The organism is Burkholderia sp. USMB20, from assembly GCF_000949135.2.
Classification (GTDB): Bacteria; Pseudomonadota; Gammaproteobacteria; order Burkholderiales; family Burkholderiaceae; genus Burkholderia.
This window is the reverse complement of sequence record NZ_JTAN02000013.1, coordinates 1-57382: the sequence shown is the minus strand read 5'-3', so window position 1 is coordinate 57382 and position 57382 is coordinate 1. Positions and strand designations below refer to the sequence as shown.

At 64.2% G+C, this 57382-nt stretch carries 47 protein-coding genes, 3 tRNA genes, 3 rRNA genes and 2 pseudogenes (1 of these 55 cut by a window edge); 30 read left to right on the top strand and 25 right to left on the bottom strand.

Going from position 1 to position 57382, the window contains the following annotated elements:
• Positions 1 to 87 carry the 3' portion of a hypothetical protein gene (locus PL79_RS36900; RefSeq protein WP_044847646.1) on the top strand. 36 nt of this gene lie to the left of the window's left edge, so only the last 87 of its 123 coding nucleotides appear in the window; the start codon falls outside the window, past its left edge; it ends in the stop codon at positions 85 to 87.
• 34 nt (positions 88 to 121) lie between these two features.
• Here the strand turns inward: PL79_RS36900 and PL79_RS17595 are convergent, their stop codons facing one another.
• The gene (locus PL79_RS17595; RefSeq protein WP_044847673.1) at positions 122 to 1606 is read right to left on the bottom strand and encodes a cryptochrome/photolyase family protein; all 1485 of its coding nucleotides are present in this window, start codon (positions 1604 to 1606) and stop codon (positions 122 to 124) included.
• Between the two features lie 370 nt (positions 1607 to 1976).
• Between PL79_RS17595 and PL79_RS17590 the strand changes: the two genes are divergently transcribed.
• Complete coding sequence (locus tag PL79_RS17590) at positions 1977 to 2456, top strand: SRPBCC domain-containing protein (protein ID WP_044847645.1); 480 nt, start codon at positions 1977 to 1979, stop codon at positions 2454 to 2456.
• Between the two features lie 13 nt (positions 2457 to 2469).
• Complete coding sequence (locus PL79_RS17585) at positions 2470 to 2922, top strand: nuclear transport factor 2 family protein (protein ID WP_044847644.1); 453 nt, start codon at positions 2470 to 2472, stop codon at positions 2920 to 2922.
• Between the two features lie 69 nt (positions 2923 to 2991).
• On the opposite strand, the gene PL79_RS17580 is transcribed toward PL79_RS17585, so the two are convergent.
• From PL79_RS17580 to PL79_RS17565, 4 genes are read right to left on the bottom strand one after another with little or no spacing between them, the layout of a single operon-like run.
• Positions 2992 to 3978, bottom strand: coding sequence for a hypothetical protein (locus PL79_RS17580; protein WP_044847643.1), 987 nt, complete (start codon positions 3976 to 3978; stop codon positions 2992 to 2994).
• A 17-nt stretch (positions 3979 to 3995) separates the two neighbouring features.
• Positions 3996 to 4787, bottom strand: coding sequence for an SDR family oxidoreductase (locus PL79_RS17575; protein ID WP_044847642.1), 792 nt, complete (start codon positions 4785 to 4787; stop codon positions 3996 to 3998).
• 40 nt (positions 4788 to 4827) lie between these two features.
• Positions 4828 to 6021: a sulfotransferase family protein gene (locus tag PL79_RS17570; protein ID WP_044847641.1), complete on the bottom strand. Its 1194-nt coding sequence runs from the start codon at positions 6019 to 6021 to the stop codon at positions 4828 to 4830.
• Positions 6018 to 7127, bottom strand: a complete 1110-nt coding sequence (locus PL79_RS17565) for a DUF1214 domain-containing protein (protein WP_044847640.1) — start codon at positions 7125 to 7127, stop codon at positions 6018 to 6020. The genes PL79_RS17570 and PL79_RS17565 overlap by 4 nt, the downstream gene beginning before the upstream one ends.
• 189 nt (positions 7128 to 7316) lie before the next feature.
• Here PL79_RS17565 and cysD point away from each other — a divergent pair.
• From cysD to PL79_RS17540, 5 genes and pseudogenes are all read left to right on the top strand, one after another.
• Positions 7317 to 8237 (top strand): annotated as a pseudogene (gene cysD, locus PL79_RS17560) (sulfate adenylyltransferase subunit CysD); the annotation flags it as partial.
• Entirely contained in the window at positions 8237 to 10150 is a 1914-nt protein-coding gene (gene cysN / locus PL79_RS17555; protein ID WP_044847638.1) for a sulfate adenylyltransferase subunit CysN, read from the top strand. The pseudogene cysD and the gene cysN, both read left to right, overlap by 1 nt.
• Before the next feature lie 133 nt (positions 10151 to 10283).
• The gene (locus PL79_RS17550) at positions 10284 to 11471 is read left to right on the top strand and encodes a helix-turn-helix transcriptional regulator (protein ID WP_044847637.1); all 1188 of its coding nucleotides are present in this window, start codon (positions 10284 to 10286) and stop codon (positions 11469 to 11471) included.
• A gap of 392 nt (positions 11472 to 11863) precedes the next feature.
• Positions 11864 to 12058: pseudogene (locus PL79_RS17545) on the top strand (MFS transporter); the annotation flags it as partial.
• Positions 12045 to 13094, top strand: a complete 1050-nt coding sequence (locus PL79_RS17540) for a lactonase family protein (protein ID WP_044847635.1) — start codon at positions 12045 to 12047, stop codon at positions 13092 to 13094. The pseudogene PL79_RS17545 and the gene PL79_RS17540, both read left to right, overlap by 14 nt.
• Positions 13095 to 13179: 85 nt before the next feature.
• Here PL79_RS17540 and PL79_RS17535 read toward each other — a convergent pair whose 3' ends face one another.
• A complete protein-coding gene (locus tag PL79_RS17535; protein ID WP_044847634.1) occupies positions 13180 to 14217 on the bottom strand; it encodes an AraC family transcriptional regulator in 1038 nt (345 codons plus the stop codon).
• 226 nt (positions 14218 to 14443) lie between these two features.
• Here PL79_RS17535 and PL79_RS17530 point away from each other — a divergent pair, with 226 nt between their 5' ends.
• On the top strand, positions 14444 to 15556 hold the full coding sequence (locus PL79_RS17530) for a fatty acid desaturase (RefSeq protein ID WP_044847633.1): 1113 nt from the start codon (positions 14444 to 14446) through the stop codon (positions 15554 to 15556).
• Between the two features lie 57 nt (positions 15557 to 15613).
• On the opposite strand, the gene PL79_RS17525 is transcribed toward PL79_RS17530, so the two are convergent.
• Positions 15614 to 16249, bottom strand: coding sequence for an HAD family hydrolase (locus tag PL79_RS17525; RefSeq protein WP_044847632.1), 636 nt, complete (start codon positions 16247 to 16249; stop codon positions 15614 to 15616).
• A 325-nt stretch (positions 16250 to 16574) separates the two neighbouring features.
• Here PL79_RS17525 and PL79_RS17515 point away from each other — a divergent pair.
• The 6 genes from PL79_RS17515 (at position 16575) to PL79_RS17490 (ending at position 24450) form a co-directional block, all read left to right on the top strand.
• A tRNA-Ser gene (locus tag PL79_RS17515) sits at positions 16575 to 16665 on the top strand.
• A 942-nt stretch (positions 16666 to 17607) separates the two neighbouring features.
• Positions 17608 to 20115, top strand: coding sequence for a type VI secretion system Vgr family protein (locus tag PL79_RS17510; RefSeq protein WP_044847631.1), 2508 nt, complete (start codon positions 17608 to 17610; stop codon positions 20113 to 20115).
• A 60-nt stretch (positions 20116 to 20175) separates the two neighbouring features.
• A complete protein-coding gene (locus tag PL79_RS17505; RefSeq protein WP_235879283.1) occupies positions 20176 to 22908 on the top strand; it encodes a lytic transglycosylase domain-containing protein in 2733 nt (910 codons plus the stop codon).
• A gap of 135 nt (positions 22909 to 23043) precedes the next feature.
• Positions 23044 to 23619, top strand: coding sequence for a hypothetical protein (locus PL79_RS17500; protein WP_235879282.1), 576 nt, complete (start codon positions 23044 to 23046; stop codon positions 23617 to 23619).
• Positions 23616 to 24170: a hypothetical protein gene (locus tag PL79_RS37185; RefSeq protein ID WP_442861560.1), complete on the top strand. Its 555-nt coding sequence runs from the start codon at positions 23616 to 23618 to the stop codon at positions 24168 to 24170. Before PL79_RS17500 ends, PL79_RS37185 begins: the two co-directional genes overlap by 4 nt.
• A gap of 28 nt (positions 24171 to 24198) precedes the next feature.
• The gene (locus tag PL79_RS17490; RefSeq protein ID WP_044847630.1) at positions 24199 to 24450 is read left to right on the top strand and encodes a PAAR domain-containing protein; all 252 of its coding nucleotides are present in this window, start codon (positions 24199 to 24201) and stop codon (positions 24448 to 24450) included.
• Positions 24451 to 24598: 148 nt separating this feature from the next.
• On the opposite strand, the gene PL79_RS17485 is transcribed toward PL79_RS17490, so the two are convergent.
• From PL79_RS17485 to acs, 3 genes are all read right to left on the bottom strand, one after another.
• Positions 24599 to 26614, bottom strand: coding sequence for a sodium:solute symporter family protein (locus tag PL79_RS17485; protein ID WP_044847629.1), 2016 nt, complete (start codon positions 26612 to 26614; stop codon positions 24599 to 24601).
• Positions 26615 to 26617: 3 nt separating this feature from the next.
• Positions 26618 to 26962 carry a DUF4212 domain-containing protein gene (locus PL79_RS17480; RefSeq protein WP_044847628.1) on the bottom strand — a complete coding sequence of 115 codons (345 nt, stop codon included), beginning with the start codon at positions 26960 to 26962 and terminating at the stop codon, positions 26618 to 26620.
• Between the two features lie 94 nt (positions 26963 to 27056).
• Positions 27057 to 29039, bottom strand: coding sequence for an acetate--CoA ligase (acs, locus tag PL79_RS17475; protein WP_135801083.1), 1983 nt, complete (start codon positions 29037 to 29039; stop codon positions 27057 to 27059).
• Positions 29040 to 29367: 328 nt separating this feature from the next.
• Here acs and PL79_RS17465 point away from each other — a divergent pair, with 328 nt between their 5' ends.
• The 9 genes from PL79_RS17465 (at position 29368) to PL79_RS17425 (ending at position 36658) form a co-directional block, all read left to right on the top strand.
• The gene (locus PL79_RS17465; protein WP_044849004.1) at positions 29368 to 30282 is read left to right on the top strand and encodes a DMT family transporter; all 915 of its coding nucleotides are present in this window, start codon (positions 29368 to 29370) and stop codon (positions 30280 to 30282) included.
• Positions 30283 to 30395: 113 nt separating this feature from the next.
• Positions 30396 to 31001, top strand: coding sequence for a TIGR00645 family protein (locus tag PL79_RS17460; RefSeq protein WP_044849003.1), 606 nt, complete (start codon positions 30396 to 30398; stop codon positions 30999 to 31001).
• A 34-nt stretch (positions 31002 to 31035) separates the two neighbouring features.
• Complete coding sequence (locus PL79_RS17455; RefSeq protein WP_044849002.1) at positions 31036 to 32559, top strand: fumarate hydratase; 1524 nt, start codon at positions 31036 to 31038, stop codon at positions 32557 to 32559.
• Positions 32560 to 32752: 193 nt separating this feature from the next.
• Positions 32753 to 33229: a bacterioferritin gene (gene bfr / locus PL79_RS17450; protein WP_006482753.1), complete on the top strand. Its 477-nt coding sequence runs from the start codon at positions 32753 to 32755 to the stop codon at positions 33227 to 33229.
• 40 nt (positions 33230 to 33269) lie between these two features.
• Positions 33270 to 34106, top strand: coding sequence for a glutamate racemase (gene murI / locus PL79_RS17445; RefSeq protein ID WP_235879281.1), 837 nt, complete (start codon positions 33270 to 33272; stop codon positions 34104 to 34106).
• Positions 34107 to 34267: 161 nt separating this feature from the next.
• The gene (locus PL79_RS17440) at positions 34268 to 34504 is read left to right on the top strand and encodes a (2Fe-2S)-binding protein (RefSeq protein ID WP_011885486.1); all 237 of its coding nucleotides are present in this window, start codon (positions 34268 to 34270) and stop codon (positions 34502 to 34504) included.
• 217 nt (positions 34505 to 34721) lie between these two features.
• Positions 34722 to 35450, top strand: coding sequence for an energy transducer TonB (locus PL79_RS17435; protein ID WP_044849000.1), 729 nt, complete (start codon positions 34722 to 34724; stop codon positions 35448 to 35450).
• A 34-nt stretch (positions 35451 to 35484) separates the two neighbouring features.
• Positions 35485 to 36216 (top strand): MotA/TolQ/ExbB proton channel family protein, encoded by a 732-nt coding sequence (locus tag PL79_RS17430; RefSeq protein WP_044848999.1) that lies wholly within the window; start codon positions 35485 to 35487, stop codon positions 36214 to 36216.
• A gap of 13 nt (positions 36217 to 36229) precedes the next feature.
• A complete protein-coding gene (locus PL79_RS17425; protein ID WP_044848998.1) occupies positions 36230 to 36658 on the top strand; it encodes an ExbD/TolR family protein in 429 nt (142 codons plus the stop codon).
• A 464-nt stretch (positions 36659 to 37122) separates the two neighbouring features.
• On the opposite strand, the gene PL79_RS17415 is transcribed toward PL79_RS17425, so the two are convergent.
• Positions 37123 to 38100, bottom strand: a complete 978-nt coding sequence (locus tag PL79_RS17415) for a LysR family transcriptional regulator (protein ID WP_044848996.1) — start codon at positions 38098 to 38100, stop codon at positions 37123 to 37125.
• 122 nt (positions 38101 to 38222) lie between these two features.
• Between PL79_RS17415 and PL79_RS17410 the strand changes: the two genes are divergently transcribed.
• From PL79_RS17410 to hemP, 3 genes are all read left to right on the top strand, one after another.
• The gene (locus PL79_RS17410; protein ID WP_044848995.1) at positions 38223 to 39095 is read left to right on the top strand and encodes a pirin family protein; all 873 of its coding nucleotides are present in this window, start codon (positions 38223 to 38225) and stop codon (positions 39093 to 39095) included.
• A 98-nt stretch (positions 39096 to 39193) separates the two neighbouring features.
• Positions 39194 to 39676 carry an SRPBCC family protein gene (locus tag PL79_RS17405; RefSeq protein ID WP_044849005.1) on the top strand — a complete coding sequence of 161 codons (483 nt, stop codon included), beginning with the start codon at positions 39194 to 39196 and terminating at the stop codon, positions 39674 to 39676.
• Positions 39677 to 39814: 138 nt separating this feature from the next.
• Entirely contained in the window at positions 39815 to 40063 is a 249-nt protein-coding gene (gene hemP / locus PL79_RS17400; RefSeq protein WP_044848994.1) for a hemin uptake protein HemP, read from the top strand.
• A gap of 322 nt (positions 40064 to 40385) precedes the next feature.
• On the opposite strand, the gene PL79_RS17390 is transcribed toward hemP, so the two are convergent.
• The 5 genes from PL79_RS17390 to uvrB all read right to left on the bottom strand — a co-directional run bounded on the left by PL79_RS17390 (position 40386) and on the right by uvrB (position 45930).
• A complete protein-coding gene (locus tag PL79_RS17390; protein ID WP_044848993.1) occupies positions 40386 to 41783 on the bottom strand; it encodes a 4Fe-4S binding protein in 1398 nt (465 codons plus the stop codon).
• Positions 41780 to 42622 (bottom strand): FTR1 family iron permease, encoded by an 843-nt coding sequence (locus PL79_RS17385; RefSeq protein WP_044848992.1) that lies wholly within the window; start codon positions 42620 to 42622, stop codon positions 41780 to 41782. The genes PL79_RS17390 and PL79_RS17385 overlap by 4 nt, the downstream gene beginning before the upstream one ends.
• Before the next feature lie 58 nt (positions 42623 to 42680).
• Entirely contained in the window at positions 42681 to 43013 is a 333-nt protein-coding gene (locus PL79_RS17380) for a cupredoxin domain-containing protein (RefSeq protein WP_006760846.1), read from the bottom strand.
• Between the two features lie 55 nt (positions 43014 to 43068).
• Positions 43069 to 43620, bottom strand: a complete 552-nt coding sequence (locus tag PL79_RS17375) for an iron transporter (protein WP_044848991.1) — start codon at positions 43618 to 43620, stop codon at positions 43069 to 43071.
• A 219-nt stretch (positions 43621 to 43839) separates the two neighbouring features.
• Positions 43840 to 45930 (bottom strand): excinuclease ABC subunit UvrB, encoded by a 2091-nt coding sequence (uvrB, locus tag PL79_RS17370; RefSeq protein ID WP_044848990.1) that lies wholly within the window; start codon positions 45928 to 45930, stop codon positions 43840 to 43842.
• Between the two features lie 250 nt (positions 45931 to 46180).
• On the opposite strand from uvrB, the gene PL79_RS17360 reads away from it, so the two are divergent.
• A complete protein-coding gene (locus tag PL79_RS17360) occupies positions 46181 to 47380 on the top strand; it encodes an amino acid aminotransferase (protein ID WP_044848989.1) in 1200 nt (399 codons plus the stop codon).
• 142 nt (positions 47381 to 47522) lie between these two features.
• Here the strand turns inward: PL79_RS17360 and PL79_RS17355 are convergent, their stop codons facing one another.
• Positions 47523 to 48311, bottom strand: a complete 789-nt coding sequence (locus PL79_RS17355) for a 3-hydroxybutyrate dehydrogenase (RefSeq protein ID WP_135801082.1) — start codon at positions 48309 to 48311, stop codon at positions 47523 to 47525.
• 163 nt (positions 48312 to 48474) lie between these two features.
• Between PL79_RS17355 and PL79_RS17350 the strand changes: the two genes are divergently transcribed.
• Positions 48475 to 49446 carry a potassium channel beta subunit family protein gene (locus PL79_RS17350; RefSeq protein WP_044849285.1) on the top strand — a complete coding sequence of 324 codons (972 nt, stop codon included), beginning with the start codon at positions 48475 to 48477 and terminating at the stop codon, positions 49444 to 49446.
• Between the two features lie 111 nt (positions 49447 to 49557).
• Entirely contained in the window at positions 49558 to 50403 is an 846-nt protein-coding gene (locus tag PL79_RS17345) for a 23S rRNA (adenine(2030)-N(6))-methyltransferase RlmJ (protein ID WP_044849284.1), read from the top strand.
• Positions 50404 to 50418: 15 nt separating this feature from the next.
• On the opposite strand, the gene PL79_RS17340 is transcribed toward PL79_RS17345, so the two are convergent.
• The 8 genes from PL79_RS17340 to PL79_RS17300 form a co-directional block, all read right to left on the bottom strand.
• Entirely contained in the window at positions 50419 to 50787 is a 369-nt protein-coding gene (locus tag PL79_RS17340) for a hypothetical protein (RefSeq protein ID WP_082088780.1), read from the bottom strand.
• Between the two features lie 114 nt (positions 50788 to 50901).
• Entirely contained in the window at positions 50902 to 51048 is a 147-nt protein-coding gene (locus tag PL79_RS17335; protein WP_081053322.1) for a DUF3563 family protein, read from the bottom strand.
• A 215-nt stretch (positions 51049 to 51263) separates the two neighbouring features.
• The gene (gene cueR, locus PL79_RS17330; protein ID WP_044849283.1) at positions 51264 to 51668 is read right to left on the bottom strand and encodes a Cu(I)-responsive transcriptional regulator; all 405 of its coding nucleotides are present in this window, start codon (positions 51666 to 51668) and stop codon (positions 51264 to 51266) included.
• Positions 51669 to 52080: 412 nt separating this feature from the next.
• Positions 52081 to 52193 (bottom strand): 5S ribosomal RNA (gene rrf / locus PL79_RS17325).
• Positions 52194 to 52322: 129 nt separating this feature from the next.
• Positions 52323 to 55204, bottom strand: a 23S ribosomal RNA gene (locus PL79_RS17320).
• A 274-nt stretch (positions 55205 to 55478) separates the two neighbouring features.
• Positions 55479 to 55554, bottom strand: a tRNA-Ala gene (locus PL79_RS17310).
• A gap of 38 nt (positions 55555 to 55592) precedes the next feature.
• A tRNA-Ile gene (locus tag PL79_RS17305) sits at positions 55593 to 55669 on the bottom strand.
• 63 nt (positions 55670 to 55732) lie between these two features.
• Positions 55733 to 57265: ribosomal RNA gene (locus PL79_RS17300) — 16S ribosomal RNA — on the bottom strand.
• Together the 16S, 23S and 5S rRNA genes with 2 tRNA genes alongside form the textbook arrangement of a ribosomal RNA operon.
• Positions 57266 to 57382 lie beyond the last annotated feature (117 nt).

The following is a 57382-nucleotide window of genomic DNA, read 5'->3' as shown; positions in this document are numbered from 1 at the left end:
CTCGCGTTCGTCGCGTGGTGCGGCGCGGCCTACTTCGATTCGGGCGTCGCGCTCGCGCTGCTCGAGCACGCGGCGTTCTGCGACTGACGCGGCGAACCGTGCCGCGCGCAGCGACGGCCGGTCACGCCTGGCGACGCTTCGGCAACGAGGCCAGCGCATCGAGCGCGCGACGGCGCGCGCCGTCGTGATCGACGATCGGCGCCGGATAGTCGACGTCGAACCGCACGCCGGCCGCCGCAAGCTCCATCGGGGATGCCTCCCACGGCGCGTGGATCGTCGCCGCGTCGAGGCCCGCGAGTTCCGGCACCCAGCGGCGCACGTACGCCCCTTGCGGGTCGAACTTCCGGCCCTGCGTCACCGGATTGAAGATGCGGAAATACGGCGCGGCGTCGGCGCCGCAGCCGGCCACCCATTGCCAGTTCGCCGGGTTGTTCGCGGCATCCGCGTCGACGAGCGTGTCGTGGAACCAGCGCTCGCCGGCCCGCCAGTCGATCAGCAGATGCTTGACGAGAAACGATGCGACGACCATCCGCACGCGGTTGTGCATCCAGCCGGTCGTCCACAGCTCGCGCATCCCCGCATCGACGAGCGGGTAGCCGGTCAGCCCGCGCTGCCACGCGCGCAGCGCGGCAGGATCGTCGCGCCACGGCATCGCGTCGAACTGCGCCCGGAAGTTGTCGGTCGCGAGCGCCGGAAAGTAATACAGCAGCACATGGCTGAATTCGCGCCAGCCGAGTTCGCTCAGGAACTTCTCGGCGCCGGCCGCGCAGGCCGCACCGCCCGCCTGTGCCGCACCCTGCACCGCATGCCACACCTGTCGCGGCGACAGGTTGCCGAAGCGCAGGCACGGCGACAGCCGGCTCGTCGCCGACCGGTCGGGCCGGTCGCGCGTATCGGCATAGCCGGTCAGCGACTCGACGGAAAACGCATCGAGCCGCGCCTGCGCGCCGGCTTCGTCGGGTGCCGGCCACGCGTCGCGCAGGCCGCCCGCCCAGTCCGGCGCGTGCGGACGCAACCCGAGCGCGTCGAGCGGCAGCGCGCGTTCGCGCACGCCGGCCGGCCACGGATGAAACGCGATCCGCTCGGGCTCCGGCAGCGGCGCCGCCACCGTGCGATCGCGCCGCACCGCGCGCCAGTACGCGGTGAACACCTGGAACGGCGTGCCGGCGCCCGTCAGCACGTCCCACGGTTCGTTCAGCAGGCTGCCGTTGCTGCTCTCGACCTCGAGGCCGCGCGCCTTCAGCGACGCCTTCAACGCCGCATCGGCATCGCGCTGCGGCTGCGCATAGCGGCGGTTCCAGTACACCGCTGCCGCGCCCGTGTCCTGCGCGACGCGTTCGATCTCGCGCGGCGCATCGCCGCGCAACAGCAGCAGGCGTCCGCCATGACGCGCGAGCGCCGCATCGAGTCCGGCGAGCGACCCATGCAGCCACCAGCGCGCCGCCCCGCCGAGCGCGCGCCCCGCGCCTTCGCCCGTGTCGTCGACGTACACGCATACGAGCGGCCGGCCCGACGCAACCGCGCGCGTCAGCGCGGGCTGGTCGGTCACGCGCAGATCGTCGCGGAACCACACGACGGCGGGAGCAATGGTCGACTTCGCTGGCACGGGCACCTCGAGCAGGAAACTGAAGAGTGACCGGTATTGTCGCGGCAGGTTCGCGCGATGTCGACGTTCGAACCGCACGGCGTACCGCGCGCGTGCGTCGCGTACCGACGCCGACACCGGATCGCCGGCCCGGTGAAAGGCCTTAGTCCGTTCCGACGATTCTTCGCCGCACGCACCGGCCTACGCTCGATGTCGGGTTCGCCGCGATGTGCGACGCGCGCCGGCCGCCGGTCAGCCCCATGCATTGCACGGCGCGTTCGCCATGCCCGCCGGCGCCGGCGCGACCCGTTCCGGCTGTCGCGGCGCGTACCCGCCCGTGCGGGCGCAGCCGCGGCCCCCTCCGCTCCCTCACTCACATTCGATACCCGCCATGACCAAACCAGCCAATCTCGTCACCTCGATCACCGTCGCGATCGACGCCCCCGCTGCCGTCGTCTGGGAAGTGCTGACCGACTTCCCGCGCTACGGCGAATGGAACACGTTCTGCGTCGGCCTCGAGACGACCGGCCGGATCGGCGACTTCGTGCACATGCAGGTGCGCATTCCCGGCACGGAGACGGTGATTCCCGTCAACGAAATCCTCGTCGCATACGAGCCCGAGCGCCTGCTGTCGTGGGAGCAGCGCCCGACCGACGACAACAAGGACGCCGCGCGCCGCGACCAGTACGTCGAAGCCGACGGCGCCGAGCGCTGCCGCTACTTCACGACGGACCAGTTCCTCGGCCTCAACGCGGAAACGATCATGCGCGAGCACGGCGGCTGGGTGAAACAGGGGTTCGACCAGTGCGCGCGCGACGTGAAGCTGCGGGCGGAAGCGCTGCATGCGGCCCGCCGGCGCAAAAGCGCGTGACGGAGCGCAACCGATGCCCGACCTGCAGACCCTCTCCGATCATCACGACCTCCGCGAGCTGATCGTCGCGTACTCGAGCGCGATCGATGCACACGACTTCGACGCGCTCGATGCCGTGTTCACGCACGACGCGACGATCGACTATCGCGCGATGGGCGGCATCGCCGGCACGTATCCGGACGTCAAGGCGTGGCTGCGCACCGTACTGCCGCAGTTCCCGCAGTACCAGCACCTGGTCGGCAACCTGTCGATCACGCTCGACGGCGACACCGCGCGCGGCCGCACGATCTGTTTCAATCCGATGGAAGTCGCGCTGCCGGACGGCGGCACGCAGGTGATGTTTCTCGGGCTGTGGTACGTCGACCGGTTCGTGCGCACCGCGCAGGGCTGGCGCATCGCCGAGCGCGTCGAGGAGCGCTGCTACGGCCACAACGTGCCGGCCGTGCTTGCGAACGCGACCGGCTGAACACCGACACGTCGCACGACGCGCGCGCCGTGGCATCGTTGCACGGCGCGCGTGTCGCAGGCCCTCGGGTCAGTCGAGACGGAACGCCGCTTCGAAGCGCGCGGCGAACGCGTCGAATTCGGTTTCCGGCAGATGGTTGATGCCGCCCGCGCGCTTGCGCCCGCCGCCGGTCGGGAAGCCGCGGCAGAATTCGTCCGCGCCGAGCGCCCGGCCGTCCGGCACGCGCACGCTGACCACGAACCCGCCCTGCGCGCGTGGCGACAGCACCGCGAGCGCCGCATGCGGCGCATTGCGCATCCGCTCGTTCGCGAGCATCCCCGTCGCGCGCCGCGCCCACGGATGATCCGGCATCCTGATCAGCGTCGCGCCCGGCACGTCGCGCAACGGCGCGAGTGCGCCCGCGAGCGCCATGTCGTCGCGATAGCCGTCGCGCAACGCGGCGAACACCGGCGTGTCGCGCACGAAGTCGAGCGGATCGACGCATGGCAGCATCGCGTCGGCCAGCACGGCCGGATCGAAATGCAGGTCGCCGACGCATTCGCCGTAGGCGTTGTAGTTCAGGTAGAGGCCGAGTTCGGCCAGCGTGCCGCGTTCGGCTGCGTCGATCCCGTATTCGCGCGCGAGCGCGTCGCCGAGCGCCGGCAGTTCGTCGCCGAACGCCGCGACGATCGCCCAGCGCACATGCCGGCCGCCGAGACGGCGGTTCACGAGCGCGCTCGTGCAGACGTCGGCGGCCGTGTCGATATACGCGTCGAAACGCGGATCGCCGGGCAGCTCGCCCGCGAAGTGATGGTCGAAGTAGCGAACCGCGGCGCCATCGCGCAGCAGCCGCGCGCATGCGTCGCGGTTCTGGTCGTGCGACACGTCGAGCACGGTCACGCGGTCGCCGGCCCGCGCGTCGATGCGCTCGAGCAGCCTGATGTCGCGCTTCACGCCGGTCACGAGCGTGCCGCGTTCGCCCTCCGCGAGCCGCAGCTGCTGCAGCGCGCACAGGCCGTCCGCATCGCCGTTGAACGCGAAGAAGTGGCGCCCCTGTTCCTGTTGTCGTTCCTGCATGATCCGTTGCTCCGTCCTCAGGGCATGAAATCGCCGCCGTTCGCGTCGAGCGTCGCGCCGGTCACCGCGTTCGCGTAATCCGACGCGAGGAACAGCGCCGCGCGCGCGCAGTCGTCATCGGTCGGCAGCTTCGCGAGCGCGATGTTCGACGCGATCGGCGCGATGATCGCTTCCTCCGTCGTGCCGTATTCGGCGGCCGCCTGCCGGAAATACGTCTGCGTCGGCACGCCCCACATCCAGCCCATGTGGATGCTGTTCGCGCGGATCCCGTGCACGCCGAGCTCGCGCGCCAGGTATTTTGCCGCAACCGCGAGCGCGCCCTTCGATACAGCGTAGCCCGCTTCCCCTGCAAACGGCTTGCGGGTCGCCTGCGAGTTGATCATCACGATCGCGCCGCGCTTCTGCCGCTTCATGTGCGGCACGATTTCCTGCGTGAGCGTCATCGTGCCGAACACGTTGGTGTCGAACACCGCGCGCCAGCCGTCGAGATCGGCTTCCTCGACCGGCTCCGGGAACGTGCCGTGCGCGAACGCGCTGTTCACGAGCGCGTCGATCCGGCCGAAGCGCTCGACCGCCTGCGTCGCGAGCTGCCGGCACTGCGCGCGCTCGGCGATGTCGGTGCGTACCTTCAGCACGTCGCATGCGACGCCGAGTGCGCCGATCCGTGCTTCCGCGTCGTCGAGCTTGTCCATCGTGCGTGCCGCGACGACCACGCCGCGCGCACCCTCGCGTGCCGCCTCGACGGCGAGCTTCACACCGAGCCCCGGCCCGATCCCTGAAATCACGACGATCTTGTCCTTCAGCAACATGGGTTGTCTCCTGGTTATGGTTCGTCTCGCGGGCGCGCCGTCAGCCGGCCGCCCGCAGGTGCCGCGCGCGATACGCGGCGAAGTCGTGCGCCAGTTGCGCATCGGTGAAGCCGAAGCGCGCGATCGAGTAATCGTGCGCGGCGCGCTTGTCGCGCCCGTTGCGCGCCATCCAGGCCGTCATCGCCGCGCGCTGCGGCGCATCGAGCGACATGCCCGCGAAGCGGTACACGGCTTCGGCCACGCCGAGCGGATCCGACACCGTGTCCTCGAAACGCACGTCGAGAAAGCGCTCGGCCGGCAGCGCGTCGCGCGCCGCCATCGCCGCGCCGATCGCGCGCGCCATCCCCGCGTTCCACTGCGCGCCGACCGTGCGCGGATCCGGGTCGTCCGCATACATCTGCCACAGCGTGTGCGCCATGCTCGCCATCGACGGAATCGTCTGCGCCGGGTCGCGATGCGTGAGCACGACCTGTGCCCGCGGAAACACGCGGCACAGCACGTCGAGCGCATGCAGATGCTGCGGCGTCTTCAGCAGCCAGCGCGCGGCCGGCGCAACGCCGCGTTGCGCCTTCTGCCACTGCAGGAACTGCAGCATCCGCTTCAGGTACGTGTAGACCGGCGTCAGGTCCTGCTTCGCGAGCCACGCCGTATAGCCCGGCACGTTCGCGTACGAATCCATCGCGCACACGAACGAATGCTCCATCAGCATGAACTCCTCGTCGGCGAGCATCGCGTCGAGCGGATGGATCGCGAGGATCTGCGGAATGCAGTCGATCATCGTCGCGACCTCGGCCTGCGCGCGCGCGATGCGCACGCTCGGCGCGCCGAGCGTCTCGCCGGCGAGCGGCGCCGGATAGCGCGTTTCCCACCACGCGGCCGAATAAAAGCGCGGGTCGACCGCGAGCAGCCGCTGCAGCAGCGTCGTGCCGGTGCGCGGCAGCCCGACGATCACGAGCGGATCATCGATCTCGATGTCGGCGATCTCCGGATGACGGCCGAAGTAATCCTCGATAACGAGCCGGTTCACGAGCTGGCCCATGAGTTTCTCGCGCATCATCGCCACACCGCGCGCCGACAGCTTCGCTTCGTCGCTCAGCGATGCGCACATCACGTCGAGCGCCTCGCGATACGGGCCGTCGCCGAACGCGGTGAGGCCGCCCGTGCGCGACACGGCCTCGTCGATCAGCGCGTCGGCGTCGAGCTGCGCGCGGATCGGGTCGAGCGGCGCGTTCATGCGGCCTCCTTCAGCGCGGCGAGCTTGACGACGCGCGTGCGCGGATGCACCGGCTGCGCGGCGCCGACCCAGCGCCAGCAGATCGTGCCGGTGCGATGCCCGGCCGTATCGAGCCAGTTCGCGCCGCCCGGCCGCGACGCGGCGACCACCACCGTCACGCCGCCATCCGCATTCAGCCGCGCGCTGTGCTTGTTCACGCAGATGTCGAAGTGCCGGTAGTCGAGCGACTCCATCCAGTAGTTGTTGAGCTGCACGTTCCAGAAATCGCAGTCGGGCACCGTGTCGACATCGATCACGAGCGCCTCGTCGTCGGCGAGCGACCAGCACGAGTGGTAATAGTAGATGTTCGGATCGCCGCCGACCGACTGGCACAGCGCCTGGTCCGCAGGCGGTAGCGCGTTTACGTGCGAGCCGTAGCTCGCGGCCCAGTCGGCAAACAGCTTCGCCGTCTGCTCGACGAACTGCGCGGCGCGCGTGAGGCCGCCCTGCAGCACGAGCGGGTCGAGCGGCGCGGGCCGGTCGTGCGCGCCGATGCGTTCGATCTTCAATTGCGCGGGAGTCTCCGCGCGCCGGTCGAGGAAAGTCTGGCGCACGAGCAGCGCGTTCGTGCCGGGCTCCATGCGCACCCAGTTGCCCGCGCGCGGCGTTTCGCTCAGCACGATCTCGAAGCTGCCGTCCGGCGCGAGCTCGAGCTGCTTCGCGTCGAGAAAACCCGTCTGAAGCATCTTGCCGTCCGTCTCGTAACCGCCCTTCTGCGTGCCGAAGCTCAGGTATGCGACCGTGCCGCGCCGCCCCGTCACGCGATATTCGCAGCGGCCGTCGAGGCGCGCGTACTGGTACAGGTTGTCCGGATTGTCGGCGCCGATCTTCGCGGTCTCGTGCGACGGCGAGAAGAAGCCGGGCCACGCGCCGTCCGCGAACTCGACGTGCATTTCGAGCGCGATGCGCATCAGCCGGCTCAGGTAGCGGAATCCTTCCGCGCGCGTGAGCGGATCGTCCGGCGCCTCGGCGCGCAGGATCTGCTCGCCGCTGCGTTTCAGGGTGTCGCAGAAATCGGCCCAGGTCTGGCCCGAAAGCAACTGCGTGGCGCGTGTGTCGTCCGTCATGTGTCGTCTCCGCCGATGGTCGAGCGTTCACCTTAAGCGAGCGCCTCGCGCGCCACTTCGTCCGGGTGGACTAAGGAAAGATCCGCTGCCCGCCGCGCCGCGTGTTAGTCCACCCGGACGAAGAACGGCACCGCCCTCGCTCGATACCGTTGGCGTCATGCACGAAACGCCGCACATGTCGCGCGGCGCCGGCATGCAACAAGGAGACGAACGATGTTGACCCACTTGGAGCGACTGGAGGCCGAAAGCATCCACATCATGCGCGAGGTGGTCGCGGAAAGCGAAAACCCGGTGATGCTCTATTCGATCGGCAAGGACAGCTCGGTCATGCTGCATCTCGCGATGAAGGCCTTCTACCCGGCGAAGCCGCCCTTTCCGCTGCTGCACGTCGATACGACGTGGAAGTTTCGCGAGATGATCGCGTTTCGCGACGAGACGGCCGCGCGCCTCGGCCTCGACCTGCGCGTGCACGTGAACCCCGACGGCGTCGCGAACGACATCAATCCGTTCACGCACGGCTCGGCCGTGCACACCGACGTGTGGAAGACGCAGGGGCTCAAGCAGGCGCTCGACCACTACGGTTTCGACGCCGCGTTCGGCGGCGCGCGCCGCGACGAGGAGAAATCGCGCGCGAAGGAGCGCATCGTGTCGCTGCGCTCGGAGCAGCACCGCTGGGATCCGAAGCGCCAGCGTCCCGAACTCTGGTCGCTGTACAACGCGCGCAAGCGCCGCGGCGAAAGCCTGCGCGTATTCCCGATTTCCAACTGGACCGAACTCGACATCTGGCAATACATCCGGCTGCACGACATTCCGATCGTTCCGCTCTACTACGCAAAGGAGCGGCCGGTGGTCGAGCGCGACGGCGCGCTGATCATGGTCGACGACGAACGCCTGCCGCTGCGCGACGGCGAAGTGCCGCAGATGCGCAAGGTGCGCTTTCGCACGCTCGGCTGCTATCCGCTGACGGGCGCGATCGACAGCGACGCGAGCTCGCTCGACGACATCCTGCAGGAGATGCGCGACACGCGCACGTCCGAGCGCCAGGGACGGCTGATCGACAGCGATTCGGCCGGTTCGATGGAAAAGAAGAAACAGGAGGGATATTTCTGATGGCACACGTTCTCACCGCCCCCGAGGCACTTGCGCACACGACGCCCGACATGCACGCCGACGATGCGCAAACGAAGGACCTGCTGCGCTTCATCACGTGCGGCAGCGTCGACGACGGCAAGAGCACGCTGATCGGCCGCCTGCTCTACGAATCGAACATGCTGTTCGACGACCAGTTGACCCAGCTCGAAGCCGATTCGAAGAAGGTCGGCACGCAAGGCGGCGAACTCGATTTCGCGCTGCTCGTCGACGGCCTGTCGGCCGAGCGCGAACAGGGCATCACGATCGACGTCGCATACCGCTTCTTCGCGACCGCACGACGCAAGTTCATCGTCGCCGACACCCCAGGCCACGAGCAGTACACGCGCAACATGATCACCGGCGCGTCGACCGCCGATCTCGCGGTGATACTGATCGACGCGCGCAAGGGCGTGCTCACGCAAACGCGCCGCCACAGCCATCTCGTCGCGCTGATCGGCATCAAGCGCGTCGTGCTCGCGATCAACAAGATGGACCTGGTCGACTACGACCGCGCCGTGTTCGAGCGTATCGACGCCGACTACCGCGCGTTCGCAGCCGAACTCGGCCTCGACGAAATCGTCAGCATTCCGATGTCCGCGCTGCGCGGCGACAACGTGATCACATCGAGCGCTCGGATGCCGTGGTACGCGGGCCCGCCGCTGATGCGGCATCTCGACACGCTGCCGCTCGTCGAGCGCGTGACGCGCGACGAACCGTTCCGGCTGCCCGTGCAATGGGTCAACCGTCCGCACCTGAACTTCCGCGGTTATGCCGGCAGCATCGCGTCGGGCGAAGTGCGCGTCGGCGAACGCGTGCGCGTGCTGCCGTCCGGCAAGGAGAGCCGCGTTGCGTCGGTGATCACGCCGGCCGGCGAAGCCGATGTCGCGCGCGCCGGCGAAGCGGTGACGCTCACGCTCGCCGACGAGATCGACATCAGTCGCGGCGACATGATCGCGCGTGCCGACGCGCCACCGGAAGTCGCCGACCAGTTCGAGGCGACGCTCGTGTGGATGCACGACGAACCGCTGCTGCCGGGCCGGCCGTATCTCGTGAAGCTCGGCACGCAGACGGTCGGCGCGACCTGCGCGACGCCGAAGTACAAGATCGACGTGAACACGCGCGAGCATCTCGCCGCGCGCACGCTCGCGCTGAACGAGATCGGCGTGTGCAACCTGAGCTTCGACCGGCCCGTCGCGTTCGATCCGTACGACCTGAATCGCCACACCGGCGGCTTCATCGTGATCGACCGCTTCACCAACGACACGGTCGGCGCCGGGATGCTGCACTTCGCGCTGCGCCGCGCGCACAACGTGCACTGGCAGGCCGTCGACGTCGACCGCGACGCGCGCGCGGTGCAGAAGGCGCAGACGCCGCGCATCGTATGGCTGACCGGGCTGTCGGGCGCGGGCAAGTCGACGATCGCGAACCTCGTCGAGCGGCGCCTGCATGCGCTCGGCAAGCACACGTACCTGCTCGACGGCGACAACGTGCGGCACGGCCTGAACCGCGATCTCGGCTTCACCGAGGCCGATCGCGTGGAGAACATCCGGCGCGTGGCCGAAGTCGCGCGGCTGATGCTCGATGCCGGGCTCATCACGCTCGTGTCGTTCATCTCGCCGTTCCGCGCGGAACGCGACATGGCGCGCGCGCTGGTTCGTCCCGACGAGTTCGTCGAAGTGTTCGTCGACACGCCGCTCGCGGTCGCCGAGGAACGCGATCCGAAGGGGCTGTACAAGAAGGCGCGCAAGGGCGAACTGAAGCACTTCACGGGCATCGACTCGCCGTACGAGCCGCCGGCGCAGCCGGAACTGCGCATCGATACGGTGGCCGAGTCGCCGGAGGCCGCGGCGGAACGGATCGTCGCGTACCTGCTGCGCGAACGCACCGCGTAAGCGGCGCCAGCGCGACGCACGCTGCGTCGCTCCGGCACGGCCCGCGTCGTCTACTCCGTTCGGATGACGCGGGCGGCTGGCCGGTCGGTATGCTGGCTCGGGAGCATTCACCCCGACCCAGGAGAACACGAGCATGCGGATCGCGCTGGCGCCCGGCGACACGGCCGCACACGACAGCTTCGACGACGCGGCATGGACGGCCCGCGAACTCAGCGCGTGGCTCGGGCTCGTCTATCAGGGCCCGTCCGAGACGACGCCTTGGGCGGGCTTTCTCGAAGCGATGCGCGTGCGGCTCGACGCGAGCTTCACGACGCTCGTGCTGCGCAGCCCGCGCGGCACGCGGCGCGGGCTCATCATCAACGCATCGACCCACGGCCCGCTGCTGCCCGGCGAACCGTCGTACAGCGAAGAGTTCTACGCGCTGTGCCCGTTTCTCGACCACCCGCCCGGCCAGGTGTTCACGGCCGACACGCTGTTCGGCGCGACACGCTGGTGCGCGCACGATTTCTACCGGCAATACCTGCAGCCGCTCGACCTGCGCTTCATCCTCGGTGCGAATCTGCGCGGCGAGCGCGGCGTCGAGTGCGCGTTCTTCGTGAGCCGCCCGCATCATGCGCGCGACTTCGACGCGGCCGAACGCGCGCAGGTCGCGACGCTGCTGCCGCACCTGCAGCGCGCGGTCGAGCTGCACGCGGCGCTCGACGTGCTCGACGCCGAACGCGCGCTGTACGCGGGCACGGTCGACCGGCTCGACGTCGGCACCGCGATCCTCGACGAGGACGGTCGCGTGATCAAGCACAACCGCATCGCCGAGCGGCTGTTCGAGCAGCAGGACGGCCTGTGCCTGCGCCAGGAGCGGCTCCATGCGTCGTGCCCGCTCGACGAGCGCCGGCTGCAGAAGGCGCTGCAGGCCGCGCTCGAGCATTTCCGCGCGGGTGCGCTCGGCCGCATCGAGGCCACCACGCTGTCGCGCCCCGGCGGCGCGATGCCGTTGAACGTGCTGCTGCGCCCGCTCGCGCCCTTTCACGGCGCGGAGGACCGCCAGCACCGGCCGGCCGTCGCGGTGTTCGTCCGCGATCCGGCGTCGTCGCCCCAGACCTCGCGCGACATGCTGCACCGGCTGTTTCGCCTCACGCCGATGGAAACCGAGATCGCGCTACTGCTCGTCGACGGCCTGACGCTCGACGAAGCGGCCGCCGCGACCGGCATCACGAAGAACACCGCCCGTGCGCATCTGCGCGGAATCTTCGCGAAGACGGGCGCGACACGGCAGGCCGTGCTGGTGAAGATGCTGCTGAACAGCGTCGTGTCGATGGCATAGCGGGCCGCGCACGAAGCCGGCCGCTTGCCGGGGCGAAGTGCGCCGCAGGGAAGCACCGAGCGGCACGCCTGCCCACCCACGTCATCCGTCATCAGATGTGATTGCGCACGGAGACAACCTCCCGGCATTTCCCGATATTCGGATATATTCGGGGTAAACCCGTGACGTCATATCAGGATCTCAGGCGTACCATGTCATACGACAACATACTACTTAGATCCCCACCCGACGCGAACGCGGGCCGCTGCCCCGTTCGCCGCCCGCCCGGAGACTCCCTTGACCTCGCCCGCCCTGCCCGGCCGCGCCCCGCTCGCATCCGCCGTCTCGAAAGTGAAATGGCACGTGCTGCCGCTCGTGCCGATCATGTTCATCGCGAACGATATCGACCGCTGCCGACGGCCTTCGGCTATCTGAAGCAACATACGGGTTCGATCGCGGGCGGCCGGGATGCGCTCGCGATCGCGTTCCTAGTCGCCACGGTCGCCGCGCCGTTCGCGCGTACGCGCCGGCGCAGCGATCCGCCGCGCGGCCTGCCGGCCGACGAGTCCTTCACGCACACCGCAATGCTCCGCCATGCCGAACACTGACCGCCTGACCGTCGTCGTCCCGAATGCCGTCGACGGCGACCTCGCCACGTTCTCGCTCACGTCCGACGGCACGCTCGCGCCGCTCGCCCGCTACCCGGCCGGCGACGTCGCGATGCCGGTCGCCGTGCAGCCCGATCGCGCGCGGCTGTACGTCGCGACGCGCGGCGAGCAGCCGACGATCGTCGCGTTCCGCGTCGCGGCGGCCACCGGCGCGCTCGCCCGCATCGGCGCGACCGCGATCGACGCGAGCCTCGCCTACCTGTCGCTCGACCGCAGCGGCCGCTGGCTGCTCGGCGCGTCGTACGGCGGGAATTCGCTGAGCCTCTACGACGCCGCGCGCGTGCGCGACGGCGACGGCGCAGCGCTGCAGGTCGCGCACGGCATCGCGAACGCACATGCGGTCGTCGTGTCGCCGGACAACCGCTTCGCGTACGTGAGCTCGCTCGGCTCGGACCGGATCTTCACGTTCGCGCTGATCGAGGATGCCGGCGGCCTGCGTGCGGTCGAGCACGGCGAAACGCGCGTGCCGGGCGGCTTCGGGCCGCGCCACCTGCGCTTCGCGCGCGACGGCCGGATGCTGGTCGCGGTCAGCGAATTCCAGGCGACGCTCGCGACTTTCGCACGCGACGCCGACAGCGGCCGCCTCGGCGACGCACGGGTCAGCGCGCGCCACCCGGCCGTCGCCGGCCTCGCGCAAGGCCATGCGCGCCCACCCGCGCCGACCGGGCCCGCCGTGTGGGCTGCCGATCTCCACCTGACGCCCGACGAGCGCTTCGCGTATGTGAGCGAACGCACGTCGAGCCAGTTGCTCTGCTATCGCCACGATGCGGACGGCGCCTTCGACCCCGTACACGCGACGGCCACCGAAACGCAGCCGCGCGGCTTCGCGATCGATCCGTCGGGACGCTGGCTCGTCGCGTGCGGCGAGCAGTCGGAATACGTATCGGTGTACGCGATCGCGCCGGACGACGGCACGCTGGCGTTGCACGCCCGCGTGCCGGGCGGCCGCGGGGCGAACTGGGTGGCGATCGTCTGACGGGTCCATCGACCGATGGATCGAATGATCGATTCATCGACGCCGGGCGCACGACCGGCACCGGCCCGCGCCGCCCGGCGCGCCGTCAGCGCCGCTCGCTCGGCGCGACGCCGGTCCAGCGCTTGAACGCACGCGTGAAATTCGCGCGGTCGGTATAGCCGACCCGCGCCGCGATCTCGTCGACCGGCAGGCGCGTGCCCTCGAGCAACCGGAGCGCATCGCGCAGCCGGATCTCGTCGAGCAGCGCCGAATAGGTCGCACCGAATTCCGCGAGCTTGCGTTTGAGCGTGCGCGCCGACACATGCAGTTCGCGCGCGATTTCGTCCACCGACGGATAACCGGTCTCGCCGCAGATCAGCAGGTTGCGCACGCGCTCGACGATGCTTTCCGCATAGCCGAGCCGCGCGAGTTCGGCCTCGCATTGCTGGACGATCATCTGCGCGGTCTGCGCGTTCGCGGTGCCGATCGGCTCGTCGAGCAGCGCGGCGTCGCAGCGGATACGGTTCGCGCTCGCGTCGAAATGACAGCGCGGCAGCCGCGCGCGATAGCGCTCGAACCACGGCGGCTCGGGCCATTCGAAATGCAGCTCCGCACGCGACTGCAGCGTGCGCCCCGGCGCGGGATCGAGCAGCGAGTTGAACAGGATCGCCGTCTCGACCAGGAAGTTTTCCACCGCGAACTGGCGCAGCCGGCCGAGCGGAAACGCCTCGCGCACGTCGATGTCGACGATCCCGTCGAGCTGGGCGAGCCGCACCGAAAAGAACGGCACGCGCGTCGGCAGGTAGCGGATGCCGAGCGCGATCGCCTCGCCGAGCGTTGCGCAACTCATCAGCCCGAAGCCGATCAGCCCGGATTTCGTGAGGCTGCTGCGCAGGCCGATCTCGATCGCGATCGACGGATCGCCCGTCGCCTCGAGCAGGTTGAACACGATCGCCGCCTGCTGCAGCGGCGTGATGCGCGCGTCGGGCTGCGCGAGCCGCTCGCGCTCGACGCCCGAGCCCGCGAGAATCCGGCCGCCATCGATGCCGCGCTCCTCGGCGAGCATCAGCATGAACAGCGCATACGCGGACGATACCGTCGCCTTGTTCAGCTGGCGCGCGGCATCCGGGGCGGACAGGGCCATGCGGCGGACTCCGGAGCGGTTTCGGCGGATTGTAGCGCTGCTGGCCCGTAATGACACCGCAGCGGCATTCTAGCCGCCCGATGCGGCATCGCACGCCCGTGCACCGGCCACCGTGACCCGAAATGACACCATCATTGGCACCGGCGGCCCTCGCGTGCGCTCCGGGGCGCGCCTATGCTTGTCACATCGGCATTGCGCCCCACTCTTTCCGCACGGATTCCGGTCGATGAGCCAACCCGCACGAACCGTCTTTCGCCACGACGCCGACAAGGTCGCGTATGTCCGCCGCGAGGTCAACGCCGCGAGCGATGCGATCCGCGCGCGCTTTCCGCTGCTCGACAACCAGAACCTCGTCGGCGCGACCGTGATGGCCGTGTCGGTGGGCGCGATGCTCGCGATCGCGTGGCTGTATGCGCGCGGCGCGATCGCGTGGTACGTCGCGTTGCCGCTCGCCGCGTTCGTCACGTCGCTGATCCACGAACTCGAGCACGACCTGATCCACCTGATGTACTTCAAGAAGACGCCGTGGGCCTATCACCTGATGATGGCGCTGTGCTGGCTCACGCGGCCGGGCACGATCAACCCGTGGACGCGCCGGCGCATGCACCTGCATCACCACAAGGTATCGGGCGGCGAATCGGATCTCGAGGAATTCGGCATCACCAACGGCGAACGCTGGGGCGTGAAGCGCCTGCTGATGATCGCGGACGGCATGCTCGCCGTCGTGCTGCGGCCGGATGCAATGCGCCGCAAGGTCAAGCAGTACGTGGCCGCGCAGCCGGTGCAGGATGCGGCCGAGCGCGCGCAGTTGCGCATCGAGCAGGCATCGTCCTACATGCCGGTCGGTCACGCGTACTACGCGCTGTGGCACGCGTTCATCGTGTATCACGCCGGCCTGTTCGCGCTGCATGCGTTCGGCTACGCGGTGACCGTGCCGGCCGTCGTCGAGCGCGTGATGAGCGTCGTCGATTTCCTCGCGGTCGTGTGGCTCGGGCCGAACTTCGTACGCAGCTTCTGCATCAACTTCGTCAGCTCGAACATGCATTACTTCGGCGACATCGATTCGCGCAACGTGATCCAGCAGACCCAGGTGCTCAACCCGTGGTGGATGCTGCCGTTCCAGCTGTTCTGCTTCAACTTCGGCAGCACGCACGCGATCCATCACTTCGTGGTGCGCGATCCGTTCTACATCCGGCAGCTGACCGCGCGCACTGCGCATGCGGCGCTGCGTGAAGTCGGCGTGCGGTTCAACGATGTCGGCACGTTCAGGCGCGCCAATCGCTGGGGCGCGTATCGTCCGATTCGCGGTGCGCGCGGCGCGCAGCGCGCCGACGCGTAACGGCGGGCGGCGCGGCTCGCCGCGCGGGTCCCGTCAGTCGGTCAGTCGGTCAGTCGGTCAGCTGGTCAGTCCGTCAGCGCCGATCGCCGGCATCGGTCCCTGCCCGCGGATCCATGCCCGGTTCGCGAGTTCGGCCATTTCCTTGTCGCCGCGGCTGTCGCCGTACGCGAACAGCTTCGCAGGCGGCTGATTTCCCCACCAACCGCGCAAGCGCACGACCTTCTGCGGGCCCCAGCAGTTCTCGCCGTTCAGCCGCCCGGCGAACGCGCCGCGCTCGAACGCGAGGCGCGTCGCGAGCACCGTGCCGATGCCGACCGTCTTCGCCCACTTCTCCAGATACAGCGACGGCGACGCGCTGACCAGCACGACTTCATGCCCGCGCGCCTGATGCTCGCGCACCCGTTCCAGCATGTCCGGGCGCACGAGGTTCGGCAGATAACCATCGACGAAGCGGCGCGCGAGCGCGTCGAGCGCGTCCTCGCGGATCGGCCCGAACGCAAACCATGCGAACTTCGCCTTCGCATCGCCGCGCGACAAGAGGCCCGCCTTCATCGCGACGATCCACGGCAGCGCGCGCAACCCGGCCCATGCGAAACGCGGCGTGCCGACCGCGTAGCGGACGAAATGACGGAAACTGTCGGTGGTCGTGATGGTGCCGTCGAAATCGAATGCGGCGACGATGCGGTCGGTCATGGAGAGGGGGGAAAGCGGTGAGATGCCCGGGAAGATAGCAGAGTCGGGACGCCGTGCGTGCGGGTGCGGGCAGCGGCGCGACTGGCGGCACGGCTCGATACGCGATCGCGTCAGTTCGCGCTTTTCCGATACAACGCGACATACCCCGCGAGCATCGGCAGCAACGACCCGCTGACCCGGTCCAGCCACGTCTCCCCGGCCGCCCCCACACCCGCACCGAATGCACGTCGTGCGAGCGTCGCTGGAAGGTTTTGGGGCCGGTTCCGGCCGATCGTCGAAGGGAGTGGCGGGAGGCCGCCAGAGTTTGCTATACTCTCGTTCTTCCGGAGAGATGGATGAGTGGTTTAAGTCGCACGCCTGGAAAGCGTGTATAGGTTAATCGCCTATCGGGGGTTCGAATCCCCCTCTCTCCGCCAGAATCAATGAAAAGGCCCCGCAAGATCGATCGATTTTGCGGGGCTTTTTTGCGACATGCGACGTGGAATCAAGTCGCATTGGCCGCCCTCTTCCCTGCTTCCGCGACCGATCATGGCAACGGGCCGGTCGCCGCGCGGTTGTTCCGTGCCCCTGTCACGCCGGCGCGCCCCTGGAGGCGTTAGAGCGTCGACCCGACATCGACGTTTTCGTCACGGCGTACCAGACCGACAACGTGTGGTTGCCGATCGCCCGTCGCTTCGAAGACGTGCTGTCGGTATCCATCGGGTTCGACAGCATTCTCCTTATTCATCTAGCCGTCCGATAGATTCGCCATATATGCGCGTAGGTATTGCACAAAACAAAATGGCGTCGCTCTATCAAACCAATGGACGTACGGTCCTGCAAATTTCACTGCCCCCTTCAATTTCGTCCCAATCGAAAGCAACAGCTCGCGCATAACCACGATAGGTTGCCAGAATTTCAATCGCTGCCCGACTTTACGTAACGATTTGTGAACTTCGTTGAATCAGAGTATTCACTTATCACGGGATCGCTGACAGTCGATGAAGCTTGCAGACGTGTACTAACCAAATCCGCAAAACATAGTGCACGCGCCGGAAAACGCTGATCCGAGGTTTCGTACAGTCGTAGTTTTCTTATTGAAGCCAGACGCGTCTCGATAGGGATCGAATCGTTTCAAAAAGATGCCAGCAGCAGCGTTGAGAAAATCTTAAAGGATCGTTGCCCCACAGTTACCGATTCGAACTGACTTCGGTATGATTTTTTGTGCAATCAAGCGCGGGGCACACCGCCTCCCATTTTCAATGGCGCACCCGATTTAAACAGAACATCTCAAATATATCGCCGTTTATTCCGAACGATAAAGTTGTTTGGATATTCGGTGATGGTCGGGCGCGTTTTCCATGAACCGGGGTGACCGAATGGGCCGGGAAGTCTTGCTGAAGGTGCTGCGCGGCGGCTACGCGCAGTTCGATCGCGTCATCAAACTTGACACGCCGCTCGGCGACGACTGGCTCGTGCCGCTGTACGTCAAGATCAACGCACGGCTCGGCCGCAATTTCGAGGTGACCGTCGACGCATCGTCCGTCATGGGCGACAAAATCAAGCTCAACGCCCTGATGCTGCAACCTGTCACGCTGTGGATCCGCCAGACGGGCGGCAGCTATCTGCCGATCCACGGCTACGTGCAACGCGCCCGTCGTCTCGGAAACGACGGGACCGTCTCGTATTTCCAGCTCCAGTTCTCCTCCTGGTTGAGCTTTTTGAAACTCGGCAGCGATCGGCGCGACTGGCAGGAAGCCAGCGGCTGGCAGATTCTCACCGACGTATTCGACAAGCATCCGCAAGCTTCCGGCAACTATGGTCACGAACTGCGCACGGCGGTGCGCTCGTATTCGCACCGCGTGCAGTGGGAAACCGACTGGAATTTCGTGCATCGGAGCCTGGAGGAGGTCGGTGTGTTTCCGCGCTTCGATTTCGCGCAGGACGGCAAGTCGCACGAGGTCATCATGATGGACGACCTGTATTTCGGGCCTTCGCTGCCGAATGCGGAGATGAAGTTCAGCCACGCGGGCACCGACGAGGATTTCGACGGGCTCACCCAGTTGAGCGAACAGCAGGACGTCCAGAGCGCGACACTCACGCTCGGAACGGCCGACTACAAGCGGCCGGACCTCGACAAACAGGTCAGCACGCCGGCGGCGGATCTGGATGATTTGCCCGGTCAGGGCGAAGACTATCTGTATACGGGCTCGCAGACCTGGGCCAAATCCGATGTCGGACAACAACAGGCCCGCATTCGAACCGAAGAATGGGCTTCGCGTGCGAAGCGCTATTTCGCGATCGGCAGTCCGCGCTACGCGCTGCCCGGCTACTGGTTCAGGGTATCCGGGCATCCTCTCTTCGATGCGCTGCCAGCGGACGAGCGCGAGTTGTCGATCATCGCGAGCGACTGGCTGATCCAGAACAACGTGCCGGGAATGGATGCGCTCACGCGATTCCCGCGCAGCCTGCGCAGCGAAATCGAACAGGCCCAGTCCACCGGGGCCGGTACGACCGTGAGCCACCGCGATGGCGGCGTCGGATTCTTTCACGTCGAGATCGAAGCGCAGCGCCGCAAGACACCCTTTCGCAGCCCGTTCGAGCATCAGAAGCCGGAGATGCACTTGCAGACGGCGATCGTCGTAACCGACCGCAACGAGGAAATCGTCACGGACGACGGCAACCGTGTGCGGGTCAGGACATCGAACAGCCGGAACGATCGCAATACGAAGTCGACGTCGTGGATCCGGGCGGCGATGCCGGACGCAGGCGCAAGGCGTGGCGGTTATTTTCCGTTGCGCAAAGATGATCAGGTGCTCCTGGGCTTCGTGAACGGCGATTGCGACCGGCCGGTCATCATCTCGCGATTGCATGGTGGCGCAACGATGCCGGTATGGCATACCCATGGCCTGCTGTCCGGCTTCCGCTCCCGCGAATATGGTGGCGACGGTTTCAACCAGTTCGTCATGGATGACTCGAGCGGTCAGAACCGCGTCCACCTTTACTCGTCGAGCTACAGCTCTCATCTGCATTTGGGCTATCTGATCGAGCAGAGCGACAACACGCGCGGCACGTTCCTTGGCAACGGGTTCGACCTGAAATCCGGCGCGTACGGCGCGGTGCGCGCCGAGCAAGGCCTGTATGTGTCGACGCAGCCGGCCACCGCGCAGCCGCTGAACGTAACGGCCGCAACCGAGCCGCTCGCCGGCGCGGAGGCCGTGTTCGAAGCCGCGTCGAGGGCCAGCGAAACGAACCGCGCCGAAAGCCTGCACGACGGCCAGGCCGCGCTGAAGTCGTTCACCGACGCGACGCAGCGCACGATCGCTGGCGCGACCGGCGGTGGCCGCACAGCCGGCGGCGGCACCGGCAACGCGAATGGTTTTGCGAAGCCGGTGATGCTGCTATCGAGTCCTGAAGGGATCGCCGCGTCGACGCAGCAATCGGTGCATGTCACGGCAAACCAGCACGCGAACGTCGTGGCAGGCAGGAACATCAACCTGGCGGCCGGCAAAGCGTTGCTGGCCAGTGTGCTCGACAAGATCAGCCTGTTCGCGCAGAACCTCGGCATCAAGATTTTCGCCGCAAAGGGGCCGGTGGACATTCAGGCGCAGAGCGGCGCCGTTTCACTGGTCGGCCTGCAAGACGTAAAGATCGAAAGTGCGGACGGACGTCTGATTCTGACGGCCGCAGAGGAAGTGTGGATCGGCGCGGGTGGCTCGTATATCCGCATCAAGGGCGGGCTGATCGAGAACGTGACGACCGGGCAGATCCTCGAAAAATGCGGAAGCTGGGACAAACCGGGCGGTGCGAGCGGAACGGTTCGCGATCCGTTGCAGACAACGCCGGTGTCGACCGATGGCGGCCGCGGCTCACTCTTCTCCGGTTGACGCCAGGCCCGCCACCACCCGAGCAGCAAGAAAAACGAGAACCGAGAGATTCCGGGAAACATGAGCAATAGCCACCCTACCCCGAAGCCCATCGCGCCGGCCCGACCGGCGTCTCCCCCGAGCACACGTGCGGCATCACCTTACACACCGCTGAACTGGGCTTTTCCGTTCACGCCGGTCGGCAAGCACGACCCGGCCAACCCGATGACCTATATGAAGGCGTTGGCAGCCGCCGAGGACGGGTTCTATCCGTTGGGCGCGAACGGCATGTGGCACGGCGGCATCCACTTCGACCAGAACACGGCGACGCGATTGAAGCAAGGCGACGGGATCCGCGCGATCGCCGACGGTGACGTCGTCGCGTACCGGCTGGACAGCAAGTATCCGGAGCAGCGCTATCAGGACGGTCGACACGCGTTGTACTCGACGGGGTTCGTGTTGATCCGTCATCGATTGCAGTTGCCGCCTGTGCCCCCACCGCCGAAGGCGAACGCGGCGAAGGATTCCTCAACGCAGCCGACGACATCATCGACCACGCCCACGCCGCCAGCTCCGTCGGCGACTACGAACGCGACTGCGAGCAAGCCGGCACCGGACGAAACGCTGACGTTCTTCAGCCTGTACATGCATACGATGGACTGGAACACATACCGGTCTGCGGCTGAACAGGCGAAAGTCGCACCGGTCGGCCGGTCCGGGCCGAACATCGGACCGATGCCGTATTGGGAGGGCGATCGCTACTATGTCGTCGGCAACAAGGCAAACGACAAGCAGAACGCTCCGCGGCCGAAAGTGCCGGTATCGTCACTGCGCAAGACGATCAATCGCGACGTGCTCGGGGACTTCATCCAGAGCGATTTCAAGAAACTGCCGGAACCGGAAGAAAGCGACAAGGATGCGACGCCGCTCCCGCCCCCGATCACGGGTATCCGCATCCGCGATCTGCCGAGCGGCAAGATCATCGGCATTCTGCCGCGCGGGTCGGAGTTGACCATATCGGACACTGACGAACGGGCACAAGCGAAACCAGGCTGGGCGAAAATCAAGTCCATCAAGTCGGGCACGCCGGCCGCGGCGGTCGTCGGCGCGCCGGCGTCGCCGCACGCGCCGTACGGATACGTCTTCCTCGGGGAACTCGATCCGATCGTCGACCCGAAGCCGCTAGACGTGGTCGTCGTGCTGAAGCATCCATACAGGGTGAAGGCCGGCGACGTGATCGGCCGGCTCGGCCACTATCTGCGCTATCCGGATGCGAAGCTGCTGCCGCCGAAACCGAACCGGTCGCTGCTGCACCTCGAAGTATTTGCAGGCCCCGAACTCGAATCGTTCATCCAGAAGAGCCGTGATCGCGCAAAGCATCTGCCGGCGTCCAAAGCGTTGCTGGAAATCTCGCCTGGAGCGCAGTTGGTTACCCATTTGCCGGAGCCCGCTCACAAGCTGCAACCGGGCACCAAGCTCGTACCACTCGCCGCCGACGCAAAGGGAAAGTGGGTGAAGGTACAACCGAAAACGGCCGCCCCTGGACACGGCAATCGTCGCACGAAGCCGGTTTTCTACGACACCGGTACGCCTGTATGGGTCGACGGAAGCCTCGCCAATACGACCCTCACCACGATCGTGCCCGCCTGGAAGGACTTCCCGCTGAGCTTTTCGAGTGCGAAAGGCCCGGGAGCGGATTTCCGCGCCGTGTTTCGCACCGTCGATCTGGACAAGAACATCGCGCAGGACGACCAAGGGCGTCGCTGGTATTACGTGACGATCGGCACCAGGGACGGCGGCACGCGGGACGGATGGGTGTGCGAGCAGGATCATCCGCTCGTGCGCATGTGCGGGCCGTGGGACTGGCCGGGCTTCGAGCTGATCGACAACAGCAGCATCAAGCCGCTCGACATGCTCAAGCGTTACATCTACGTCGCCGAGCAGTTCCTGGTCGACGAAGACAAGACCGAATTCGAGACGAGCGCAGCGACGGTCAACAGCAGCCCGCTCATCGCGAAACTCGAAAAGGCGATCGACGCGAACCACGACGGGAAAGTGACCGCGCAGGAACTGAAGCACGCGCAGGAAACCCCGTGGACGGCGGAAGCCCTCTCCCACCTCGTCGTACGGGGCGAGAGCGAATGGGGCGGCGGCCTGGGCAAGTGGGAGGCGTTGTCTCCGCTCATGAAGAAGCTGTTATGGCTGTGGAAGACCGAAATCGAGCGGATCGGAAAATTGCAGTGGTGGGAGCAGGTCACCGGTGTGGAGGGGTTCCCGAAGGAGCCTATTCCGTGGCATTTTCATCCGATCGGGATTGTCGGCAATTTCATCGCCAAGCCTGTCACTGGCGAAAATCACTTCACGGAAGAAGACGCTAGGGACGCACTAAAATACATTTTCGACAAGTATGGACGTACTATCGCCGAGACGGTTGAGCGTATGTATCGGACGGAAACGAGGCACTTCCAATCGAGCCAATATCGCCGATGCGGAACAGGCGGCATGGAAGTGCATGGCCCAGCACCGTACTACGGATGGACTCCCGATTTTTACAGCGAACCGCCAATTGGAACATGGGCAGCCTTTGAAGGTGCCGGCCTCAGCGGCGTAGGCGGAAATGCGCAAGTTACGAATAAAAAGAAAGTGTTCGTCGCAGTTTCGTCAGTGCGCGTCGGCATGGAATTCAAGGCCAAGTACATCGTGCACTATAATGGAAATTACGCACGATGGTTTTCAACCGACGCAAATGCACAAGCGATTTACAGAAAAACACTCGAATCCATAACACCGCGAATCGTAAATTCATTTCAATGACCCCGCATGAGAATCGTTGACAAAATCGTAACACTCACTCTCCTCCTGATTATTTCATGCGGCGGCCGTGCCTCAGCTGATATCTGCAGAAGCGAATTAAGAGAGCTGGTCGTACCTCCACTTGAGCACGTTGCGATGAACAAGAAGGACATCCAAGCTGATATTGAGGATGTATCCGATGGAGTCTATAGCGTCCGACTATATGTCGCTGCGGACAGCCCCGACAATCTCGACAAGCAAGTGTCCATTGGCTGGATCAATTTGGATACAAATTCGATGAAGGCGTTGGATGTGACACGAGACCCCGAGCATCCAGACACACTGAAGGTTAATGCGGAAAAGTACCGAAAATTCATTTCAGATTGTATCCGCAAGCCATCGAAGGCAGCTTCGATCTGCAACGAATTCAATAATCAAGCCTCCAAGCTTGCTGTTGACATACCTCAATCGAAAAGCGGGATGGCAGTCATTGGAAGCGGTCGCCTTCAGTTCTATTCAGCACCAGATTACGCGTGCAAAACGCCAGGAGTTTTTATTTTGACTGGAGAATCCGTCGACGCGTACACTAGTTATCATGGATTCACGTTTGTCGCTTACCAAAACTCGAAGAAGACCAGCCCCGTTCGCGGCTGGGTAAGAAGTAGCCGACTGCGATCCAGCAGCCTTGACACTGACCGGCTGCAACCGGCTGTTAGCGAAACCACCAAATGATGGATCTCATCCACACCGATCACGGCGGCAAGGTCGAAACCGGCTCAAACACGATGCGTTTCGACGGCCGAAGTGCCATGCGCTTCTTGAGATTTATTATCCCGATCTTCTCGGCTTGCAGTGCCAACGCTTTTTCCAAGGGTGTCGATTTCACCATTGAAGACAAGGGACTGAGCGACGTTCGCGGGAAAGCAGTTTCAGCCGTTTCAAAAGACACATCGTTTTCACCATTCAAAAACTTGGGCTGCAAGCTTACCGGGAAAGAGATTTCGCTAACCTCACTCCCGATCCGCACATACTTTCTAACAACATCCAACGCTTGCGGCTGGGGAGCAGCCGTTGGTCCGATTTGGATTGTGGATGAATCGCATGGGAAGGTAATCCTGAGCACCGGAGGTTATGCCATTGAAGTTCGCCGGCGCACCAGGAATGGATTCCGGGATATTGACGTGAATTCCGAAATCGGCGGAAAACCGAAGAGCGCCCTTTACTCGTTTAAAGAGGGAAAATATATGCCATCAAAAGCCCATGGCAAGTCGAGGCACTACTGATGACCTTTTGGCGCACCCCCCTTCGACCATGATGAATCTGATTCGCATCGGCGACGACACCGACCACGGCGGCAAAGTCGAAACGGGCTCCACGACCATGCGTTTCGCTGGCCGCTACGTCGCCCGCAAGGGCGACCGCGTATCGTGCCCGCAGCATCCCGACGTCTCGCCCAACATCATTGAGGAAGGCGATTCATCGATGATGGACGAAGGCACCCCGATCGCGCGGCACGGCCATCGCGCGACGTGCGGCTGTCACCTGATTTCGAGTCTCACGTGACCGGCTCGACAAGTGTTGTTCGCACGACGTGAAGCGATCATCGCTGGATCTCTGCGTTGCTTGTCTTCGATCGCAGGCAAAAACATGACGCCGCTTGAATGCCCAGGAAATCAAGCGCCTTCGCTGTCGGTGCACCGAGATGCCCCCCTCACGGATGCCGAATGTAATCCACCAACGCCCGCGTATACTCATCCGGCTGCCGATCGAACAGGCTGACTGCGATCGCCACCGCGAACCCCGCCGGCACGCCGAACACGCCTGAACTGATCGGCTCGATCCCGAACCACGTCTGCCCGGCGAATCCGGTGAGCTGCGTGAAATACGGATACGTCGACACGATGTAGTACACACACACCGCGAGCCCCGTCACCATCCCGGCGATCGCACCGCGCGTCGTCGTCCGCTTCCAGAACACCCCAAGCACGAGCACCGGAAAGAAGCTCGACGCCGCGAGCGAAAACGCAGCCCCGACCAGAAACAGGATCTTCCCGGTATTGAGCGACGCGACATACGACGCGAACAGCGCGACACCGAGCAGCAAGACCTTCGAGATCGTCACGCGCCGCTGGCTCGACGCATCCGGCGCGACCATGCAGTAATAGACGTCGTGCGACAACGCATTCGCGATCGTCAGCAGCAACCCGTCCGCGGTCGACAGCGCAGCAGCCAGCGCACCGGCCGCGATCAACCCCGACACGACATACGGCAGCCCCGCGATCTCCGGCGCGGCGAGCACGACCATGTCAGGCTGCATCTGGATCTCGGACCAGTGCACGATGCCGTCGCGAACCACCTCGACGACGCTGATCAGGTCCGGCTCGAAGTGGTGCCACTGCGTGACCCACGCGGGCAATTCAGCGGTCGGCCGCCCGACGAGGTTGGTCAGAATCTCGTACTTGATCATCACCGCGAGCACCGGCACGCTCAGGTAGAACAGCGCGATGAAGAACAGCGTCCAGCCGACCGAACGCCGCGCGGATGCGACCGACGTCGTCGTGTTGTAGCGCGTGAGGATGTGCGGCAGGCTCGCGGTGCCGAGCGACAGGCACAGCAACAGCGCAAGGAAATTCCGCTCGCGCGGCTTGCGGTCGTCGTCGTTCGCCGCGGGAAACGGCTCGTGCATCGGCACGGGCGGCTCGGCGCGTGCCAGCAGGTCGTCGCGCGCCTGGGTCCAGGTCACGCGCGCCGCCGTCGGGTCGCGCGGAAAGTCCGCCAGCTCGCGCTCGCGCTGGTTGATCTCGCGCAGCGGCCCGTTGTGGCGCCGCAGGTCCGCGAGCTGGTCGACGAGTTGTCGGCGTGCATCCGCATACGATGCAGGCAAGCGATCGAGCTGCGCCTGCACGGCCGCCGCCTGCCGGCGATACGCATCGCGCACCTGCTGCTCCTCGGCCGCGTCGCGCAGCTGCGCCTCGCGCGCCGCCACGCGTTCCATCAGCTTGCCGTAATTGAACTGCGGCACCGGCCCGAGCCCGTTCTTCATCGCGATCAACGACACGGGAATCAGGATCGCGCTGATCAGGATGATGTACTGCGCGACCTGCGTCCACGTGACCGCGCGCATGCCGCCGAGAAACGAACACACGAGAATGCCCGCGAGCCCGCAGAAGATCCCGATCGCGAAATCGACGCCGATGAAGCGCGTCGCAATCAGCCCGATCCCCTGGATCTGCGCGACCAGATAGACGAACGAGCACAGGATCGCCGCGCCGGCCGCGAGCGCGCGCACGGCGGTGCTCGAAAAACGCGTGCCGAGGAAATCGGGAATCGTGTAGCGCGCGAGCTTGCGCACGTACGGCGCAAGCAGGAACGCAACGAGGCAGAACCCGCCGGTCCACCCCATCACGTACGCGAGCGCATCGTAGCCGGTTGCGTAGAGCGAGCCGGCAAGGCCGATGAACGACGCCGCCGACAGCCAGTCGGCCGCCGTCGCCATCCCGTTGAACGCGGATGGCACGCGCCGCCCGGCCACGTAGTATTCGACGAGGTCGGACGTGCGCGACAGCAGCCCGATCACCGCATACACGGCGATCGGCACGAACAGGAACACATAGCCGATCCACACGCCGGAGCCGGCCGCGCGCTCGATCCGCCACAGCAGCAGCACGAACCCGAGAAAGCCGAGTGTGTAAAGCGCGTACGCGCGAATCAGTCGATGCGTCAGCATGGATCAGCGCGCATGGTGCACATTGCCCGCGTGCGCGGCATGTTCGTCGTACGCGCGCCGCAGCATGCGGTCCGCGCGTTGCATCAAGCCGATGTAGACGACGATCAGCACGAGATACACGAGAATCGCGCCCTGCGCGCCGACATAGAACGGCAGGCTGAAACCGGCGAAGCGGATGCCCGCGAGCGCGGGCGCGAAGAACGGCACGACGAACGACACCGTGAAGCCGATCGCCATCAGCACCAGGATCAATGCGACGTTGAAGCGCCAATAGCGCGCATGCGCACGCGCAAGCGGCTCGGGAACGGGCGGCGGCGCAGCCGGCGCCGGACGGTGCGGAACGGTCATGCCGTTATTTAGCAAAAAGCCCCTGCGCGGGCAATCGGGATTGCCGCGCAGGGGCCCGTGCGCGCAACGTGCGCAACGTGCGCAACAGGCGCGATCAGCGCACTTCGGCGAGCTGCTCGAGGATCGCCGGGTTCTCGAGCGTGGACGTGTCCTGCGTGATCGCCTCGCCCTTCGCGAGCGAGCGCAACAGGCGCCGCATGATCTTGCCCGAGCGCGTCTTCGGCAGGTTGTCGCCGAAACGGATGTCCTTCGGTTTCGCGATCGGCCCGATCTGCTTGCCGACCCAGTCGCGCAGCGCCTTCGCGAGCGCCGCCGCTTCCTCGCCTTCCGGACGCGAGCGCTTGAGCACCACGAACGCGACCACCGCCTCGCCGGTCGTGTCGTCCGGACGCCCGACCACCGCCGCTTCCGCAACGAGCTCGTGCGAGACCAGCGCCGACTCGATCTCCATCGTGCCGAGCCGGTGGCCCGACACGTTCAGCACGTCGTCGATGCGGCCCATGATCGTGAAGTAGCCGGTGTCCTTGTCGCGCACCGTGCCGTCGCCGGCGAGATAGAGCGTGCCGCCGAGTTCTTCCGGGTAGTAACTCTTCCTGAAGCGCTCCGGGTCGCCCCAGATCGTGCGGATCATCGCCGGCCACGGACGCTTGACGACGAGAATGCCGCCTTGCCCGTTCGGCACGTCCTGGCCCGTCTCGTCGACCACCGCGGCCATGATGCCCGGCAGCGGCAGCGTGCACGAACCCGGCACCGTCGGCGTCGCGCCCGGCAGCGGCGTGATCATGTGGCCGCCGGTTTCGGTCTGCCACCACGTGTCGACGATCGGGCAGCGCTCCTGGCCGACATGCTTGTGGTACCACATCCACGCTTCCGGATTGATCGGCTCGCCGACCGTACCGATGATGCGCAGGCTCGACAGGTCGTAACTCTTCGGGTGGACCTTCTCGTCGGCCTCGGCGGCCTTGATCAGCGAACGGATCGCGGTCGGCGCGGTGTAGAACACCGTGACCTTGTGATCGCCGATCATCTTCCAGAAGCGGCCGGCGTCCGGATACGTCGGCACGCCCTCGAACACGACCTGCGTGCCGCCGCACGCGAGCGGGCCGTACGTGATGTACGTGTGGCCGGTGACCCAGCCGATGTCGGCCGTGCACCAGAACACGTCGGTGGGCTTCCAGTCGAAGGTCCACTTCATCGTCTGCGCGGCCCACAGCAGGTAGCCGCCGGTGCTGTGCTGCACGCCCTTCGGCTTGCCGGTCGAGCCCGACGTATACAGGATGAACAGCGGATGCTCGGCGCCGACCCATTCCGGCGCGCAGGTGTCGGACTCGCCGTCGGCGATCTCGTGCATCCACAGGTCGCGTTCGGCATGCCAGTCGATCTTGCCGCCGGTGCGGCGATAGACGATCACGCTCTTGACCGCTTCGCAGCCGCCCATCGCGAGCGCTTCGTCGGCGATGCTCTTGAGCGGCAGCGTCTTGCCGCCGCGCGCCTGCTCGTCGGCGGTGATGAGCGCAACGGCGCCGACGTCGACGAGCCGCTCGTTGAGCGATTTCGCGGAGAAGCCGCCGAACACGACCGAGTGCGTGGCGCCGATGCGCGCGCAGGCCTGCATCGCGACGATGCCTTCGATCGACATCGGAATATAGATGATGACGCGATCGCCCTTGCCGATCCCGCGTTTCTTCAGCGCGTTCGCGAAGCGCGACACGCGTGCCAGCAGCTCGGCATAGGTGACGCGCGTGACGGTGCCGTCGTCGGCCTCGAAGATCACGGCGATGCGCTCGCCGTTGCCGGCTTCGACGTGGCGGTCGAGGCAGTTGTACGACGCGTTGAGTTCGCCGTCGTCGAACCACTTGTAGAACGGCGCGTCGCTCTCGTCGAGCACCTTCGTGAACGGCTTGTGCCAGCTGAGGCCCTCTCGCGCGAGACGCGCCCAGAAGCCTTCGTAATCCTGCTCGGCCTCGGCGGCCAGCGCGCGGTAGGCCGGCATGCCGGAGATGTTGGCCGCCTTCTCGAGCGCCGCGGGCGGCGCAAACTGACGGGTTTCGTGAAGAACCGATTCAATCGCAGACATCGACAACCCCTTGGTGAACATGAATCCTCTGCATGGCGGCGCGATCATGCGCGCCGCGCGTCTTGGCCGGCGCATGTGCGCCGCTGTCTCCCACCCACCCGCGCGCGGCCCGGAGGCTGCGCACGATGCTGCGCCGCACCACGTCATGCGACGATGGACGTACGGCCCGGCGATATCCACGATAAGCGCTCGAACTTACCCGTCACTTACGCGGCGTCACCGTTTCGCACGCCAGCGCCGCCGTGCGGTCGGCTGCATGACAGCCGGCTTTACGCTGTTACAAACGCGACCCTACAATCCTAACTGAACTCGCCCCCCGGACTCCAGCTTGAATCGCTACGCCCTCTTCCTCATCCTGTCGATGCTGTTCGTCGGCAGCAACGTCGGTATCGGTAAATCCATCGTCGTCTTCGTCCCGGTCGCCATCCTTGCCACGCTGCGCTTCGTGATCGCGATCGCCGTGCTGTGGCCGCTGTTCAGCCCGGTGAAGATGCGCGCGGTCCGGCGTGCGGAATGGCTGAACCTGTTCCTGCAGGCATTCTTCGGCACCTTCATGTTTACGCTGCTGATGCTCAACGGCGTGCAGCGCACGAGCGCGGTCGCGGCCGGCGTGATCACGAGCACGATCCCCGCCATCGTCGCGCTGTTCGCGTGGCTGATCCTGCGGGAAAAACCGAACGGCCGTGCGCTCGTGTCGATCGCGCTCGCGATCGCCGGCGTCGTGACGATCAACCTCGCCAACGGCAGCGCAGGCAGCACGTCCGCGCACGGAGCCGGCACGTCGTCCGGCTCGCTGACCGGCAACCTCCTGATCCTCGGTGCCGTGTGCTGCGAATCGATCTACGTGATCCTGTCGCGCCGGCTCACGCAGACGCTCGCGCCGATCGACATCTGCGCGTACACGCACCTGTTCGGCCTGTGCCTGATGCTGCCGCTCGGCGCGACGGCGCTGTGGCATTTCGATTACGCGAGCGTGCCGGCCGGTACGTGGGCACTCGTCGTCTGGTACGGGCTGTCGGCCAGCATCTTCTCGTTCTGGCTGTGGATGAAGGGCATCCGGCACGTGCCGGGCAGTCTCGCCGGCGTGTTCAGCGCGGTGCTGCCGGTCGCCGCCGCCGCGTACGGCATCGCGTTCCTCGGTGAGCGCCCGACGCTCGCGCACGGCATCGCGCTCGCGTGCGTCGTGACCGGCATCGTGCTCGCGAGCCTGCGCGTGAAGCGCGTGCCGGCCGCCGCATCCTGATCCGTCCCCGGCAGCGCCGGCGCGTCGCTGCAGTCGCGCCGGCCGACGCGTTACAATAGCGCGCCTTTTCAAGATTACCCCCGATACCTGCGCACAGCGCCCGTACCACCATCATGTCTGCCCCGCATTCGCCCGGCTCCACCCGTCGTCCCCTGCGCCCGCTGCCCGCGCTGATCTTCATGAGCCGCTGGCTCCAGGTTCCGCTTTATCTGGGCCTGATCGTCGCGCAGGCCGTCTATGTATTCCTGTTCCTGAAGGAAGTCTGGCACCTGCTGTCGCACGCGAGCTCCCTCGACGAGATCAGCGTGATGCTCGCGGTGCTCGGCCTGATCGACGTCGTGATGATTTCGAACCTGCTGATCATGGTGATCGTCGGCGGCTACGAGACGTTCGTGTCGCGCCTCGGCATCGAGGGCCATCCCGACGAGCCCGAGTGGCTCGACCATGTGAACGCGGGCGTGCTGAAGGTCAAGCTGTCGATGGCGCTGATCAGCATTTCGTCGATCCACCTGCTGAAGACCTTCATCAACCCCGATCAGCACACGACGCACGCGATCATGTGGCAGGTGCTCATCCACGTGTCGTTCCTCGTGTCGGCGCTCGTGATGGCGTGGGTCGACCGCCTGACGACCCACACGCACCCGGCCCATTTCCACGAGACGCATGCGCCGGCGCCGGCCGCGTCCCGCAAATCGGTCGAACCTGCCGTCCACGCATAAACGTATTCCCCACAGTCCCCACAGAGTCTCAGCCATGACCGTCATCAAACAGGAAGACCTGATCCAGAGCATCGCGGATTCGCTGCAGTACATCAGCTACTACCACCCGCTCGACTACATCCAGGCCCTCGGCCGCGCGTACGAGCTGGAAGAGAGCCCGGCCGCGAAGGACGCGATCGCGCAGATCCTCACGAACAGCCGCATGTGCGCGGAGGGCAAGCGCCCGATCTGCCAGGACACCGGCATCGTCACGATCTTCGTGAAGGTCGGCATGGACGTGCGCTGGGACGGCGCGACGATGGGCCTCACCGACATGATCAACGAAGGCGTACGCCGCGGTTACACGCACCCGGACAACGTGCTGCGCGCGTCGATCGTCAATCCGCCGGAAGGCGCCCGCAAGAATACGAAGGACAACACGCCGGCCGTGATCCACTACGAGATCGTGCCGGGCGACAAGGTCGACGTTCAGGTCGCGGCGAAGGGCGGCGGCTCGGAGAACAAGTCGAAGTTCGTGATGCTGAACCCGTCCGACTCGATCGTCGACTGGGTGCTGAAGACGGTCCCGACGATGGGCGCGGGCTGGTGCCCGCCGGGCATGCTCGGGATCGGCATCGGCGGCACTGCCGAGAAGGCGATGCTGATGGCGAAGGAATCGCTGATGGAGCCGATCGACATCCAGGAAATCATCGCGCGCGGCCCGAAGGACTGGGTCGAGGAGCTGCGCGTCGAACTGCACGAGAAGGTCAACGCGCTCGGCATCGGCGCGCAGGGCCTCGGCGGCCTCGCGACCGTGCTCGACGTGAAGATCATGGCTGCTCCGACGCACGCGGCATCGAAGCCGGTCGCGCTGATCCCGAACTGCGCGGCGACCCGCCACGCACACTTCGTGCTCGACGGTTCGGGCCCGGCCAAGCTTGAAGCACCGTCGCTCGACGCCTGGCCGAAGGTCCAGTGGGAACCGAACACGGAAACCAGCAAGCGCGTCGACCTGAACACGCTGACGCCGGAAGAAGTGGCGAGCTGGACGCCGGGCCAGACGCTGCTGCTGTCGGGCAAGATGCTCACGGGCCGCGACGCCGCGCACAAGCGCATCGCCGACATGCTGGCGAAGGGCGAGAAGCTGCCGGTCGACTTCACGAACCGCGTGATCTACTACGTCGGCCCGGTCGATCCGGTGCGTGACGAAGTGGTCGGCCCGGCAGGTCCGACGACGGCCACGCGGATGGACAAGTTCACCGAGACGATGCTCGCCCAGACGGGCCTGATCTCGATGGTCGGCAAGGCCGAACGCGGCCCGGTCGCGATCGACGCGATCAAGAAGCACAAGGCGGCCTACCTGATGGCGGTCGGCAGCGCCGCTTACCTCGTGTCGAAGGCGATCCGCGGCGCGAAGGTGCTCGCGTTCGAAGACCTCGGCATGGAAGCGATCTACGAATTCGACGTGCAGGACATGCCGGTGACGGTGGCCGTCGACTCGTCGGGCACGTCGGTGCACCAGACCGGTCCGAAGGAGTGGCAGGCGAAGATCGGCAAGATCCCGGTCGCAACCGCTTAAGCGCACTCGCACGAAAGGCCGGACGACGATCCGGCCTTTTTACTTCTCATTCTCATTATTGTGCGCGGCCGGTGCTTCGACGCTGATTCTCATTCCCGGCAAAAGGCAGGCCCGGCAAGGCTCCGAGGCTTGGCTTTTCCCGTTCGAGCGATTATCGTTCGGTTTCTGAAGCCTCACTGAACAAGGAACAGCCATGCAAGGCGACAAGAAAGTCATCGAATACCTGAACGCCCAACTGAAGAACGAACTCACGGCGATCAACCAGTACTTCCTGCATGCGCGCATGTACAAGCACTGGGGCCTCGACAAGCTCGGCAAGCACGAATACGACGAATCGATCGGCGAAATGAAGCACGCCGACTGGCTGATCGAGCGCGTGTTCATGCTCGACGGCCTGCCGAACCTGCAGGATCTGCACAAGCTGCTGGTCGGCGAGGAAACCGAAGAGATCCTGAAGTGCGACCTGAAGCTCGAGCAGATCTCGCAGTCGACGTGCAAGGAAGCGATCGCTTACTGCGAATCGGTGCGTGACTACGTGTCGCGCGAGATCTTCGAAAAGATCCTCGACGACACCGAAGAGCACATCGACTGGCTGGAAACGCAGATCGACCTGATCGGCAAGGTCGGCCTGCAGAACTACCAGCAGACGATGATGGGTTCGCCCGAGTAATCGTCCCCCCCTCGATCGCCACCTCGCCTTCAGCATGACGATGACGAACCACCCCGCCGCCCCCGTCGGCATCTTCGATTCCGGGCTCGGCGGCCTGTCGGTGCTGCGCGCCGTGCGCGCGCACCTGCCCGGCGAGTCGTTCGTCTACGTCGCCGATTCGCACCATGCACCGTACGGTCCGCGCGACGAGGCGTTCATTACGGAGCGTACGCTCGCCATCGGCGAGTGGCTCGCCCGCGAAGGGGCGAAAGCGCTCGTGATCGCATGCAACACGGCAACGGCGCGGGCGATCGCGGCCATCCGCGAACGCCTCGCGATACCGCTCGTCGGTGTCGAGCCGGGCATCAAACCGGCCGCGGCCGTGTCCGCGACCGGTATCGCGGGCGTGCTCGCCACGCAATCGACGCTAAACAGCCCGCGCTTCCAGGCGCTGCTCGACCGTTACGGCGCGGGCCGCCGCTTCATCTGCCAGCCCGGCCACGGGCTCGTCGAAGCGATCGAACGCGGCGACACGAACTCGCCCGCGTTGCGTGCGTTGCTCGAGCGTTACCTGCAGCCGATGCTCGACGACGGCGCCGATACGCTGGTGCTCGGCTGCACGCACTACCCGTTCTTCACGGAAACGATTCGTGACCTTGTCGGCGACCGCCTGACGATCGTCGACACGAGCGACGCGATCGCCCGCCAGCTCACGCGCGTGCTCGACGAACGCGGCCTGCGCGCGCCGGCCGGCACGCGTGCCGCGCCGCCGCGCTTCTGCTCGACGAGCGACGGCCTGCAACTGCGCGCGCTCGCGTCGTCGCTGCTCGGCCTCGACGTTCCGATCGAATCCGTCACCATTGCCTCGCCGAACGCGCGCGCCTGCGCGACCGCCTGAAGCGGGCCGGCATGCCGCCGGTTCGCCCTCTCCCGCCGCGGCTGCGCCGCATCCTCCATTTCAAGGGTCCGATGACCTTAAAAAAAGCCGAACCCAGGCTTGTCAACGCCCGCAAATTTAATGATAATAATTCGCATTAACGTTAGCTATCGCAACTCATCATGATCGTCTGCGTGTGCAAGTCTGTTTCCGATCGCAAGATTCGCGCGTCCCTCGCCGAGGGCGTGAGTTCCTTCGATGAACTCCAGTTCGAGCTCGGCGTGGCCACGTGCTGCGGCAAGTGCGAGGAGTCCGTACGCGACCTCATGGCCGAGCAAGGCGTCTGCGCGAGCCGGTGCGGCGTCGAGCACCACGCTCACCCGATCCCGGTCACGTTCTACGATCGCAAGGCCGCCTGAGCGGCGCCGAGCGTACGCACGCGGCTGCGGCCGCATTTGATGTCCGACCGTCAGCAAGCCATCTTCCGCGCGAGCCAGCGGCTTACCTGCCAAGGAGCCTGTCATGGAATTGCTGATCGGATTTGTGACCACCGTGTGCATCTCGCTGCTGATCTTCCGCAAGTAACACCGATTCACCCGCCGCGCCCCGGGTGCGACGTCGTCCTTTCAAGCTAACATGCAGGCTTCGCAATCCGCTCCTGCCGGCGTCCTGCCGGCTGCCCCACGTATGAATCCCCGGGTCATCACCGTCGCGGTCGGTGTGCTTGCCGCACACGCGATCATGCTGGCGGCCGCCTGGCTCCATCGCAACGCGCCGCCGCCGAAAGAGATCGAGGTCCAGTCGATCACCGCGCAACTCATCCCGCCTGCGCCTGCCGCTCAACCGGTCGCGGTCCAATCGGCCGCGCAGCCCGCGCCGCCGAAGCCCGTGCCGCGCGAGAAGCCCAAGGTCGAGCCGAAGCCCGTGCAGAAGGCGGTCAAGCCGACGCCTCAGCCGGTCGCGCAATCCCCGTCGCCGACGCCCGCGCCGGCGGCTGCCGATCCGACACCCGCTCCCGCCGCGCCTGCTCCTGCCGCGCCGGCCGCCGCACCCGGCCCGGCTCGCGAGACGATGCAGGTCAGCGCGCCGAAGAACGTATCGGCACTCAGCTGCAATTTCGTGAAGCCCACCTATCCGTCGATGTCGCGCCGCCGCGGCGAAACGGGCACGGCTTATGTTCACTTCATCATCGGCGTGACGGGCAAGATCGAAAGCGTCCAGTTGCAGAAGAGCAGCGGCTATCCGCGTCTCGACGAAGCCGCGCTCGATGCGACGCGCGCCAGCACCTGTCCGCCGTACATCGAGAACGGGCAAGCGATTCGCGCCGCCCATACGCTGCCCTTCAACTTCACGCTCGACGATTAACCCGCCTCATTCGGAAGATTCAAAGGAAACAAAAATGCAAAGCTACGGTATCGCGCACGTCTGGGCGCAAGGTGATTTCGTCACGCGCGCCATCGCGATCACGCTGCTCGTGATGTCGGTTCTGTCGTGGATCGTGATCATCGTCAAGGGCTGGAACGTGGTTCGCCTGAACCGTCTCACGAAGAATGCCGAGCAGGCGTTCTGGCATTCGGACGACTTCGACGACGGCATCAAGAAGCTCGGCCTCGCCGCATCGACGCCGAGCGACAACCCGTTCCTCGCGCTCGCGCTGTCGGGCAAGGAAGCCGCCGATCACCACCATCAGACGCAACCGCACCTGCACGACCGCATGGACGTGTCGGACTGGGTCACGCGCTGCCTGAAGGACACGATGGACGAAGGCATCTCGCGCATGCAGGCCGGTCTCGCGATTCTCGCGTCGATCGGCAGCACGGCGCCGTTCGTCGGCCTGTTCGGCACGGTCTGGGGCATCTACCACGCGCTGCTGGCGATCGGCGCAACCGGCCAGACGTCGATCGACCAGGTCGCGGGCCCGGTCGGCGAATCGCTGATCATGACGGCCTTCGGCCTGTTCGTCGCGATTCCCGCGGTGCTCGGCTACAACGCACTGACCCGCGCGAACAAGGGTGTCGTCAGCAAGCTGCGCCGCTTCGCGCACGGTCTGCACGCGTACTTCGTGACGGGTGCGCGCCTCGCATCGTCGTCGCCCCGCGACGGCCTGCGCCTTGCTTCGCGCGCCAGCTGAGACGGGGTGAACCATGGCAATGAACACCGGCTTCAGCGATGACGACGACGATGGCGTGATGAGCGAGATCAACATGACGCCGCTCGTCGACGTCATGCTCGTACTCCTGATCATTTTCCTCGTGACGATCCCGGCGATGCAGCATGCGGTGAAGATCGACCTGCCGCACGCGAGCAGCCAGCCCGTCGACGAAAAGCCGCAGACCGTCGACGTCGCGATCCAGGGCAACGGTACGATCCTGTGGAACGAACAGACGGTCACGCGCGAGCAACTGCAGGCGCACATCGCGGAAGCGGCACAGCATCAGCCGCAACCGGAGTTGCACCTGCGTGCCGATCGCAAGGTTGCCTATGAACGGGTGGCCGAAGTGATGTCCGATGCGCAGGCCGGCGGCCTGACGAAGCTCGGCTTCGTGACGGAGCCGACTGCGAAGGCGAAGTAACGCACGCGCGTTTCGCGCGTCGCCGAATGGCTGGGTCGTAGCGCTTCACCGGTTTCGCGTGGCTGGCCGCACCTGGCTGGCGACGCCTCGCCGGCCACACCTAGCCGGCCACACCTAGCCGGCAGCGCCTAGCCGGCCGCACACAAAGTAAAAGGCCTTCATCGCCAGATGAAGGCCTTTTTTCATGCGCACGCGGGCGCCTTCGGGCGGCGGGCTCTTCGGCGGTATCGGTTGCGCCTCGAGCAACGCAAATGCGGCTACCGTGGTCTGCACGGACTGCGCGTTCTGCCCTATCTGGCTCGCAATATATGCGGCCACCTGATTCCGCTCAGAACTTCCTTCGCGAAATGGGATTTCAATATAGGCCTGCCCGCGGATGCATTCAAGGTCCCGGCGATTGAAACTTGCGATTGCAGGCGGCGCTTCAATGACAAAACAAATTTGCCACGCCGCGCATCTTGCATTCAGGTGGCCGAAGCATCGGCCGCCGCCGCATCCTTCTTCGCGCGCTCGGGACAGCCCGGCTGCTTGTATTCGCCGTGGTCGAGCTTCTCGACCAGATAGTCGACGAACGCGCGCACCGCGGGCGGCATCCCCTGCCGCGACACGAACACCGCGTAGAGCTGCGGCACCGGCAGCGTCCAGCCCGGCATCACCGGCGACAACTGCCCCGCGCGCAATGCATTGCCGTACATCATCTCGGGCAGCGCCGCGATGCCGAGGCCGTCGAGCACGGCCTCGCGGATCGTCATCAGGTCGGCCGTCACGAGCCGCGGATCGTGCTCGTGCAAATGACGCGAGCCATCCGGTGCGATCAGGCTGAACACGTGCCGCCCGTCGACGCTCGGCGTATCGAGCGTCTCGAAATGGGCCAGATCGTCCGGCACGAGCGGCGGCGCATTCTGGTTCAGCAGGCTCGGCGCGCCGACCAGCATCTGCTCGGTCCGCCACAGCGGCCGCACGACGATGTTCGCGTTCTGCGGCGGCTCCGAGCGCACGCGCAACGCGACGTCGATCGAATCCTCGAACAGGTCGATCACGCGGTTGGTCACACGGATGTGCACCTTGACCTCGGGATAGCGGTGCAGGAATTCGGGAAGGATGCGCGACAGCATCGTCTGCGACAGGGTAACGGGGACGCTCACGCGCACCGAGCCGCGCGGCGACGCGCGCAGCTGCTGCACGGCGTTCATCGCGGCCTGGGCCTCGGCGAGCATCGCCTGGCAATGCTGGTAGAACAGTTCCCCCGCCTCGGTCAGCGCGAGCTTGCGCGTCGAGCGCTGCAGCAGGCGCACGCCGAGCGCCGCCTCGAGTTCGGTCAGGCGCCGCGACAGGCGTGATTTCGAGATGCCCAGCACGCGTTCCGCCGCCGAGAAACCGCCGTGTTCGACGACCTGCGAAAAGTACATGAGGTCGTTCAGGTTGTGTGCATCGATGTTCATGTCATCGTTCCAATTTCAGAACAATCCATTGCGAACCGCCGCAAATCGGCCGGTAAAACGCCCAATATAATAGCGCTATGTTTCAAAAATGACGCTATTCCGATGTTATCGAGGGCTTATGCATGACGACCGCTCGCTCGCTTGACCGCACGTACCCCGCGCTTCGCACGACCGAAGGCGGCGGCTTCGTGGTTCACCGTCCGTTCCCGACCCGGCTGCTGATGGATTTCGATCCGTTCCTGCTGCTCGATGAAATGGGCCCCGTCGACTATGCCCCTGGCGAAGCCAAGGGCGCGCCCGACCATCCGCATCGCGGCTTCGAGACCGTCACCTACGTGCTCGACGGGCGTTTTCGTCATCGCGATTCGGCCGGCCGTGCCGGCACGCTCGGGCCCGGCGACGTGCAGTGGATGACGGCCGGCGCGGGCGTCGTGCACAGCGAAATGCCGGATCCCGAGTTCGCTCGGGCCGGCGGACGTTCGCACGGCTTCCAGCTGTGGGTCAACCTGCCGCGCCGCGACAAGCTGATCGCACCGCGCTACCAGGAGATCCCGGCCGGCCGCATCCCGAGCGCGACGTCGCCGGACGGCCGCGCGCAAGTCCGCGTGATCGCCGGCGAAGCGTTCGGTGTGCGTGCGGCAATCGAGACGCGCACGCCGATCCTCTACCAGCATTTCACGCTGCAACCGGGCGCAACGGTCACGCAGCCGGTGCCGGCAGGGTATCGCGTGTTCGCCTACCCGCTCGACGGAGCCGGCCGCTACGGGCCCGACAGGCAGCCGGTCGACGCACGGAACATGGTCGTCTACGGTGACGACGGCGATGCGGTGACGTTCGAGGCCGGCGATACGCCGCTCGACCTGCTGCTGATCGGCGGCGTGCCGCTCAACGAGCCGATCGTCCGCTATGGCCCGTTCGTGATGAATACCGAGGAAGAGATCCGGCAGGCCGTCGTCGACTACCAGACCGGCCGCATGGGTCGCATCGAAGCGTGACGTCCGACGGGGGCGCAGGTGCCGCGAAACCGCTCGTTTTGCGTCACAATGACTTCTTGAACCATGTGGCTGCCCGCCACCAGAAGGAACCCGCCCTCGTGAACTTCGAACATCTGATCCAGATCAACTCCGACGATCCGGCCGTGCCGTCCCTGACCCGCGACCAGCTCTGGGAAGGCCTCGTACTGCGCGCCGAACAGCCGCAGCTGTTCGTGATCGGCCTCGACAGCTGTGTCGTCCACGAACGGACGGACACGACGCTCGAACGCGAACTGCACTACGGGCATGCGACCGTGCGCGACCGCGTGACGTTCACCCCGAACCAGCAAGTGCGCTACGACATCCACGCGGCCGGCGGCGAAATCGGCGGCTCGCTGACGATGACGATCGAGGAGCGCGACGACCACGAGCTGTTCCTGCGCTTCGAATACCGCACGACGCTGACCGTCACGGACGACAGCGAGGAAGCGCGCCAGACGCACGGCATCGTCAAGGAAGCGTATCGCACGTCGGACATCGACACCGTGCGCCTGATTCGCGAATACGCTCAGGGGCGCAAGGACCCCGACCCGCTCCACTGACGTCGGCGGCGGCCTGCGGGCCGCCCATTTGACTCAGGCTATCGGATTCGTCATATCGATCGATAAAGAGTTTTTGTAAATGGGAATAGTTATCATTTAGAATTCATTCCATCGTATCGACAGTCACCGATCAACCGAATGACCGACACCACGCGCCCGACCACGCTGAGCTTGCGCCGCCCGACCGGCACCGCAAGCGCCAACCGTCAGAAGACGGCGGCGGTCACGACGCCGGCGAAACCCGCCGCTAGTAGCCGCGATGCCGGCACCCGGACTCTCAGCAGCGATGCGCTGCTGCAAGGCCACAGTCACATCAGCATCGCGCATAACGGAGAGACGTATCAGTTGCGTGCCACGCGGCTCGGCAAACTGATCCTGACGAAGTAACGACAGAGTATTGTGGGGACCACCTCCCTGAGAGGTGTTGGGCAGTAGCCAGCGTAACGGCTTGCACGCGAGATCTAGACCCCTTCGTGCAAACACACTCAAGCAGCCGTTGCAGCAAGCCAAGCCACTTTTTTGGTTCTCGCACAAGGAAGAAAAAAGCGACACGTCGAAGGACGTGTCGCTTTTTCGTTTGGGCGTCCGGATGCAAGGGAAAAAGCATCGCGGTTGTCTGCGCTGCGGCTTCGACGCGTTCCGGAGCCACGCAGCGGGACCACCCTCTCCGGTTGCGCCGGAACCCGGCCGCAAGGCCTTCAATCCCGCATCAGAAACCCCAGAACATCAGCCACCATGCGCTGTCGACCACGGCCAGGCCTGCGGCGAACCACGCGAATGCAGCCAGCCGGCGCGGCCATGCCGCATAGCGCCCGGTCACTTTCCATGCGAGCCAGGCACTCCACGCATTCGCGCCGACCAGAATCGCGATGCGCACGTCGGCTGCCCAGCCGAGCGGCACGTGCTCGGCCCGCAGCAGCGACAGCGTCGTCGCAGACAGCCCGAGGAACACGCCGGCTCCTGCGATCGGGATCAGCGCCTGCGCGAGGTGATGGAGACGCGTGCGATCGAAGCGTCCGAGCATCAGCGTCGCGCCAGCCAGCAGCACGAGCAGCGCGGTGCCGTACACGAGCCCCGTGCCGACGATGTAGCTGACGATCAGCCCGCCGTCGAGCCACGAGAACACGTCGTTGCGATCCGGATAGTGCGTGAGCAGGAACCACGGTGCATTGGTCTCGAGCGGCCACGTGATGTCGTGATCGATCAGCCAGCCCGCGAGCCATTGCTTGATCTGCACGAACCACGGGCTCACGGTCCAGTGGAACGCACCGATCGCGACGCCGAGCAGGCCGTACAGGATCAGCGCCGTGTCCCACGGGCTCGCCTGCTGCGCGCCGAGGTTCACGACCTCGTCGGACGGCGAGCGCCACGACAGCTCAATAGCGTCGCGGTGCCCGCTGCAGCGGCCGCACATGTGGCAGGCGGCGGCGCCCTTCATGTTGCGCAACGGCACGAGCGGCGCGCAATTGATCGGAATCACGCGATGCCCGTGCTCGCCGTTCTTGTACGAGCGGCGCCACGCACCCTCGTCGACCTTGTAGCGCATCGGCGCGAGCCGCGCGAGCAGCCCGAACACGCCATTGACCGGGCACAGATACTTGCACCACACGCGCTTCTCGCGGCCGTACAGCACGCCGATCACGATCGCGCCGACGGTCGAGCCGCCGAGTACGAACAGCACCGCGAGCGGGTACTGGTACACGCTTACCATCTGCCCGTAGATCGTCGTGAGCCCGAACGCGACGAACGGCCAGCCGCCCCACCGCATCCAGCGCGGAATCGCGCCGCCGCGGCCGAACTTGCTCGCATATTCGGTCAGCGCGCCTTCCGGACACAGCACGCCGCACCAGACGCGGCCGAGCATCACCATCGACAACAGCACGAACGGCCACCAGATGCCCCAGAACACGAACTGCGCAATCAGCGTGAGATTGTTCCAGAGGTGCGCGGAATCGTCCGGCAGCGGCAACACCGCCGGCACGATGATCAGGAATGCGTAGACGCCGACGACGACCCACTGGATGCCGCGGATCACCGCGCCGTGGCGCTGCATCCACTGGCCGGCCTGCGCGAGCCAGCCCGGCTTGGCTGCTGCGACGACACTCATGCCGCGCGGCCTGCAGGAACGGCCGGACGACGGCTCGCGCGCTTCATCAGCAGCCAGACCACCGCCCAGTACACCGCATAGGCGACCAGGTTGGTCAGCGCCGGATGCGCACGATAGCCGGTCAGCGTCGCGACGAGCGAACCGAACGTGCCGGAATCATCGAGGATCCCCGACGTGTCCCACACCTGCGAAATGCCGAGCGGCAGGATTTCCTTGTCGATCAGCTTGTCGACGCCGGTCTGGAACAGGCCCGCGCCGAGGAACAGCAGCATCACTTCCGTGACACGGAAGAAATGCCGCCACGAGAAGAACTTGCCGCCGAGCTGCAGCAGATAGAACGTGAGGAGCGCGAGGCCGAGGCCGATCACGACCGCGAGCATCTGGCCGCCGTCCACGTGCCCCGACTGGCCGAAACCGAGGCCGTACAGGAAGATCACCGTCTCGCTGCCTTCGCGTGCGATCGCGAGCGCGACCAGCACGGCGACGCCCCACCAGTTCGAATCGCGCGTGCTCTGCTGCAGCGACTGCTCCATGTCGCGCTTCAGCGTGCGGCCGTGCCGGCGCATCCACAGCACCATCTGCACGATCAGCACGCACGCGATCAGCACCATCGCGGTCTGGAAATAGTCCTGCGCGTCGCCGGACAGCACTTCGGTAAAGCCGACGAGCGCGGCGCCGAGACCGACGGCCATCAGCAGGCCGACTGCCACGCCCGTCCAGAGAAAGGGCAGGCCACGGCGCGCGTCGTCGTCGCCGTTCTTCAGCCATGCATAGAGGATGCCGACGACGAGCAGCGCTTCGACGCTCTCCCGCCAGACGATGAACAAGATCTGACCCATTGAATCCTCCTGACGTGCGGGGCAAGGCACGCGTACGCCCGCACGCAGATAAAACGCATTACTTCGCGACGATCACGCCCTGTGCCTGCTGGTGGAAATCGTCGAAAAACTTGTATTCGCCCGGCGACAGCGGGGCGACGACTACGAACGAATCGGCGCCCGGCGCAAGCACCTTTTCCTTGCGCAGCTGCACGCTCTCGAATTCGGCGGCGCCCTTGCCGGTATTCCGGATCTCGATCTTGAAGCGCTGCCCGGCCGGCACTTCGATACGGGCGGGATTCAGCTTGCCGTCCGTCATCTCGAGCTTGAACGTCGGCAGATCGGCGGCATGCGCCGCGCCGGCGAGCCACAGCGCGGCGGCTGCGGCGACGATTTTCTGGGGAAATTTCATTCTGGGTTCTCTACGCCGACGGCGCGCCGAAGCGCGCCGTCCGTGATGCCACCGATCAGTACCCGCCCTTCTTGCCGATGCCGGCGAACGGGAAATCGTATTCGAGGGTGATGGGCTTGAACCACGCGCCCACGCCCGTTTCCTTGTCGACGTGACGGCCGAACGCCATGTGGCCCGACTGCATCGGCGGCTTGACGGTCATCGTCAGGTGGTACTTGCCCGGGCCGGCCAGCTTCACGTTGTCGCCATAGTGCGGGCCGTCGCTCGCGACCATGCCCATCAGGTCGCCTTCAGCCTTCCACTTCGTATCGCCCTGCTTCGTCAGCTTGTACGTGACCTGCAGGTACGGCATCCAGTCGCCTTCCGCGAAACCCGTCGGGTTGTTCTTGACCGCGTGGATGTCCGCCTCGAGGTGGATGTCGGAATCCGACGCCTTGCGCATCATCCCTTCCGGATCCATCGTGATCGGCTGCAGGTACACCGCGCCGATTTCCATGCCGCCCTGGATCTGCTGCTTGCCGATCGGATATTCGGCTGCCGTTGCCGACATCGCGGCAAGCGCCGCCGCTACCGCAACCGACGTGCGGATGAACGAAGAACCCAACATGGACACTCCTTGTTATTTGTCTGGTGACTTGCGCGCCGCCGGTCAGGTCCGCGCGCTGGAAACACTAACGCAACGAATAACGTTAATGCGAACTATTCTCAATACTTGCGAAGTTTAGCACCGAACCGGCTCCGGAACAAACGAGACACCGCGTAAACCCCTGATCCGACAAGGCTTACAACGGTGTTACCCGAAGGTTTCAGTGACGTTTGGAAAGATTTACCGGCCGCCGTTGACGTGGTCGCCCACGTTCGCGCCGAACACGCGTTCACGCAGCAACGCAAGCTGGTCGCGCGTCGCCGCGGCCTTTTCGAACTCGAGGTTCTTCGCATAGTCGGCCATCTGCTTTTCGAGACGCTTGATCTCTTTCGAGATCTGCTTTTCCGACATGTCCTCGAACTTCGCGCGTTGCTGCGCTTCCTTCAGCTCGGCGCGCGCTTCGTCGGCGTTGTAGACGCCGTCGATGATGTCCTTGATGCGCTTCACGACGCCGCGCGGCGTGATGCCCATCTTCTCGTTGTGCGCGATCTGCTTCGCGCGGCGCCGCTCGGTCTCGCCGATCGCGCGCTTCATCGACTCGGTCATGTTGTCGGCATAGAGGATCGCCTTGCCGTTCACGTTGCGCGCCGCGCGGCCGATCGTCTGGATCAGCGAGCGTTCGGCGCGCAGGAAGCCTTCCTTGTCCGCATCGAGAATCGCGACCAGCGACACTTCCGGAATGTCGAGGCCCTCGCGCAGCAGGTTGATCCCGACCAGCACGTCGAACGTGCCGAGCCGCAGGTCGCGGATGATCTCGACCCGCTCCACCGTGTCGATGTCGCTGTGCAGGTAGCGCACCTTGACGCCGTGGTCGGCCAGGAACTCGGTGAGCTGCTCGGCCATCCGCTTCGTGAGCACGGTGATCAGCACGCGCTCGCCGGCGTTCACGCGCGCGTTGATCTCGGTCAGCACGTCGTCGACCTGCGAGCTTGCCGGGCGCACTTCGATTTCCGGATCGACGAGCCCGGTCGGCCGCACCACCTGCTCGGCCACCTGCCCCGTCACGCGCTGCTCGTAGTCGGCTGGCGTCGCCGACACGAACACCACCTGGCGCATCTTGCGCTCGAACTCGGGGAACTTCAGCGGCCGGTTGTCCAGCGCCGACGGCAACCGGAAACCGTAGTTCACGAGGTTTTCCTTGCGCGCGCGGTCGCCGTTGTACATGCCGTTCAGCTGGCCGATCAGCACGTGCGATTCGTCGAGCAGCATCAGTGCATCGGGCGGCAGGTAGTCGACGAGCGTCGGCGGCGGCTCGCCGGGCGCGGCGCCCGAGAAGTGCCGCGAGTAGTTCTCGATGCCCTTGCAGAAGCCGAGTTCCTGCAGCATCTCGAGGTCGAAACGCGTGCGCTGCTCGAGGCGCTGCGCCTCGACGAGCTTGCCGTCGCGGTGGAAGAACTCGAGGCGCTCGCGCAATTCGTCCTTGATCGTCTCGACCGCCCGCATCACGGTGTCGCGCGGCGTCACGTAGTGCGACGACGGATACACGGTGAAGCGCGGGATCTTCTGCCGCACGCGCCCGGTCAGCGGGTCGAACAGTTGCAGCGTCTCGACCTCGTCGTCGAACAGCTCGACGCGCACGGCCAGTTCCGCATGCTCAGCCGGGAAGATGTCGATCGTGTCGCCGCGCACACGGAACGTGCCGCGCTGGAAGTCCTGTTCGTTGCGCGAATACTGCATCGCGATCAGCCGCGCGATCACGTCGCGCTGGCCGAGCTTGTCGCCGGTGCGCAGCGTCAGGATCATCTGGTGGTATTCGGACGGATTGCCGATACCGTAGATCGCCGACACCGTCGCGACGATCACCACGTCGCGGCGCTCCATCAGGCTCTTCGTCGCCGACAGCCGCATCTGCTCGATGTGCTCGTTGATCGACGAATCCTTCTCGATGAACAGGTCGCGCTGCGGCACGTACGCTTCCGGCTGGTAATAGTCGTAGTACGACACGAAGTACTCGACCGCGTTGCGCGGGAAGAACTCGCGGAACTCCGCGTAGAGCTGCGCCGCAAGCGTCTTGTTCGGCGCGAACACGATGGCCGGGCGGCCGAGCCGCGCGATCGTGTTGGCCATCGTGAAGGTCTTGCCCGAACCCGTCACGCCGAGCAGCGTCTGGAATGCGAGGCCATCGCCGACACCTTCGACGAGCGTTTCGATCGCGGTCGGCTGGTCGCCTGCGGGCGGGTATGGCTGGTACAACTGGAACGGCGACCCTTCGAAGGTCACGAATTTCGATTCGTCGAGCGCGTCGCCGACTTCGGCGTGATGTTCGGACATGGAGTGCGGCCGGAGCGAGGGCAAAAAAACTATTCTAGCGCTTCGCGGCGTTGCGGACCGCTGACGGCTCCTGACGCGCGGCAGCGGTCCGAAATCGCAATTCGGCGCGCAATCGCCGCCTCCGGCAGCGTGAATTCGCTACAATGTCAGGCTGCTGCGCTTTCCGGCGCCGTGCCCGTTGGCGCGCGGTCCGCTGCGCCCGCCCCGCCGGCTGAAAGCCTGACCCTCTTTTCACTACTGCCGAATCATCATGTCGCTCTTCTCCGCTGTCCAGCTTGCTCCCCGCGACCCGATCCTGGGCCTGAACGAAGCCTTCAACGCCGATACGCGTCCGACCAAGGTCAACCTCGGCGTCGGTGTGTACACGAACGAAGAAGGCAAGATTCCGCTGCTGCGCGCCGTTCGCGAAGCGGAAAAGGCGCGTGTCGACGCCGGCCTGCCGCGCGGCTACCTGCCGATCGACGGGATCGCCGCGTACGACGCAGCGGTGCAGAAGCTGCTGCTCGGCAACGATTCGCCGCTGATCGCCGCAGGCCGTGTGGTCACGGCGCAGGCCCTGGGCGGCACGGGCGCACTGAAGATCGGCGCCGATTTCCTGCGCACCGTGAACCCGAACGTGAAGGTGGCGATCAGCGACCCGAGCTGGGAAAACCACCGCGCGCTGTTCGAAGCGGCCGGCTTCGAAGTCGTCGCGTACCCGTACTACGACGCAGCAACCAACGGCGTGAACTTCGAAGGCATGCTGTCGGCGCTGAACAGCTATGCAGCCGGCACGATCGTCGTGCTGCACGCGTGCTGCCACAACCCGACCGGCGTGGATCTGACCGAAGCGCAATGGCAGCAGGTGGTCGACGTCGTCAAGGCACGCAACCTCGTGCCGTTCCTCGACATCGCTTACCAGGGCTTCGGCGAGAACATCGAGGCCGATGCCGCCGCGGTGCGTCTGTTTGCCGCGGCCGACCTGAACGCGTTCGTGTCGTCGTCGTTCTCGAAGTCGTTCTCGCTGTACGGCGAGCGCGTCGGCGCGCTGTCGATCATCACGTCGAGCAAGGAAGAAGCGACGCGCGTGCTGTCGCAACTGAAGCGCGTGATCCGCACGAACTACTCGAACCCGCCGACCCATGGCGGCGCCGTCGTCGCGGCCGTGCTCGCGTCGCCGGAACTGCATGCTGCGTGGGTGCAGGAACTCGGCGAAATGCGCGACCGCATCCGCGCGATGCGCAACGGTCTCGTCGAGCGCCTGAAGGCGAGCGGCGTCGATCGCGACTTCAGCTTCATCAACGCGCAGCGCGGGATGTTCTCGTATTCGGGCCTGACCTCGGCGCAAGTCGATCGCCTGCGCGAAGAGTTCGGCATCTACGCAGTCGGCACCGGCCGGATCTGCGTTGCTGCACTGAACACGCGCAATCTCGACGCGGTCGCCACCGCAGTCGCGGCGGTCCTGAAGTAAGCCGGTGCCAGCGGGTGGCAACCCGCTCTGCCGAAACAAAAAACGCGCTCCCCGGAGCGCGTTTTTTCATGCCGTTCTACTGTCAGCGAATGCTCGCTGCAGCACAAGCGGCGCGCAGCGCGGCCGCCCGTGCCGGAGCCCGTTACTGCATGAACCAGCCGTGGCTGACGACGACCGACTGGCCCGTGAGCGCGGCGCTCGGGAACGCCGACAGGAACAGCACCGTCTGCGCGACGTCCTGCACCGTCGTGAACACGCCGTCGACCGTGTTGCCGAGCATCACCTTCTTCACCACTTCCTCTTCGCTGATGCCGAGCTCCTTCGCCTGCTCCGGAATCTGCTTGTCGACCAGCGGCGTGCGCACGAAGCCCGGACACACGACGTGCGAGCGCACGTTGTGCTTCGCGCCTTCCTTCGCCAGCACGCGCGCCAGACCGAGCAGCCCGTGCTTGGCCGTCACGTACGCCGACTTCAGCGGCGACGCTTCGTGCGAGTGCACCGAACCCATGTAGATCACGACGCCGCCGCGATCGTCCTTGTACATGTGCTTGAGCGCGGCCTTGGTCGTCAGGAACGCGCCGTCGACGTGGATCGCCTGCATCTTCTTCCAGTCGGAGAACGCGTAGTTCTCGATCGGGTTGACGATCTGGATGCCCGCGTTCGACACGAGGATGTCGACCGAGCCGAACGTGTCGGCCACCTTGTCGATGCCGCTGTTGACCGCTTCCTCGTTGGTCACGTCCATCGCGACGCCGATCGCCTTGCCGCCTGCCTTGACGATCTCGTCGGCAACCGCGTTTGCGCCGTCCTGGTTCAGGTCGGCGATCGCCACGGCCGCGCCCGCTTTCGCGAGCTCCAGCGCGATTTCCTTGCCGATGCCGCTTGCGGCGCCCGTGACGACTGCGGTCTTGCCGTTCAGATCTGCTGCCATGTCCGTCTCCTTCCGTTATCGGATCGAAAAAGCGCGCCCCGCTGCATCCGCTTTCGTCGCGGTCGTGCAGGTGAAGGCCAGCCGCTATTGTGCACGATCGGCCCCGCCGTTCGCGCGCAAAACGTCTAAGCTTAAGGTCGGTTCCGAGTCGCGGGAGATTCCCATGCACTATCGACGGCTAGGCCGCTCCGGCCTGCAGATCAGCGCGCTTTCGCTCGGCTCGTGGGTCACCTACGGCAACCAGGTCGATCAGCGGGTCGCCCGCGAATGCCTTGCGGCGGCCCGCGATGCGGGCGTCAATTTCTTCGACAACGCCGAGGTCTACGCCGGTGGCAAATCCGAGGAAATCATGGGCCAGGCACTCAAGTCGCTCGGCTGGCCGCGCGTCAGCTACCTCGTGTCCACGAAGTTCTTCTGGGGGCTCGCGGAAGCGCCGAACCAGTACCACACACTGAACCGGAAATATCTGCTGAACGCGATCGACGGCTCGCTGCGCCGGCTGCAGCTCGACCATGTCGACCTCGTGTACTGCCATCGCCCCGATCCGAACACACCGATCGAGGAGACCGTCTGGGCGATGAGCGACATGATCGTACGCGGCAAGGCGCTGTACTGGGGCACGTCCGAATGGAGCGCCGACGAGATCCGCGCCGCGTACGAGATTGCCGAGCGGCACCATCTGCACAAGCCGGTCGTCGAGCAGCCGCAGTACAACCTGTTCCACCGTACCCGGGTCGAACAGGAATACGCACGGCTCTATCACGACTACGGCCTCGGCCTGACGACCTGGAGCCCGCTGGCATCGGGGCTGCTCACCGGCAAGTACCGGAACGGCGTACCGCCGGGCAGCCGCGCGCAATTGCCGGGCTACGACTGGCTCCGCGAACGGCTAACGGATCCGGTCAGCAACGATGTGGTCGAACGGCTCGGCGAGATCGCGACCGAACTCGGCTGCAGCGCCGCCCAGCTCGCGATTGCATGGGTACTCGCGAATCCGCGCGTGAGTTCGGTCATTACGGGCGCCTCGCGAATCGAGCAGATCGGCGACAACATGCGCGCGCTCGACGTTGCCGAGAAACTGACGCCGGAGATCAAGCAACGCATCGAGGAGGCCGTCGGCGATGCATACGAGTAAGGCGGCTCACGCCCACTCGCGTACAATACGCGGCCGCATTGGCGCGCGGCCCGACGGCCCCGCGCGATCATCCGTTTTCATCGACTCACCCTTCGTTTCAGGCAGCCAGCCATGCTCAGTTATCGTCACGGTTTTCACGCAGGCAACCACGCGGACGTGCTCAAGCACGCCGTCGTCGTCCAGCTGCTGCGCTACCTGAACAAGAAAGACAAGTCGTACTGGTACATCGACACGCACGCCGGTGCCGGCGTGTATTCGCTGCGCGACGGTTATGCCGCCAAGACAGGGGAATTCGACACCGGCATCGGGCCGCTGTGGAACGAAAAGAACCTGCCCGAGGCGCTCGGCGACTACATCGACGAGGTGCGCGCGCTGAACGACGACGGTGAGCTGCACTACTATCCGGGCTCCCCGTATCTCGCATGGCGATCGATGCGCGAGCAGGACCGGATGCGCCTGTTCGAAATGCACACGACGGAAATCGACGTGTTGCGTCACAACTTCCGCGATGCGGGGCGCCGCGCGATGATTTTCTCCGGTGACGGCTTCGAGGGCATCAAGGCGCTGCTGCCGCCGCCGCCGCGACGCGCGCTCGTGCTGATCGATCCGTCCTATGAGGACAAGAAGGACTACGCGCGCACGGTGACTTGCGTGACGGAATGCCTGAAGCGTTTCGCGACGGGCTGTTACGCGATCTGGTATCCGCAGGTTGCGCGGGTGGAATCGCAGCGTTTTCCGGAGCAGCTCAAGCGCCTGCAGCCGAACAACTGGCTGCACCTGACGCTGACGGTATCGAATCCGCCGGCAGATGGCCTGGGCCTTTACGGCAGCGGAATGTTCATCCTGAATCCGCCGTACACGCTCGCGCAGAGCATGAACGAAGCGCTGCCCTATCTCGTCGAGCGCCTGGGACAGGACAGCGGCGCGCGGTGCCAGATCGAGCACCGCGGGAACTGAGCGAACGGTTTTCCGTTACGGCTGCGGTCTTGGCGCGGGTCTTGGCTGATTGGCCGGCGACCCACCCCAGCCCGGCACATTGATATACGGCGCGACAAACAGCGGGACCGAAGAATTCGGTCCCTGCCCGGCCGGCGCTCGCATGCCTGCGGGCTCAACGATCGGCTCGGACGATAACGGAGCCGTTTGCAACACCAGGCCGCCCTTGCCATCCTGGATCCCGCGTTGCGTATCGAGAATCAGCGGCCGGGACGACGTCGCCGCACCAGCCGCCATGCCGTGAGCGAGCACCGCGGCCCCCAGAGCGAGACGCGCGCGGGAAACGTGACGCACATCGAGACGCAAACGCATGGTCGTGTTCTTCCGATTGAAAAGCAGGTCCATACCATAGCGCCACGCCGACGATTTCGCCAGATCGGACGCACAAAAAAACAAAGCCCCGTCAACACGGGGCTTGCTTTTCGCTCGGTGCCACACGGCACCTGACGGTGACTCCGATTACAGCGAGTAGCCGTTGGTTTCGAGCGAGCGGATGCGGCTCTCGAGCTGGACGATGTCCGACGACGACGCGAGGTAAGCCTCACGGCGTTCACGCTCTGCGGATTCGAACCAGTTGCTCAGCTTTTCAACGATGTAGGCGATCATGATGTTCTCCAAGGAAGGGGGACCCCTGGCGAATCGAGATTCAGGGATTTCCCGTATAGGGTTATCCCGAATTATAGCGATGCCGCACCAAGATGCCAGTGAAATGCTTGCATGGAAGCCATTCCTGTTTGGAATGGTTTACGAACTATCCACCTCAACCCACTGATTCTTAAGGATATTGAATCGAGGCTCCTATTCGGCCTCGAGGATGTGCACTAATCTGGTTCACTGACAGGGTCGGCCAGGCGCGCCAAGATCGGGCATTCGGGTCGCCCGTCACCATGGCAGTGCGCGGCGAGATCGGCAAGTGTATTGCGCATGTCGCTCAATTCCGCGATGCGTTTGTCGAGTTCGGCCACGTGTTCGAGGGCGATCGACTTCACTTCGGCGCTGGCGCGGGAGCGGTCTTGCCAGAGCATCAGCAGCTTGCGAATATCCTCGACGAGAAAACCGAGCCGCCGCGCCTGGCGGATGAAACGCAGAATATGGACGTCATCCGAACCGTAGATGCGGTATCCGGCGTCACTCCGCTTGCTCGGCGCAAGAAGGCCGACCTGCTCGTAGTACCGGATCATTTTTGCGCTGACACCGGATTCGCGCGACGCGTCGCCGATATTCATTCCCTGCCCTCTCTCCATCAAGCACTGGTTCGAACACGAACGTCGACGCAAGCATTCGTCGACGACATTTGGATCGTATCAAATCGCGAGATTTCGTTCCTGGGTGGGCAGTGACGGCCGGATCGACCGCAATCCGGATGTCCTTATTGAGGTAAGTGGTGGCTGCGAAATCTGCCGGTTCGGGACAGCATGCAGTTTGTATCGAGGGGCCTCCGCCCACCGACGACCACGCCAACGTCTACAGCGATCGCGCATTTCTGCGCTGCAAATGCAAAAACCCCCGCCTTTCGGGCGGGGGTTCTTGGCTTAGGGAGCCTGACGATTACCTACTTTCACACGGGAATCCGCACTATCATCGGCGTAGAGTCGTTTCACGGTCCTGTTCGGGATGGGAAGGGGTGTGGCTTAGGGAGCCTGACGATTACCTACTTTCACACGGGAATCCGCACTATCATCGGCGTAGAGTCGTTTCACGGTCCTGTTCGGGATGGGAAGGGGTGGGACCGACTCGCTATGGTCATCAGGCAAAGAGGGTTGTCACGTTGCTTCGCAACGCGACCAATCTGGGAAGAAGCAGTAATTTTGAGTTGTGTGTATCACACACGAGAATCCAACCCGTCCGACGCGCTCTGTAGCGCGAAACAGACTTGTTATAGGATCAAGCCTTACGGGCAATTAGTATCAGTTAGCTGAACGCATTACTGCGCTTACACACCTGACCTATCAACGTCCTGGTCTCGAACGACCCTTCAAGGGGATCTAGTCCCCAGGGATATCTCATCTTAAGGCGAGTTTCCCGCTTAGATGCTTTCAGCGGTTATCTCTTCCGAACATAGCTACCCGGCGATGCCACTGGCGTGACAACCGGTACACCAGAGGTTCGTCCACTCCGGTCCTCTCGTACTAGGAGCAGCCCCCTTCAAATATCCAACGCCCACGGCAGATAGGGACCAAACTGTCTCACGACGTTTTAAACCCAGCTCACGTACCTCTTTAAATGGCGAACAGCCATACCCTTGGGACCGGCTACAGCCCCAGGATGAGATGAGCCGACATCGAGGTGCCAAACACCGCCGTCGATATGAACTCTTGGGCGGTATCAGCCTGTTATCCCCAGAGTACCTTTTATCCGTTGAGCGATGGCCCTTCCATACAGAACCACCGGATCACTATGACCTGCTTTCGCACCTGCTCGACTTGTCGGTCTCGCAGTTAAGCACGCTTATGCCATTGCACTATCAGCACGATTTCCGACCGTACCTAGCGTACCTTCGTACTCCTCCGTTACGCTTTGGGAGGAGACCGCCCCAGTCAAACTGCCTACCATGCACTGTCCCCGACCCGGATCACGGGCCAAGGTTAGAACCTCAAACAAACCAGGGTGGTATTTCAAGGACGGCTCCACCGAAACTAGCGTTCCGGTTTCATAGCCTCCCACCTATCCTACACAGATCGGTTCAAAGTCCAATGCAAAGCTACAGTAAAGGTTCATGGGGTCTTTCCGTCTAGCCGCGGGTAGATTGCATCATCACAAACACTTCAACTTCGCTGAGTCTCGGGAGGAGACAGTGTGGCCATCGTTACGCCATTCGTGCAGGTCGGAACTTACCCGACAAGGAATTTCGCTACCTTAGGACCGTTATAGTTACGGCCGCCGTTTACCGGGACTTCAATCAAGAGCTTGCACCCCATCATTTAATCTTCCGGCACCGGGCAGGCGTCACACCCTATACGTCCACTTTCGTGTTTGCAGAGTGCTGTGTTTTTATTAAACAGTCGCAGCCACCAGTTTATTGCAACCCCTTCACCCTTTGCGCGCAGGCGCATCAAGCTACAAGGGCGTACCTTATCCCGAAGTTACGGTACCAATTTGCCGAGTTCCTTCTCCCGAGTTCTCTCAAGCGCCTTAGAATACTCATCTCGCCCACCTGTGTCGGTTTGCGGTACGGTCATCGTTAGACTGAAGCTTAGAGGCTTTTCTTGGAACCACTTCCAATTGCTTCGCTTCCTAAGAAGCTCGCGCCACACCCTTGAATCCTGCGCCCGGATTTGCCTAAGCGCCTTCTCCAATGCAGCGACCGGGACTTCCAACACCCGGACAACCTTCCGCGATCCGTCCCCCCATCGCATCTAACAATGGTGCAGGAATATTGACCTGCTTCCCATCAGCTACGCATTTCTGCCTCGCCTTAGGGGCCGACTCACCCTACGCCGATGAACGTTGCGTAGGAAACCTTGGGCTTACGGCGAGGGGGCCTTTCACCCCCTTTATCGCTACTCATGTCAGCATTCGCACTTCTGATACCTCCAGCATCCCTTCCGAGACACCTTCGCAGGCTTACAGAACGCTCTCCTACCATGCGTGCTAAGCACGCATCCGCAGCTTCGGTATATAGCTTAGCCCCGTTACATCTTCCGCGCAGGACGACTCGATCAGTGAGCTATTACGCTTTCTTTAAAGGGTGGCTGCTTCTAAGCCAACCTCCTGACTGTTTTAGCCTTCCCACTTCGTTTCCCACTTAGCTATATTTGGGGACCTTAGCTGGCGGTCTGGGTTGTTTCCCTCTTGACACCGGACGTTAGCACCCGATGTCTGTCTCCCGTGATTGCACTCTTCGGTATTCGGAGTTTGCTATGGCGGGGTAATCTGCAATAGACCCCCCAACCATGACAGTGCTCTACCCCCGAAGGTGAGACACGAGGCACTACCTAAATAGTTTTCGGAGAGAACCAGCTATTTCCAAGTTTGTTTAGCCTTTCACCCCTATCCACAGCTCATCCCCTAACTTTTCAACGTTAGTGGGTTCGGACCTCCAGTACGTGTTACCGCACCTTCATCCTGGCCATGGATAGATCACTTGGTTTCGGGTCTACGCCCAGCAACTGAACGCCCTATTCGGACTCGCTTTCGCTACGCCTGCCCTATACGGTTAAGCTTGCTACTGAACGTAAGTCGCTGACCCATTATACAAAAGGTACGCCGTCACCCCTTACGAGGCTCCGACTGTTTGTATGCATGCGGTTTCAGGATCTATTTCACTCCCCTCCCGGGGTTCTTTTCGCCTTTCCCTCACGGTACTGGTTCACTATCGGTCGATCACGAGTATTTAGCCTTGGAGGATGGTCCCCCCATCTTCAGACAGGATTTCACGTGTCCCGCCCTACTTGTCGCACACCTAGTTCTTTCATACTGTTTTCGCCTACAGGGCTATCACCTGCTATGGCCGCACTTTCCAGAGCGTTCGGCTAACAATACAAATAAAGAGTGCAAGGCTCATCCCATTTCGCTCGCCACTACTTTGGGAATCTCGGTTGATTTCTTTTCCTGCGGTTACTTAGATGTTTCAGTTCACCGCGTTCGCTTCGCATGGCCTATGTATTCAGCCATGGATACTCCAAAAGGAGTGGGTTTCCCCATTCGGACATCTACGGATCAAAGCTTGTTTGCCAGCTCCCCGTAGCTTTTCGCAGGCTACCGCGTCCTTCATCGCCTGTGATCGCCAAGGCATCCACCACATGCACTTGTTCGCTTGACCCTATAACGAGTCTGTCTCGTTACAGGTTGAGTTCTCGCGTTGTGCCGTATTCCAATTGAGTCAAACATAGAGTTCGAATCATCTTGAGATACATCGATACAATCACAACCCGGATAGTTTCCACGTCCATCTCAAAGACGCTTCCGCTATCCAAATTACTTACTTCTTCCAGATTGTTAAAGAACGACAGCCGATACATACTACGTATCACTCTGACTGGCTCAATCGCCAATGACAAAGACTCGACCCAAGTCGAACGCTTGTCATTGAAGATTGGTGGAGGCAGACGGGATCGAACCGACGACCCCCTGCTTGCAAAGCAGGTGCTCTCCCAGCTGAGCTATGCCCCCATGAGTACAGATTTCCTCAGGTACCTACCGCCAGACAATGGTGGGTCTGGTTGGATTCGAACCAACGACCCCCGCCTTATCAAGACGGTGCTCTAACCGACTGAGCTACAGACCCCTGAGTCTGTCTTTAAATTTACAGCCGATAAGCGTGAGCGCTCAACTTTGCGAGAAGCTCTGGAAAGGAGGTGATCCAGCCGCACCTTCCGATACGGCTACCTTGTTACGACTTCACCCCAGTCATGAATCCTACCGTGGTGACCGTCCTCCTTGCGGTTAGACTAGCCACTTCTGGTAAAACCCACTCCCATGGTGTGACGGGCGGTGTGTACAAGACCCGGGAACGTATTCACCGCGGCATGCTGATCCGCGATTACTAGCGATTCCAGCTTCATGCACTCGAGTTGCAGAGTGCAATCCGGACTACGATCGGTTTTCTGGGATTAGCTCCCCCTCGCGGGTTGGCAACCCTCTGTTCCGACCATTGTATGACGTGTGAAGCCCTACCCATAAGGGCCATGAGGACTTGACGTCATCCCCACCTTCCTCCGGTTTGTCACCGGCAGTCTCCTTAGAGTGCTCTTGCGTAGCAACTAAGGACAAGGGTTGCGCTCGTTGCGGGACTTAACCCAACATCTCACGACACGAGCTGACGACAGCCATGCAGCACCTGTGCGCCGGTTCTCTTTCGAGCACTCCCACCTCTCAGCGGGATTCCGACCATGTCAAGGGTAGGTAAGGTTTTTCGCGTTGCATCGAATTAATCCACATCATCCACCGCTTGTGCGGGTCCCCGTCAATTCCTTTGAGTTTTAATCTTGCGACCGTACTCCCCAGGCGGTCAACTTCACGCGTTAGCTACGTTACTAAGGAAATGAATCCCCAACAACTAGTTGACATCGTTTAGGGCGTGGACTACCAGGGTATCTAATCCTGTTTGCTCCCCACGCTTTCGTGCATGAGCGTCAGTATTGGCCCAGGGGGCTGCCTTCGCCATCGGTATTCCTCCACATCTCTACGCATTTCACTGCTACACGTGGAATTCTACCCCCCTCTGCCATACTCTAGCCTGCCAGTCACCAATGCAGTTCCCAGGTTGAGCCCGGGGATTTCACATCGGTCTTAGCAAACCGCCTGCGCACGCTTTACGCCCAGTAATTCCGATTAACGCTTGCACCCTACGTATTACCGCGGCTGCTGGCACGTAGTTAGCCGGTGCTTATTCTTCCGGTACCGTCATCCCCCGACTGTATTAGAGCCAAGGATTTCTTTCCGGACAAAAGTGCTTTACAACCCGAAGGCCTTCTTCACACACGCGGCATTGCTGGATCAGGCTTTCGCCCATTGTCCAAAATTCCCCACTGCTGCCTCCCGTAGGAGTCTGGGCCGTGTCTCAGTCCCAGTGTGGCTGGTCGTCCTCTCAGACCAGCTACTGATCGTCGCCTTGGTAGGCCTTTACCCCACCAACTAGCTAATCAGCCATCGGCCAACCCTATAGCGCGAGGCCCGAAGGTCCCCCGCTTTCATCCGTAGATCGTATGCGGTATTAATCCGGCTTTCGCCGGGCTATCCCCCACTACAGGACATGTTCCGATGTATTACTCACCCGTTCGCCACTCGCCACCAGGTGCAAGCACCCGTGCTGCCGTTCGACTTGCATGTGTAAGGCATGCCGCCAGCGTTCAATCTGAGCCAGGATCAAACTCTTCAGTTTAAACCTGTTACTGTTTTCGGTTCAGTTAAGAACCGGTCGCTCACTCAAAGCTGACAGGAATATGAATCACTTCATAAACCTGACTTACTTTAGTGTGAGACTCTTGATACTTTCGCT

Bases quoted from the DNA above. Each gene is read 5' to 3' on its own strand.
- PL79_RS17590 (WP_044847645.1), top strand. From the start codon at position 1,977: ATGACCAAACCAGCCAATCTCGTCACCTCGATCACCGTCGCGATCGAC.
- PL79_RS17585 (WP_044847644.1), top strand. From the start codon at position 2,470: ATGCCCGACCTGCAGACCCTCTCCGATCATCACGACCTCCGCGAGCTG.
- PL79_RS17580 (WP_044847643.1), bottom strand. From the start codon at position 3,978: ATGCAGGAACGACAACAGGAACAGGGGCGCCACTTCTTCGCGTTCAAC.
- PL79_RS17575 (WP_044847642.1), bottom strand. From the start codon at position 4,787: ATGTTGCTGAAGGACAAGATCGTCGTGATTTCAGGGATCGGGCCGGGG.
- PL79_RS17570 (WP_044847641.1), bottom strand. From the start codon at position 6,021: ATGAACGCGCCGCTCGACCCGATCCGCGCGCAGCTCGACGCCGACGCG.
- PL79_RS17565 (WP_044847640.1), bottom strand. From the start codon at position 7,127: ATGACGGACGACACACGCGCCACGCAGTTGCTTTCGGGCCAGACCTGG.
- cysN (WP_044847638.1), top strand. From the start codon at position 8,237: ATGGCACACGTTCTCACCGCCCCCGAGGCACTTGCGCACACGACGCCC.
- PL79_RS17550 (WP_044847637.1), top strand. From the start codon at position 10,284: ATGCGGATCGCGCTGGCGCCCGGCGACACGGCCGCACACGACAGCTTC.
- PL79_RS17540 (WP_044847635.1), top strand. From the start codon at position 12,045: ATGCCGAACACTGACCGCCTGACCGTCGTCGTCCCGAATGCCGTCGAC.
- PL79_RS17535 (WP_044847634.1), bottom strand. From the start codon at position 14,217: ATGGCCCTGTCCGCCCCGGATGCCGCGCGCCAGCTGAACAAGGCGACG.
- PL79_RS17530 (WP_044847633.1), top strand. From the start codon at position 14,444: ATGAGCCAACCCGCACGAACCGTCTTTCGCCACGACGCCGACAAGGTC.
- PL79_RS17525 (WP_044847632.1), bottom strand. From the start codon at position 16,249: ATGACCGACCGCATCGTCGCCGCATTCGATTTCGACGGCACCATCACG.
- PL79_RS17510 (WP_044847631.1), top strand. From the start codon at position 17,608: ATGGGCCGGGAAGTCTTGCTGAAGGTGCTGCGCGGCGGCTACGCGCAG.
- PL79_RS17505 (WP_235879283.1), top strand. From the start codon at position 20,176: ATGAGCAATAGCCACCCTACCCCGAAGCCCATCGCGCCGGCCCGACCG.
- PL79_RS17500 (WP_235879282.1), top strand. From the start codon at position 23,044: ATGAACAAGAAGGACATCCAAGCTGATATTGAGGATGTATCCGATGGA.
- PL79_RS37185 (WP_442861560.1), top strand. From the start codon at position 23,616: ATGATGGATCTCATCCACACCGATCACGGCGGCAAGGTCGAAACCGGC.
- PL79_RS17490 (WP_044847630.1), top strand. From the start codon at position 24,199: ATGATGAATCTGATTCGCATCGGCGACGACACCGACCACGGCGGCAAA.
- PL79_RS17485 (WP_044847629.1), bottom strand. From the start codon at position 26,614: ATGCTGACGCATCGACTGATTCGCGCGTACGCGCTTTACACACTCGGC.
- PL79_RS17480 (WP_044847628.1), bottom strand. From the start codon at position 26,962: ATGACCGTTCCGCACCGTCCGGCGCCGGCTGCGCCGCCGCCCGTTCCC.
- acs (WP_135801083.1), bottom strand. From the start codon at position 29,039: ATGTCTGCGATTGAATCGGTTCTTCACGAAACCCGTCAGTTTGCGCCG.
- PL79_RS17460 (WP_044849003.1), top strand. From the start codon at position 30,396: ATGTCTGCCCCGCATTCGCCCGGCTCCACCCGTCGTCCCCTGCGCCCG.
- PL79_RS17455 (WP_044849002.1), top strand. From the start codon at position 31,036: ATGACCGTCATCAAACAGGAAGACCTGATCCAGAGCATCGCGGATTCG.
- bfr (WP_006482753.1), top strand. From the start codon at position 32,753: ATGCAAGGCGACAAGAAAGTCATCGAATACCTGAACGCCCAACTGAAG.
- murI (WP_235879281.1), top strand. From the start codon at position 33,270: ATGACGAACCACCCCGCCGCCCCCGTCGGCATCTTCGATTCCGGGCTC.
- PL79_RS17440 (WP_011885486.1), top strand. From the start codon at position 34,268: ATGATCGTCTGCGTGTGCAAGTCTGTTTCCGATCGCAAGATTCGCGCG.
- PL79_RS17435 (WP_044849000.1), top strand. From the start codon at position 34,722: ATGCAGGCTTCGCAATCCGCTCCTGCCGGCGTCCTGCCGGCTGCCCCA.
- PL79_RS17430 (WP_044848999.1), top strand. From the start codon at position 35,485: ATGCAAAGCTACGGTATCGCGCACGTCTGGGCGCAAGGTGATTTCGTC.
- PL79_RS17425 (WP_044848998.1), top strand. From the start codon at position 36,230: ATGGCAATGAACACCGGCTTCAGCGATGACGACGACGATGGCGTGATG.
- PL79_RS17415 (WP_044848996.1), bottom strand. From the start codon at position 38,100: ATGAACATCGATGCACACAACCTGAACGACCTCATGTACTTTTCGCAG.
- PL79_RS17410 (WP_044848995.1), top strand. From the start codon at position 38,223: ATGACGACCGCTCGCTCGCTTGACCGCACGTACCCCGCGCTTCGCACG.
- hemP (WP_044848994.1), top strand. From the start codon at position 39,815: ATGACCGACACCACGCGCCCGACCACGCTGAGCTTGCGCCGCCCGACC.
- PL79_RS17390 (WP_044848993.1), bottom strand. From the start codon at position 41,783: ATGAGTGTCGTCGCAGCAGCCAAGCCGGGCTGGCTCGCGCAGGCCGGC.
- PL79_RS17385 (WP_044848992.1), bottom strand. From the start codon at position 42,622: ATGGGTCAGATCTTGTTCATCGTCTGGCGGGAGAGCGTCGAAGCGCTG.
- PL79_RS17380 (WP_006760846.1), bottom strand. From the start codon at position 43,013: ATGAAATTTCCCCAGAAAATCGTCGCCGCAGCCGCCGCGCTGTGGCTC.
- PL79_RS17375 (WP_044848991.1), bottom strand. From the start codon at position 43,620: ATGTTGGGTTCTTCGTTCATCCGCACGTCGGTTGCGGTAGCGGCGGCG.
- uvrB (WP_044848990.1), bottom strand. From the start codon at position 45,930: ATGTCCGAACATCACGCCGAAGTCGGCGACGCGCTCGACGAATCGAAA.
- PL79_RS17360 (WP_044848989.1), top strand. From the start codon at position 46,181: ATGTCGCTCTTCTCCGCTGTCCAGCTTGCTCCCCGCGACCCGATCCTG.
- PL79_RS17355 (WP_135801082.1), bottom strand. From the start codon at position 48,311: ATGGCAGCAGATCTGAACGGCAAGACCGCAGTCGTCACGGGCGCCGCA.
- PL79_RS17350 (WP_044849285.1), top strand. From the start codon at position 48,475: ATGCACTATCGACGGCTAGGCCGCTCCGGCCTGCAGATCAGCGCGCTT.
- PL79_RS17345 (WP_044849284.1), top strand. From the start codon at position 49,558: ATGCTCAGTTATCGTCACGGTTTTCACGCAGGCAACCACGCGGACGTG.
- PL79_RS17340 (WP_082088780.1), bottom strand. From the start codon at position 50,787: ATGGACCTGCTTTTCAATCGGAAGAACACGACCATGCGTTTGCGTCTC.
- PL79_RS17335 (WP_081053322.1), bottom strand. From the start codon at position 51,048: ATGATCGCCTACATCGTTGAAAAGCTGAGCAACTGGTTCGAATCCGCA.
- cueR (WP_044849283.1), bottom strand. From the start codon at position 51,668: ATGAATATCGGCGACGCGTCGCGCGAATCCGGTGTCAGCGCAAAAATG.